At 55.7% G+C, this 54,848-nt stretch carries 60 protein-coding genes and 1 pseudogene (2 of these 61 cut by a window edge); 25 read left to right on the top strand and 36 right to left on the bottom strand.

The genetic code is table 11. The annotated features are described in order from the left end of the window. From deoD to MJ923_RS12435, 7 genes are all read right to left on the bottom strand, one after another. Positions 1-150 carry the 5' portion of a purine-nucleoside phosphorylase gene (deoD, locus tag MJ923_RS12465; protein ID WP_240591381.1) on the bottom strand. The gene continues 561 nt to the left of window position 1, outside the view, so the window shows 150 of its 711 coding nt (coding positions 1-150); the start codon lies at positions 148-150; the stop codon falls past the left edge of the window. A gap of 2 nt (positions 151-152) precedes the next feature. Continuing rightward, a complete protein-coding gene (locus MJ923_RS12460) occupies positions 153-1,379 on the bottom strand; it encodes a NupC/NupG family nucleoside CNT transporter (RefSeq protein ID WP_240591380.1) in 1,227 nt (408 codons plus the stop codon). Between the two features lie 286 nt (positions 1,380-1,665). Beyond that, positions 1,666-2,208, bottom strand: a complete 543-nt coding sequence (locus MJ923_RS12455; protein WP_240591379.1) for a M23 family metallopeptidase — start codon at positions 2,206-2,208, stop codon at positions 1,666-1,668. Continuing rightward, the gene (locus MJ923_RS12450) at positions 2,195-2,590 is read right to left on the bottom strand and encodes a VOC family protein (RefSeq protein WP_240591378.1); all 396 of its coding nucleotides are present in this window, start codon (positions 2,588-2,590) and stop codon (positions 2,195-2,197) included. Before MJ923_RS12450 ends, MJ923_RS12455 begins: the two co-directional genes overlap by 14 nt. Before the next feature lie 163 nt (positions 2,591-2,753). After that, entirely contained in the window at positions 2,754-4,109 is a 1,356-nt protein-coding gene (gene gorA, locus MJ923_RS12445; protein WP_240591377.1) for a glutathione-disulfide reductase, read from the bottom strand. 160 nt (positions 4,110-4,269) lie between these two features. Next, positions 4,270-4,875: a hypothetical protein gene (locus tag MJ923_RS12440; RefSeq protein WP_240591376.1), complete on the bottom strand. Its 606-nt coding sequence runs from the start codon at positions 4,873-4,875 to the stop codon at positions 4,270-4,272. Positions 4,876-4,962: 87 nt separating this feature from the next. Next, positions 4,963-5,664, bottom strand: coding sequence for a hypothetical protein (locus MJ923_RS12435; protein ID WP_240591375.1), 702 nt, complete (start codon positions 5,662-5,664; stop codon positions 4,963-4,965). 318 nt (positions 5,665-5,982) lie between these two features. Here MJ923_RS12435 and prlC point away from each other — a divergent pair, with 318 nt between their 5' ends. Both prlC and MJ923_RS12425 read left to right on the top strand, forming a co-directional pair. Next, positions 5,983-8,019 (top strand): oligopeptidase A, encoded by a 2,037-nt coding sequence (gene prlC / locus MJ923_RS12430; RefSeq protein ID WP_240591374.1) that lies wholly within the window; start codon positions 5,983-5,985, stop codon positions 8,017-8,019. A 152-nt stretch (positions 8,020-8,171) separates the two neighbouring features. Next, positions 8,172-8,702 (top strand): thioesterase family protein, encoded by a 531-nt coding sequence (locus MJ923_RS12425; RefSeq protein ID WP_240591373.1) that lies wholly within the window; start codon positions 8,172-8,174, stop codon positions 8,700-8,702. Between the two features lie 2 nt (positions 8,703-8,704). On the opposite strand, the gene MJ923_RS12420 is transcribed toward MJ923_RS12425, so the two are convergent. Next, complete coding sequence (locus MJ923_RS12420) at positions 8,705-9,358, bottom strand: glutathione S-transferase family protein (RefSeq protein ID WP_240591372.1); 654 nt, start codon at positions 9,356-9,358, stop codon at positions 8,705-8,707. A gap of 85 nt (positions 9,359-9,443) precedes the next feature. Beyond that, a complete protein-coding gene (locus MJ923_RS12415; protein WP_240591371.1) occupies positions 9,444-10,343 on the bottom strand; it encodes a LysR family transcriptional regulator in 900 nt (299 codons plus the stop codon). Positions 10,344-10,460: 117 nt separating this feature from the next. Between MJ923_RS12415 and MJ923_RS12410 the strand changes: the two genes are divergently transcribed. Next, on the top strand, positions 10,461-11,321 hold the full coding sequence (locus MJ923_RS12410) for an SDR family oxidoreductase (RefSeq protein ID WP_240591370.1): 861 nt from the start codon (positions 10,461-10,463) through the stop codon (positions 11,319-11,321). A gap of 83 nt (positions 11,322-11,404) precedes the next feature. Continuing rightward, complete coding sequence (locus MJ923_RS12405) at positions 11,405-12,091, top strand: DNA-3-methyladenine glycosylase I (RefSeq protein WP_126168734.1); 687 nt, start codon at positions 11,405-11,407, stop codon at positions 12,089-12,091. Here MJ923_RS12405 and MJ923_RS12400 read toward each other — a convergent pair. Continuing rightward, positions 12,088-12,822, bottom strand: coding sequence for a TorF family putative porin (locus tag MJ923_RS12400; protein ID WP_126168735.1), 735 nt, complete (start codon positions 12,820-12,822; stop codon positions 12,088-12,090). The genes MJ923_RS12405 and MJ923_RS12400 overlap by 4 nt on opposite strands. A 363-nt stretch (positions 12,823-13,185) precedes the next feature. On the opposite strand from MJ923_RS12400, the gene MJ923_RS12395 reads away from it, so the two are divergent. Beyond that, positions 13,186-14,331 carry an efflux RND transporter periplasmic adaptor subunit gene (locus tag MJ923_RS12395; protein WP_240591369.1) on the top strand — a complete coding sequence of 382 codons (1,146 nt, stop codon included), beginning with the start codon at positions 13,186-13,188 and terminating at the stop codon, positions 14,329-14,331. Between the two features lie 30 nt (positions 14,332-14,361). Continuing rightward, entirely contained in the window at positions 14,362-17,511 is a 3,150-nt protein-coding gene (locus MJ923_RS12390; protein ID WP_240591368.1) for an efflux RND transporter permease subunit, read from the top strand. 84 nt (positions 17,512-17,595) lie between these two features. Here MJ923_RS12390 and MJ923_RS12385 read toward each other — a convergent pair whose 3' ends face one another. From MJ923_RS12385 to MJ923_RS12360, 6 genes are all read right to left on the bottom strand, one after another. Beyond that, on the bottom strand, positions 17,596-17,892 hold the full coding sequence (locus tag MJ923_RS12385) for a DUF6482 family protein (protein WP_240591367.1): 297 nt from the start codon (positions 17,890-17,892) through the stop codon (positions 17,596-17,598). Between the two features lie 102 nt (positions 17,893-17,994). Then, on the bottom strand, positions 17,995-18,171 hold the full coding sequence (locus MJ923_RS12380; protein ID WP_240591366.1) for a hypothetical protein: 177 nt from the start codon (positions 18,169-18,171) through the stop codon (positions 17,995-17,997). A 281-nt stretch (positions 18,172-18,452) separates the two neighbouring features. Continuing rightward, the gene (locus MJ923_RS12375) at positions 18,453-19,451 is read right to left on the bottom strand and encodes a DUF3137 domain-containing protein (RefSeq protein ID WP_240591365.1); all 999 of its coding nucleotides are present in this window, start codon (positions 19,449-19,451) and stop codon (positions 18,453-18,455) included. Between the two features lie 53 nt (positions 19,452-19,504). Continuing rightward, positions 19,505-19,954 (bottom strand): YaiI/YqxD family protein, encoded by a 450-nt coding sequence (locus MJ923_RS12370; protein WP_126168740.1) that lies wholly within the window; start codon positions 19,952-19,954, stop codon positions 19,505-19,507. 24 nt (positions 19,955-19,978) lie between these two features. Next, a complete protein-coding gene (locus MJ923_RS12365; RefSeq protein WP_240591364.1) occupies positions 19,979-20,434 on the bottom strand; it encodes a GNAT family N-acetyltransferase in 456 nt (151 codons plus the stop codon). A gap of 114 nt (positions 20,435-20,548) precedes the next feature. After that, positions 20,549-22,156: an AbgT family transporter gene (locus MJ923_RS12360; protein WP_240591363.1), complete on the bottom strand. Its 1,608-nt coding sequence runs from the start codon at positions 22,154-22,156 to the stop codon at positions 20,549-20,551. A 677-nt stretch (positions 22,157-22,833) separates the two neighbouring features. Here MJ923_RS12360 and MJ923_RS12355 point away from each other — a divergent pair. Genes MJ923_RS12355 through MJ923_RS12345 form a run of 3 tightly spaced genes read left to right on the top strand, consistent with a single transcriptional unit; the run spans position 22,834 to position 25,109 of the window. Further along, positions 22,834-23,403 carry a LemA family protein gene (locus MJ923_RS12355; protein ID WP_126168743.1) on the top strand — a complete coding sequence of 190 codons (570 nt, stop codon included), beginning with the start codon at positions 22,834-22,836 and terminating at the stop codon, positions 23,401-23,403. A 3-nt stretch (positions 23,404-23,406) separates the two neighbouring features. Then, the gene (locus tag MJ923_RS12350) at positions 23,407-24,426 is read left to right on the top strand and encodes a DUF3137 domain-containing protein (protein ID WP_240591362.1); all 1,020 of its coding nucleotides are present in this window, start codon (positions 23,407-23,409) and stop codon (positions 24,424-24,426) included. After that, positions 24,426-25,109, top strand: a complete 684-nt coding sequence (locus MJ923_RS12345; protein ID WP_240591361.1) for a lytic transglycosylase domain-containing protein — start codon at positions 24,426-24,428, stop codon at positions 25,107-25,109. The genes MJ923_RS12350 and MJ923_RS12345 overlap by 1 nt, the downstream gene beginning before the upstream one ends. Before the next feature lie 104 nt (positions 25,110-25,213). Here the strand turns inward: MJ923_RS12345 and MJ923_RS12340 are convergent, their stop codons facing one another. Next, entirely contained in the window at positions 25,214-26,068 is an 855-nt protein-coding gene (locus tag MJ923_RS12340) for a 23S rRNA (adenine(2030)-N(6))-methyltransferase RlmJ (protein ID WP_240591360.1), read from the bottom strand. A gap of 196 nt (positions 26,069-26,264) precedes the next feature. Here MJ923_RS12340 and MJ923_RS12335 point away from each other — a divergent pair. Continuing rightward, positions 26,265-26,975: pseudogene (locus MJ923_RS12335) on the top strand (class I SAM-dependent methyltransferase); the annotation flags it as partial. Between the two features lie 7 nt (positions 26,976-26,982). Here the strand turns inward: MJ923_RS12335 and MJ923_RS12330 are convergent. Further along, positions 26,983-27,849 (bottom strand): DMT family transporter, encoded by an 867-nt coding sequence (locus MJ923_RS12330; RefSeq protein ID WP_240591358.1) that lies wholly within the window; start codon positions 27,847-27,849, stop codon positions 26,983-26,985. Between the two features lie 109 nt (positions 27,850-27,958). Here MJ923_RS12330 and MJ923_RS12325 point away from each other — a divergent pair, with 109 nt between their 5' ends. Further along, positions 27,959-28,441 (top strand): MarR family winged helix-turn-helix transcriptional regulator, encoded by a 483-nt coding sequence (locus MJ923_RS12325; RefSeq protein ID WP_126168756.1) that lies wholly within the window; start codon positions 27,959-27,961, stop codon positions 28,439-28,441. Positions 28,442-29,700: 1,259 nt separating this feature from the next. Here MJ923_RS12325 and MJ923_RS12320 read toward each other — a convergent pair. Together MJ923_RS12320 and MJ923_RS12315 are read right to left on the bottom strand one after the other, a co-directional pair. Beyond that, positions 29,701-30,228 (bottom strand): O-acetyl-ADP-ribose deacetylase, encoded by a 528-nt coding sequence (locus tag MJ923_RS12320; RefSeq protein ID WP_240591357.1) that lies wholly within the window; start codon positions 30,226-30,228, stop codon positions 29,701-29,703. Between the two features lie 22 nt (positions 30,229-30,250). Further along, positions 30,251-30,556, bottom strand: a complete 306-nt coding sequence (locus MJ923_RS12315; RefSeq protein WP_240591356.1) for a hypothetical protein — start codon at positions 30,554-30,556, stop codon at positions 30,251-30,253. Between the two features lie 208 nt (positions 30,557-30,764). On the opposite strand from MJ923_RS12315, the gene MJ923_RS12310 reads away from it, so the two are divergent. Then, a complete protein-coding gene (locus tag MJ923_RS12310; protein ID WP_240591355.1) occupies positions 30,765-32,948 on the top strand; it encodes an OsmC domain/YcaO domain-containing protein in 2,184 nt (727 codons plus the stop codon). 94 nt (positions 32,949-33,042) lie between these two features. Here the strand turns inward: MJ923_RS12310 and MJ923_RS12305 are convergent, their stop codons facing one another. From MJ923_RS12305 to MJ923_RS12280, 6 genes are all read right to left on the bottom strand, one after another. Further along, positions 33,043-33,441, bottom strand: coding sequence for an acyl-CoA thioesterase (locus MJ923_RS12305; protein WP_240591354.1), 399 nt, complete (start codon positions 33,439-33,441; stop codon positions 33,043-33,045). Positions 33,442-33,575: 134 nt separating this feature from the next. Beyond that, positions 33,576-34,160: a hypothetical protein gene (locus tag MJ923_RS12300; RefSeq protein WP_240591353.1), complete on the bottom strand. Its 585-nt coding sequence runs from the start codon at positions 34,158-34,160 to the stop codon at positions 33,576-33,578. Between the two features lie 164 nt (positions 34,161-34,324). After that, positions 34,325-36,118 carry an AMP-dependent synthetase/ligase gene (locus MJ923_RS12295; RefSeq protein ID WP_240591352.1) on the bottom strand — a complete coding sequence of 598 codons (1,794 nt, stop codon included), beginning with the start codon at positions 36,116-36,118 and terminating at the stop codon, positions 34,325-34,327. 166 nt (positions 36,119-36,284) lie between these two features. After that, positions 36,285-37,526, bottom strand: a complete 1,242-nt coding sequence (locus MJ923_RS12290; RefSeq protein WP_240591351.1) for a hypothetical protein — start codon at positions 37,524-37,526, stop codon at positions 36,285-36,287. Beyond that, entirely contained in the window at positions 37,523-38,365 is an 843-nt protein-coding gene (locus MJ923_RS12285; RefSeq protein WP_240591350.1) for an ABC transporter ATP-binding protein, read from the bottom strand. The genes MJ923_RS12290 and MJ923_RS12285 overlap by 4 nt, the downstream gene beginning before the upstream one ends. A 19-nt stretch (positions 38,366-38,384) precedes the next feature. After that, the gene (locus tag MJ923_RS12280; RefSeq protein ID WP_240591349.1) at positions 38,385-38,756 is read right to left on the bottom strand and encodes a GntR family transcriptional regulator; all 372 of its coding nucleotides are present in this window, start codon (positions 38,754-38,756) and stop codon (positions 38,385-38,387) included. Positions 38,757-38,846: 90 nt separating this feature from the next. Here MJ923_RS12280 and MJ923_RS12275 point away from each other — a divergent pair, with 90 nt between their 5' ends. The 6 genes from MJ923_RS12275 (at position 38,847) to MJ923_RS12250 (ending at position 43,383) form a co-directional block, all read left to right on the top strand. Beyond that, positions 38,847-40,394: an alpha/beta hydrolase gene (locus MJ923_RS12275; protein ID WP_240591348.1), complete on the top strand. Its 1,548-nt coding sequence runs from the start codon at positions 38,847-38,849 to the stop codon at positions 40,392-40,394. 11 nt (positions 40,395-40,405) lie between these two features. Continuing rightward, entirely contained in the window at positions 40,406-41,140 is a 735-nt protein-coding gene (locus MJ923_RS12270; RefSeq protein ID WP_126168768.1) for an ABC transporter ATP-binding protein, read from the top strand. Beyond that, the gene (locus tag MJ923_RS12265) at positions 41,137-42,273 is read left to right on the top strand and encodes an ABC transporter permease (protein ID WP_126168769.1); all 1,137 of its coding nucleotides are present in this window, start codon (positions 41,137-41,139) and stop codon (positions 42,271-42,273) included. The genes MJ923_RS12270 and MJ923_RS12265 overlap by 4 nt, the downstream gene beginning before the upstream one ends. A 55-nt stretch (positions 42,274-42,328) precedes the next feature. After that, positions 42,329-42,538, top strand: a complete 210-nt coding sequence (locus tag MJ923_RS12260) for a hypothetical protein (protein ID WP_240591347.1) — start codon at positions 42,329-42,331, stop codon at positions 42,536-42,538. A gap of 84 nt (positions 42,539-42,622) precedes the next feature. Then, positions 42,623-42,796 carry a hypothetical protein gene (locus MJ923_RS12255; protein ID WP_164551247.1) on the top strand — a complete coding sequence of 58 codons (174 nt, stop codon included), beginning with the start codon at positions 42,623-42,625 and terminating at the stop codon, positions 42,794-42,796. A 161-nt stretch (positions 42,797-42,957) separates the two neighbouring features. Next, positions 42,958-43,383 carry an Hsp20/alpha crystallin family protein gene (locus MJ923_RS12250; protein ID WP_240591346.1) on the top strand — a complete coding sequence of 142 codons (426 nt, stop codon included), beginning with the start codon at positions 42,958-42,960 and terminating at the stop codon, positions 43,381-43,383. A gap of 69 nt (positions 43,384-43,452) precedes the next feature. On the opposite strand, the gene MJ923_RS12245 is transcribed toward MJ923_RS12250, so the two are convergent. Next, on the bottom strand, positions 43,453-44,358 hold the full coding sequence (locus tag MJ923_RS12245) for a LysR family transcriptional regulator (protein ID WP_240591345.1): 906 nt from the start codon (positions 44,356-44,358) through the stop codon (positions 43,453-43,455). Between the two features lie 105 nt (positions 44,359-44,463). Here MJ923_RS12245 and MJ923_RS12240 point away from each other — a divergent pair, with 105 nt between their 5' ends. Genes MJ923_RS12240 through MJ923_RS12225 form a run of 4 tightly spaced genes read left to right on the top strand, consistent with a single transcriptional unit; the run spans position 44,464 to position 46,720 of the window. Continuing rightward, complete coding sequence (locus tag MJ923_RS12240) at positions 44,464-44,814, top strand: putative quinol monooxygenase (protein ID WP_240591344.1); 351 nt, start codon at positions 44,464-44,466, stop codon at positions 44,812-44,814. A gap of 21 nt (positions 44,815-44,835) precedes the next feature. Continuing rightward, positions 44,836-45,138, top strand: coding sequence for a DUF1330 domain-containing protein (locus MJ923_RS12235; protein ID WP_240591343.1), 303 nt, complete (start codon positions 44,836-44,838; stop codon positions 45,136-45,138). Between the two features lie 37 nt (positions 45,139-45,175). After that, positions 45,176-45,982, top strand: coding sequence for an SDR family NAD(P)-dependent oxidoreductase (locus MJ923_RS12230; RefSeq protein WP_240591342.1), 807 nt, complete (start codon positions 45,176-45,178; stop codon positions 45,980-45,982). A gap of 39 nt (positions 45,983-46,021) precedes the next feature. Continuing rightward, the gene (locus tag MJ923_RS12225) at positions 46,022-46,720 is read left to right on the top strand and encodes an NAD(P)H-dependent oxidoreductase (protein WP_240591341.1); all 699 of its coding nucleotides are present in this window, start codon (positions 46,022-46,024) and stop codon (positions 46,718-46,720) included. A 186-nt stretch (positions 46,721-46,906) separates the two neighbouring features. Here the strand turns inward: MJ923_RS12225 and MJ923_RS12220 are convergent, their stop codons facing one another. Continuing rightward, on the bottom strand, positions 46,907-47,353 hold the full coding sequence (locus tag MJ923_RS12220; RefSeq protein ID WP_240591340.1) for a DUF6491 family protein: 447 nt from the start codon (positions 47,351-47,353) through the stop codon (positions 46,907-46,909). A 306-nt stretch (positions 47,354-47,659) separates the two neighbouring features. Here MJ923_RS12220 and MJ923_RS12215 point away from each other — a divergent pair, with 306 nt between their 5' ends. Further along, positions 47,660-47,845, top strand: coding sequence for a thioredoxin domain-containing protein (locus MJ923_RS12215; RefSeq protein ID WP_240591339.1), 186 nt, complete (start codon positions 47,660-47,662; stop codon positions 47,843-47,845). Positions 47,846-47,912: 67 nt separating this feature from the next. On the opposite strand, the gene MJ923_RS12210 is transcribed toward MJ923_RS12215, so the two are convergent. After that, positions 47,913-48,200, bottom strand: a complete 288-nt coding sequence (locus tag MJ923_RS12210) for a hypothetical protein (protein ID WP_126168775.1) — start codon at positions 48,198-48,200, stop codon at positions 47,913-47,915. A 268-nt stretch (positions 48,201-48,468) separates the two neighbouring features. On the opposite strand from MJ923_RS12210, the gene MJ923_RS12205 reads away from it, so the two are divergent. Continuing rightward, entirely contained in the window at positions 48,469-48,741 is a 273-nt protein-coding gene (locus tag MJ923_RS12205; protein WP_240591338.1) for a hypothetical protein, read from the top strand. 72 nt (positions 48,742-48,813) lie between these two features. On the opposite strand, the gene MJ923_RS12200 is transcribed toward MJ923_RS12205, so the two are convergent. The 5 genes from MJ923_RS12200 to MJ923_RS12180 form a co-directional block, all read right to left on the bottom strand. Further along, a complete protein-coding gene (locus MJ923_RS12200; RefSeq protein ID WP_240591337.1) occupies positions 48,814-49,419 on the bottom strand; it encodes a DUF2238 domain-containing protein in 606 nt (201 codons plus the stop codon). Between the two features lie 77 nt (positions 49,420-49,496). Then, positions 49,497-50,633 (bottom strand): ABC transporter permease, encoded by a 1,137-nt coding sequence (locus tag MJ923_RS12195; protein WP_240591336.1) that lies wholly within the window; start codon positions 50,631-50,633, stop codon positions 49,497-49,499. Then, positions 50,623-51,555: an ABC transporter ATP-binding protein gene (locus MJ923_RS12190; RefSeq protein WP_240591335.1), complete on the bottom strand. Its 933-nt coding sequence runs from the start codon at positions 51,553-51,555 to the stop codon at positions 50,623-50,625. The genes MJ923_RS12195 and MJ923_RS12190 overlap by 11 nt, the downstream gene beginning before the upstream one ends. Beyond that, positions 51,548-52,528: an HlyD family secretion protein gene (locus MJ923_RS12185; protein WP_240591334.1), complete on the bottom strand. Its 981-nt coding sequence runs from the start codon at positions 52,526-52,528 to the stop codon at positions 51,548-51,550. Before MJ923_RS12185 ends, MJ923_RS12190 begins: the two co-directional genes overlap by 8 nt. After that, a complete protein-coding gene (locus MJ923_RS12180; protein WP_240591333.1) occupies positions 52,525-53,214 on the bottom strand; it encodes a TetR/AcrR family transcriptional regulator in 690 nt (229 codons plus the stop codon). Before MJ923_RS12180 ends, MJ923_RS12185 begins: the two co-directional genes overlap by 4 nt. Before the next feature lie 137 nt (positions 53,215-53,351). On the opposite strand from MJ923_RS12180, the gene MJ923_RS12175 reads away from it, so the two are divergent. After that, the gene (locus MJ923_RS12175; protein WP_240591332.1) at positions 53,352-53,651 is read left to right on the top strand and encodes a hypothetical protein; all 300 of its coding nucleotides are present in this window, start codon (positions 53,352-53,354) and stop codon (positions 53,649-53,651) included. Positions 53,652-53,687: 36 nt separating this feature from the next. On the opposite strand, the gene MJ923_RS12170 is transcribed toward MJ923_RS12175, so the two are convergent. Both MJ923_RS12170 and MJ923_RS12165 read right to left on the bottom strand, forming a co-directional pair. Then, positions 53,688-54,470 carry a phosphatase PAP2 family protein gene (locus MJ923_RS12170; protein WP_240591331.1) on the bottom strand — a complete coding sequence of 261 codons (783 nt, stop codon included), beginning with the start codon at positions 54,468-54,470 and terminating at the stop codon, positions 53,688-53,690. A 95-nt stretch (positions 54,471-54,565) separates the two neighbouring features. Further along, positions 54,566-54,848: the end of a GlxA family transcriptional regulator gene (locus MJ923_RS12165; RefSeq protein ID WP_240591330.1), read on the bottom strand. Its footprint extends 719 nt past the window's final position; 283 of the gene's 1,002 nt are visible here — the last part of the coding sequence; its start codon lies off the right edge, out of view — the gene reads right to left on this strand; it ends in the stop codon at positions 54,566-54,568.

Raw genomic sequence — 54,848 nt, 5'->3', positions numbered from 1 at the left:
GCCGGTGAAGCCCAGCATATTACGCACATCGGTGACCTGCACCGCGTTATCGAGAAACTGCTCGGCAATAAATTTAGCCCGCAGCGGATCGCCGGGCATCAACACTGTGTCGGCAAACGCCCCTTGGGGCGCATTGATATGGGGTGTCATGGTTAACCTCCGATGCTGAAAAGTAAGCCGGCGATGGTGCCGCTCATCAGGTTGGCCAGTGCCGCTGCGATAAGTGCCTTCATGCCGATTTGACCAAGGTCGTGGCGCCGCTCGGGGCACAGGGCCGACAGCCCGCCAATCACCATGGCCAGCGAGCCGATATTGGCAAAGCCGCACAGGGCAAAGCTGATGATCACCTGGGTCTTGGGCGACAGCCCATCGGCGACTTTCAGGAAATCCATGTAGGCAACAAACTCGTTGATCACCATCTTCTGGCCGATAAAGCTTGCTGCCTGAGTCGCTTCGCTCCAGGGCACGCCCATCAGCCAGGCAAGCGGTGCCAATACATACCCAAGCATCATCTGCAGCGACAGATTGTCGATACCAAACCAGTTACCTATACCGCCAATCATGCCGTTGAGCAGCGCCACCAGCGCCACAAACGCCAGCAACAGTGCCGATACCGCCAGCACCTGCTGCATGCCCATGGCCGCGCCGCCTGCAGCAGCGTCCAGCACGTTGGCGGGCTTGTCGTCCTGCTCGTCCAGCACCTTGTTGATATCGTTGATGGGCGTTTCGGTTTCCGGCCACATCAGCTTGGCAAACAGCAGCCCGGCAGGCGCCGTCATAAAGGCGGCGGTGAGCACATACTTCACGTCCACCCCCATCTGGATGTAACCAATCATGGTGCCGCCGGCCACTGAGGCAAGACCACCGGTCATCACCGCAAACAGCTCAGAGCGGGTCATGCGGCGCACGAAGGGGCGCACCATGGACGGCGCTTCGATAGGACCAACGAAAATGTTGGCGGTGGCAGACAGTGACTCGGCGCGGCTGGTGCCGAGCAGGCGTGACAGGGCGCCGCCTATGATGCCAATCACCCACTGCATGATGCCGAGGTAATAGAGCACCGCGATCAGCGAGCTGATAAACACCACCACGCACAGCACGTTAATCACGAAGATAAAGCCCATGCCGAAGCGGGCCAGATCGCCAAAGAGAAACCCAAGCCCCTCGTTGCCGTAGTTGATCACATGCATCACACCCTTGGAGGCGGCGTCCAGCACCACCTGACCGGCGGGTACATACATCACGAAGGCGCCAAAGGCGATTTGAAAGGCGAGCGCGCCGAGCACGGTACGAAGGCGAATAGCGCGGCGATTTTCCGAAAGCAGCACCGCCAGCGCGATGAGCGCCAGCATGCCGATAATACTGATAATAATTTCCATGGCAGGTTTCCGGGTACAGACAAACCGTCGCAGTCTAGCCATGGTATTGGCGCCAAAACGCGATCCCTGTCATGGGCGAACAGGTATTTCTGTGACTTAAGGGGCAGATCCCAAAACCGTTTGATTGCGCCTCAGAATTGGCAACAGGAATTTAAATCTATTGCCAATAAAATCATTACATTGAAGTGATTATCGCGAGCAATGAAAACACAGAAAACCCAGGGAATACTAAAGCATCAGACTGTGACTTACGCCGTGGCTGAACGCCTGCTTGGCAGTGCCAAGGTCAGATACCGGAGTGGGAAAAATACTCCACCGGGTCGAGGTAAAACACCTTTTTATAGCCCTGGGTGGTGAAATCCAGCCGCCAGGGCCTGGGGAGCAGACTCACCAGACTGTAGTGCAGGTGCGGCGGTTTACCTTTAGCATTGCCGCTGTCACCCACGGTGCCAATCGGGCTGCCTGCAGCCAGCCACCAGCCATTGCCTTCGAAACTGTCCAGATGGGCAAAATAGTGCAGCTTAAAGCCCGGCCCAAGTGCCAATATCACCTTACCGCCCTTACTGAGCTCGCCGCGCCATAGCCTGAGCATAGGCACAGGGGCCACAAGCATCTGCCCCTTGGGGGCAAAGATATCCATGCCCTTGTGTACCCCAGAGCTGCCCCATGGCTCGTACCAGAAGGTATCCGGGTGCCAATCTTTACTGGCCGCGCCTGTTACCGGCAGTAGCGGCGACTCGCTCCAAAAGCCCCACATCATCAGCGGGATCAGCAGCGCCACGGCAGCAATGTTGCCAAAACGCGAGCGCAAATTCTTATTCGGGCACATGGCAGACGGCTTCCACGTTATTTCCGTCAGGGTCCAGCAGGAAGGCGCCGAAATAGTGCTCATGGTAGATGGGCCGGAGGCCCGGAGCGCCGTTGTCTTGCCCTCCGGCCGCCAGACCCGCCTGATGAAAGGCTGCAACGGCAGCGCGGTTTGGCGCCACAAATGCGGTGTGGCGCGGCGAGGCTGCATCTCGGGTTTCTATCACCCAAAACACGGGTTTACCCTCGGGGCCAAAGGCACACATGCGCCGGGTCGGCCAGTCGGCATCCCAGCTGGTCAGCTCTTCAAATAACATGGGATAAGCCAGCGGCCTGAAGGCGGCAATATAAAAGTCGCGGCTGGCAATATAGTCGCTGGCGTAGGTACTCAGATGATCTATCACGGCGCAATCCTTTCGCAGTTAATCCGGGCTTAATGTCCGCTCTTTTACCGAGCGTCTAACCAAGGTGCCACACTCGCTACAGGCTGACCAGTTAACAAAGTTTCAGACCGCAAAAAGCCGCTCAAAGAGCGGCTTTTTGTCTGGTTCAAGACTGACCCTGCTATCAGCGCATGGTCACGAACTCTTCGGCGCCAGTGGGGTGAATGGCCACCACGGCATCGAAGTCGGCCTTGGTGGCGCCCATCTTGATGGCCACACCGAAGCCCTGAAGGATTTCGTCCATACCAAAGCCAATACCGTGGATACCCACGACTTTTTCGTCGGGACCGGCACATACCAGCTTCATTTTGCAGGCCTGACGATGGGCAGTTACTGCGGTATACATGGAAGTGAAGCTTGAGGTGTATACCTTCACCTGATCATCACCATATTGCGCCTTGGCATCGGGCTCACTCAGGCCCATGGTGCCGATGGGCGGATGGCTGAATACCACTGTGGGTACCAGGCTGTAGTCCATCTTGGCATTGGCCTGACCGCCGAACAGGCGCTCAGACAGGAAGCGACCGGCTTTCACCGCCACCGGGGTAAGTTCAATGCCACCGGCAATGATATCTCCGACACAGTAGATGCCTTCGGCGCTGGTGTTTTGCCACTCATCCACCAGCACGTAGCCGCGCTCATCCAACTTAACGTCGGTGTTTTCAAGGCCAATCTTGTCGGTGGCAGGTTCGCGGCCAATGGCCCAGATCAGGCAATCCACAGTGATGGACTCGCCGTTTTCCAGTTGCAGAGTCAGGCTGCCGTCGGCGTGTTTTTCCACGGCCTTGGGTACGGCATGGGTGTGCAGAGTCGGGCCGTTTTCAGCCATGGCATCAACCAGCGCCTGGCTCAGCATGGGGTCGAAGCTGCGCAGTGGTGAGTGCTTGCGCACCAGCAAATGGGTTTCACTGCCGAGGGCATGCAGCACACCGGCGATTTCGACGGCGATATAGCCAGCACCAACCACGGCAACCCGCTTGGGCTGGGCGTCGAGGGCAAAGAAGCCGTTGGAATCGATACCGTGCTCAGCACCCGGGATATTGGGAATGCTTGGGCGACCACCGGTGGCGATAAGAATATGATCGGCGGTGTATTCTTCGCCATTCACTTCGATGGTGCGGTTATCTTTGAAGCGGCCGTAGCCCTCTACCAAAGTAACACCATTGCCGGTAAAACCACGGCCATAGGCGGCGTGAATACGCTCGATATAGGCTTCACGGCTGGCAACCAGGGTGTTCCAGTCAAAGTTTTTTACTTCAACATCAAAACCATAGTCTTTGGCATACAGGTGCATGGCTTCAGCTACCTGGGCGCCGTACCACATCACCTTTTTGGGCACACAGCCCACGTTCACGCAGGTTCCGCCCACGTGTTTGGCTTCAATCAAAAGGACCTTGGCGCCCCGGATAGCAGCGCGGTTGGCGGATGCAATGCCGCCACTGCCTGCTCCCAGACAGATATAATCGTAGTGTTGGGCCATGGAAATCTCCGTTGTGAACGACGAGGTAAGGGCTCAATTGTAGGGAGCTTTTTGTCCGGATGGAAGCGAGGCGCCATCCGGGTTGCTCCCGCAGCAACCAAAGACCGGCCCCAGGCCTGCTTTGTTGCGCTCAGCGCAGTTTACTCGGCGCCAACGAAACTCAGCGCCGATACATGCAGCGGTCATGGTCGCCCTGACGCGGGCCATTGCTGCCACACTTAAGACAACGCCATTCCTTTTGCCTTGCTTTAAGCTCATCGCCATGATGCTCGCCCGCCCCACGGGAGGTCAGCAGCTTTTCGAGTTGCCCCATACGGTTATCCAGCCAGCGGCAGTTGGGGTCGTCGGCCACGTAGGATCTGGCGGCAACCGTTTTGCTGCTCACCCGTCGCTTGGGCCGATTGTTGTCGCTGCGACGCCCCTGCTTTTTGGCATGGTCAACATAATCGCGGCCGCTGAATTCCATCCCCGGTTGAGCAGCATGGGGAATACTTAGCTGGCGCCCCTGACTGTCGATGGCAGCGGGCTTCTCCGGCAAAGCACTTTGATTGGAAAGAGTACTTTGCTTGGTAACAGAACTCTGCCCCTTTGACGCATCCAAGCGGGCGAGGGCTTCAGGCTCTGTACTCTTGGTGTTTTGTCCGGGCTCAATAAGGGACTGGTATTCCCCCGCTACAGCCCAGGGCGTCAGCAGCGAGAAACACAGAAAAAGGGCAAACTTGAGATGATTGGGCGCAGCAGATGGCGCCAGCGGGATAGTTGACATTCCTTGTCCTCCGGTGAGGCCACATCCTGCGGCCTTGGCAGCGCAGCCCCGAACGGGGCCTCAGAAACCAAGTTTAGTCAACGGCGGTTAAAACGCCCAATTGAGATGGACACCGGCGAAGGTTTCATCCAGCGCGTCGTCCCCCAGCTCCAGGGTAATGTCGTGTCCGGCATGGCTGCGACTGACATGCCCTGTGATAGCAAGCCCATCGGCAAGCACATACTCAGCCTCAAGCCCAAATTGCAGGTGGTTGCGACCATTGTGCGCCTCGGTCACGTATTGGTAGTCCAATCCCTGAGTGATGTAGGGACTCAGGGTAAGGCGTTCACTCACATGCCAGTTACTGTGCAGACTCAGTTCCACAAAATAGCCACCGGCCTCGGTGCTGTAGGTGTAGGCCACCGAGGGCACCAGATAGTCCCAGCGCACATAAGCCATTTCGGCAAACAACTCGTTGTCGCTGCAACGCTCATCGCCGTAGCTTTCAATGCGCTGCAGGCCGACAAAGGCTTCGATATCCTCATGCAGGTGCAGGGCATATTCGAAACCAAGATTCCATTCGGTGTAGTGTTCACTGTCGGCACGGCCAACCAGGGCGTAAGTGGTCAAATCACCAAAACTGGCCGCCAAAGCGCCCCAGCCAATGCCGCCTTTGTTGAGATTGTCGCGCCCTTCGGTGATATAACGGCTGTCCCAGCCAACATCCACCACAAAACTTGGCTCCAACGCCACGGCAGGTAAGGTCACCAACCCCAAGGCCAGCGCCAACATCGATTTTGCCCCGTTCATTTCACCCATCCTGAAACTACGCTTGATCTGCTGCGATCTTATGCCCGCCAATGCGAGAGTAAATGCGAATAGCTTGCATTTGCGGCACCGTTAGCAAAGATGACATTGTAAATTAAGCGTAAATCCGTTTCGGGATTCTGCTCACGGTTTTTGGCGGGATGACTTGTTAGGAATGCGTAACAAGTGCCCGGCGGCCTTGATAAATTGTCTGCCAGCCCCTATTTATCCCCTATCGATACTCACAAAGGTGCAAGCCGCTTCTGCCATGGCTCAGCCATCACAGGACTCGCCCTTTCCTTACAGAGAAAAGGATACCCAATGACCAATCCACTGCTTGAGCCTTCCAAGCTGCCGCCGTTTTCGGCCATTAAACCCGAGCACATCCAAAGCGCTGTTGAGCTGGCCATAGGCCACTGCCGCGCCGAGATAGAACGCGTACTGGCGGCTGGCGACTTCAGCTGGCAGGGACTGGTGGCGCCGCTCGAAGAGGTCGACGACCGCCTGAGCAAGCTCTGGTCTCCGGTATCCCACATGAATTCCGTGCTCAGCACCGAAGAATGGCGCGCCGCCCACGATGCCTGTTTGCCACTGTTATCTGAATACGGCACCTTCGTTGGTCAGCACGAGGGCCTGTATCAGGCCTACAAAACCCTGCATGGCTCAGACGAATTCAAAACTCTGCCGCGGGCCAAACAAACTCTGATTGAACACGCCCTGCGTGACTTCGAGCTGTCGGGCATTGGCCTGGACGATGCCAAGAAGGCTCGCTACGGCGACATCGTCAAGCGTCTGTCGGAGCTTTCCAGCAGTTTCTCCAATCAGGTGCTGGATGCCACCCACGCCTGGACCAAACTCATCACCGACGAAGCCGAGCTTAAAGGGCTGCCCGAGTCAGCCCTGGCCGCCGCCAAAGCCATGGCCGAAGACAAAGAATTGCAGGGCTATCTGTTCACCCTCGACTTCCCGTCTTACCTGCCGGTGATGATGTACTGCGAAAACCGTGAGCTGCGTGAAGAGTGCTACACCGCCTTCGTTACCCGCGCATCCGATCAGGGCCCCAATGCCGGCAAGTTCGACAATAGCCCGCTGATGGAAGAGCTGCTGGCACTGCGCCATGAACTGGCAACCCTGCTCGGCTTTGAAAGCTTTGCCCACAAGTCGCTGGCCACCAAAATGGCCGAGACCCCGGCCCAGGTCATCAGCTTCTTAAACGAACTGGCGCTGCACTCGCGCCCACAGGCCAAAAAAGAGCTGGATGAACTCAAGGCATTTGCCGCCAGCGAATATGGCGCCACTGACCTCAAGGCATGGGACTTGAGCTTCTATGGCGAAAAGCTCAAACAGCACAGATACGAAATCTCCCAGGAAGAACTGCGCCCCTATTTCCCGGAAAACAGAGTACTGAGCGGTCTGTTCCACACGGTTGAGCGCCTGTTTGGACTGAAAATCGAAGAGCAAACCGAGTTCGACCGCTGGCATAAAGACGTGCGTTTCTTCCATATTTTTGATGCCGACGGTGAGCACAGAGGCAGCTTCTACCTCGATTTATACGCCCGCAGCGGCAAACGCGGCGGCGCATGGATGGACGAGTGTCGGGTACGGCGCATCAGTGGCGGTGAACTGCAACGCCCGGTTGCCTATCTCACCTGTAACTTCAACGGCCCGGTGGGCGGCAAGCCAGCGCTGTTCACCCACGACGAAGTAGTAACCCTGTTCCACGAATTTGGCCACGGCATTCACCATATGCTGACCAAGGTCGATGTGGCGGGCGTGTCCGGCATCAATGGTGTGCCCTGGGATGCGGTAGAACTGCCAAGTCAGTTCATGGAAAACTGGTGCTGGGAAGAAGAAGCCTTGCAGGAAATCTCCGGCCACTTTGAAACCGGTGAGCCACTGCCCAAGAGCATGCTGGACAAGATGCTGGCGGCGAAAAACTTTCAGTCGGCCATGATGATGGTGCGCCAGCTGGAGTTCTCGCTGTTCGATTTCCGCCTGCACCTGGAATACAACAGTGAAGACGGCGCCCGTATTCAGGAAACCCTGGATGAAGTGCGTCAGCAGGTTGCTGTGGTGATCCCCCCCAGCTTCAACCGCTTCCAGCACAGCTTCTCGCACATTTTTGCCGGCGGTTATGCTGCCGGTTACTACAGCTACAAATGGGCCGAAGTGCTGTCGGCAGATGCCTTCTCGCGCTTTGAAGATGAAGGGATTTTCAACCCAGAGACCGGCCGCGCCTTCCTGACCAACATCCTCGAGATGGGTGGCAGCGAAGAGCCTATGGAGCTGTTCCGCCGCTTTATGGGCCGCGAACCCAACACAGACGCGCTGCTGCGTCACAGCGGTATCAGTCACTGACACTGAGGTTTAGAAACATCAAAGGGCGCTGCGGCGCCCTTTTTGTTGGTCAACTGACAGCATACGCCGCCCCCCTTTCTCCGACTCGATTGCTTGCAGGTACGACCTCTGATAGCCTTCAGCTTTACGCAATTACTCTAATACATAGATCCATGAACCTGTACTTTCGACTTATCTGGTTGTTTTTATGGCGTGTTCGCCACTGCAATCGCATTGGATTCCTCGATGTAAGCCGCATCGAATACCGGGCGCTGCCGTCAGACTGCGACATCAACATGCACCTGACCAACAGCCGCTATCCGGCCTTTATGGATCTGGCCCGCACCCACATGCTGGCGGAAATGGGCCTGCTGAAACGCTTTTTGAAGCTGAAGTGGATGCCCATAGTCAATGCCGCCGAATTCACCTACATCCGCGATATCAAGCCACTGCAAAAGTTCACCATCGAGAGCCGCGTAGTGGGTTGGGATGAAAAGTATTTTTATATTGATCAGCGCTTTGTCAGCGAGCGTGGCCTGCATTGCATAGTGCATGTACGCGGGGTGTTTGTGTGTAATCGCAAGCAGGTGCCCATCAGCGAGCTGGTACGGGAAGCAGGTTATGAGGGCGAGGCGCCAGCCCTGTCACCCGAAGTGCAAAAGTGGAAGGCCTTCCTGCAGCTCAAAAAAGAGCGCAATACCTGAGGTTAAGGGATAAGTTTCAGCCCTGTGACTTCCGCGGCGGCGGCCAGTGCCGCCTCCTCTGCCACCAGCTCCCAGGCGCCTCTTAGCTTGGCCTGCTGGCGGTAGCGGCAGAGATTTTCCAAATCCAGCAAATCCATCAGCTCGAACGCCGGTTCCAGACAAGGCAGCAGCGCACAGTCAGCCAGGGTAAAGCCATCACCCACCAGCCAGTGGCTGTTGGCAAGCTCCTCATCTATACCCGCAAACACCTGCAGCAGCTTTTGGCGCACCTGCGCCATTGCCAACTCGTTGCGATGTTCAGGCGCCATGCTCAGTTGCTGTTCCAGCAAAAACAACTGATTGCTGACATCGTTATCGAGGATCCTGTCCCACAGCCTGACCCGCAGACGGTCATTGTCATCCACCGGCAGCAGCCTGGTGCCGCCATGAATATGGTGGTCGAGGTATTCAATAATGATGGTGGATTCCGGCAGCAAACTGCCATCAACGCATTTGAGCAGCGGCAGCTTACACAGGGGGTAGAGGTTACTGAAGGCCTGACGCTGCAAGGGGTCTCTGAGTTCAGTGACCCTGGGATAGAAGTTCGCCTGTTTCTCGTACAGCCCAAGAAGTACCTTTTGGGAGTAACGGGAAAGCGGATGGTAGAAGAGCTCCATGGAATCTGGCCCCCATTGCATACGCCCTTTTAAGAAGGCGGCTGCCGCACAGGCAAATTTACGCCTTCCTTAAATTTAGCCCCGTTCAGGCAGATTTGAACAGCTTCTGTTTCAGAAAATCGATAAATACCCGCACCCGTGGCGGAGTGTTCTCCTTGTAGGGGTGCAATGCGTAGATGCCGCCTTCGCGCAAATGGTAGTCGGGCAGCAAGAGTTCAAGCTCGCCTGAGGCCAGATGTTGGCCTATCAGATTGTCCGGCAGAATCGCCACCCCCAGGCCCTGTAAGGTCAGCGCCAGCAGGCCATTGGTGCTGTTACAGCTGATAAAAGGGGTCACCCTAACCCGGTATTCCTCACCCTGACCATTGTGCAGGGTCCAGCTCTTGGGAAGATGGCTGGAGGCATGGGCAAGCCACTGATGATGTTGGAGATTATCAGGGTGTAATGGCCTGCCGTGGGCGGCCACATAAGCCGGGCTCGCCACCAGCTGCTCATCGAAACTGCCAAGCTTGATGGCTCTGAATTCCGAGTCTTCCGGCCAGCCGCCCTGAATGGCCACATCAATTTGATGTTCAAGCAAATTCAGTTTGTTGTCTTCCAGCAGCAGGGTCATGCGGATGTTGGGATAGCGCTGGTGAAACTCACCGATAAGCGGCAACAGATCGTGCTCGCCAAGGCCCACAGGAGCGGTGATCCTTAAACTGCCGTGCAGATGCTCATCCGCCGGACGGGTCACCGCCTCGGCCTGACGCGCCAGTTGCAGCAATTCGCCGCAGTAATGGAAAAACTCACGGCCATCCTCGGTCAGGCTGATACGGCGGGTGGTGCGATGCAGCAGCTCGCAGCCCAAACGTTCTTCCAGCTTTTTCAGGTGCTGGCTCACCATGGAGCGGCTTATTCCCAGCACCTCGGCGGCCATGGTCAGCGAACCCTGCTCGACAACCGAGGCAAACACCAGCATGCGATAGAGTTGGGATGCGTCCATGGCCCGTCCTTTTGTTTAGTTTTAATTACCAAAGATATAAGTAAATCACTCATTATCAATTTTTGCCACGGGAATACACTGAGCACCTCATCAATCCCAACCCTTGAGGTACACATTATGATCCTGATCCTTGGTGCAAGTGGCGAACTGGCCAGCCTGACTACAGCAGCCCTGCAAACCCTCGGCAACACTGAAACTGTACGCCTGGGCAGCCGCTCCCCTGCCAAACTGGCGGCCGAAGGCGCCCAAACCCTGTTTGCCGACTACGACCAACAAGACTCTCTCGAAGCCGCCATGACGGGCGTGTCCAAAGTCTTGTTTATTTCCGGCAACATCGCCAACGATGCCCGTCTGGCCCAACATCTGAACGTTATCGCCGCCGCAAAAAAGGCCGGCGTGAGCCAACTGCTGTACACCAGCTTCCAGTCCCCCAGTCTCGACAGCGCCTTTGACTTTGGCGCCAGCCACGCCGCCACTGAAGCCGCCATCCGCGCCTCGGGCGTGCCAGCCACTGTGGTGCGAAACGCCTTTTATGCCGAGCTGCAACTGATGAGCCTTGGCCATACCCTGGAAAGCGGCGCCCTGACCCACGCAGCCGCCGACGGCCGCTTTGCACCTGTGAGCAAGGCCGATATCGCCGAGGCGCTGGCCAGATTGCTGATGGCAACACCCGATGCCGATAAGCATATCGGCAGCACTTACGAGTTCACCGGTCCTGAGCTGCTGTCCTATGCCGACATCGCCAAACTCATTGGCAAGCTCACAGGTAAGCGAATTGAAACCAACGAAATCAGCCCGGAAGCGCAAATTGCTGCGCTGAGCCAAATGGGTTTGCCCGGCTTTTTGGCCAAGGCGCTGGGCGGCGCCAGCCGTGCCATTGCCGCAGGGGAATACGATACGCGCAGCGATGATTTGGCGCATATCCTCGGCCGCAAGCCCCGCAGCCTTCGCGAGGTGATTGCTGCCGCCCTCGGCTAATACCCCGGCTCGCCGCAACCACTTGGATTGACGGCACCCATGCAAGTACACTGGCAAAGCCATTCATCGTTTCAGGGAAGTTCATGAAAATCGAATCCTTTGCCAGTATTTATCAGCGCGCCGCCGAGCGAAAAGGCGGCGTCGATGCGCTTGAGGCACTGCTGCCACAGTCTTTGTCGGCCGACGAATATCAGGAATATTCTGATGACCGGTTACTGTCGGCCATGAGCAAGCAGATTTTTCAGAGTGGTTTTGTGTGGAAGGTGGTGGACGCCAAATGGGCCGCCTATGAAGAGGCGTTTTTTGGCTTCGATCCGCTGAAGATTTTGCTGATGTCACCGGAGCAACTGGATGCCCGCGCCAGCGACCCTGCCCTTATCCGCCATGAAAAAAAGACCCGGGCCATCTACGACAATGCCTTGATGGTGAAAGAAATTGCTGCTGAACATGGCAGTCTGGCACGTTATATCGGCCTCTGGCCCGGGGAAGAGATCACCGCCTTGTGGCAGGTGCTCAAAAAGCGCGGCGCCAGGCTTGGGGGCAATACCGGCCCTTACTTCCTGCGCGCCACCGGGAAAGACACCTTCCTGCTGACCTCAGACGTGGAGGGCTATCTGAGGGCAACCGGTCTGGTGGATGCAGGGCTTGCCACCCAAAAGGGCCTGGCTCAGGCACAGGCCGCTTTTAACCACTGGCAGGCTGAGTCGGGCCGGACGCTGGCTCAAGTCAGCCGCATTATTGCCTGCGGCGTGGGTGACAACCGGATTTAAAACGCCTTGCTGATGCCGACGACGAAACGGTCGTCAAAAATCTCGGTTTGGGTGCCGTAAACCTTGTGATCTGTGTCCACTGTGCTGCCGTGGTAACGCAGATCCAGGGTGTAACCTGCCCAGGTCTTGGACACACCCAGGTTCCAGTGACCCCAGCCTTCGGCGCCTTCGCCGTCGAGATCCTGATACCCCACAGAGCCGGACAGCTGAATGCCATTGTCGAAGCTGTAGCTTGGGTGCACCGCATAGTTCACCCCTTGCCAGCCATCCACGCCGAACCAGTCATCCAGCGTTGGAGTCACCTCTAACTGCATGTTCAGCTTGCCAAATTGCTTACCCACCTTCAGCCACAGTTCGGTGTAGTTGCTGTAGGAAGCGCCGGGATACAGGTAAGAAAATACCATCACATCATAGGTGAAACCTGAATCACCAAACTCACCGGCTTTGCCGATAAAGGGGCCGGTCACCACTTCCAGATTGGGGTCGGCAAACTTGATGTTGGAGCCGAAAACGCCGGCATACCAACCGGCATCATTGCTCCAGCTCAGAGTGCCCTGAATGGCTGGCACATCGCCATCCATGGTTTCGGATTCGCCACGGAATACATAGTCGCTGGCGATAGTCAGCTTGCCACCCAGAGTGCCGCCAAAGACCTTGGCTTCTTCTGCCATAACGCCGCTGGAACATGCGATGGCGGCCAGCGCCAACAGGGTTTTGTTCAATTTCATCATCACTGCCTCGTTGAAATGGGTTCTCCCGCTGCAACGAATCATAAGCAGGGGTTATGAATGGCCTTGGCGGGGGACGTGAATAGCTCGCGACAGATTATGAAGAAATATGAACAACTGATGTGGCAGGTTATCGGGAGACAATTTGCTGCCATGAAATGTTAAAAAATAGCTAAATACATGCAAATAAAAGAAATTTTTGCACTCCTTTACACTTTTCAGCCATTTGCTGACTTGAGCTGGCGCCCCCTGTGTGAGATAACTTGCGGATCATAAATTTAGTATTAAAAATGGGCGATTTGTCTGGGTATCCAGGTGTTTTTATCTACACCACCCCGTTAGCCCAGACACAAAAAGGAGATTTCAATGCGGCAAATGTTAAAAATTGCCTCCGCCGTTGGCCTGGTACTGTGGGTCAGTGCCTGTGGTCAGGAAGAAGCGCAGCAGGGCGCCCAGCAAGCGCGTCCCCCCATGGAAGTGGGCGTGGTTGAGGTGAAGGCATCCGCCCAGAATATTCTGGTGGAACTGCCGGGCCGCAGCCGTGCTTACCTCGAAGCCGAAGTGCGTCCTCAGGTGTCCGGCATCGTCATGGAGCGCAACTTCGTTGAAGGTCGCGAAGTGAAGGAAGGCCAGTCGCTGTACAAAATTGACGACGCCACCTACAAGGCCACGCTTGAAAGCGCCAAGGCCGATCTGGCCAGCGCCCAGGCATCCCTTGCCAGCGCCAAGGCCCGCGCCGCCCGTTACGAGAAGCTGGTGAAAACCAATGCTATCTCCAAACAGGACTTCGACGAAGCCGACGCCAGCTACAAAGAAGCCCTCGCCCGGGTGAAAGTGGCCGAAGCCCAGCTGCACACCGCCGAGATTAACCTCAAGTACACCCAGGTGCAGGCGCCTATTTCAGGCCGTATCGGCAAATCTGCCGTGACCCCGGGTGCACTGGTGACCGCCAACCAGGGACAGGTGCTGGCCACCATCCAGCAGCTCGACCCCATCAACGTTGATATCACCCAGTCCAGTGTTCAGCTGCTGGCCCTCAAGGCCAAGCTGCGTGCCGGTAAGTTGCAGGCGGCCGATAACGCCGAGGTGCAGCTGGTACTGGAAGATGGCACCACTTACGAGCACAAAGGCAAGCTGCAATTTGCCGAGGTGAGCGTAGATGAGAACACAGGCTCAGTGATCCTGCGCGCCGAATTCCCTAACCCTGACAACGTGTTGCTGCCAGGCATGTATGTGCGCGCCATGCTGAACACAGGCGTGGATCCGAGTGCCATTCTGGTGCCGCAAAAGGCCATTACCCGCAACACCCGCGGTGAAGCCGTGGCCATGGTGGTGAATGCCGAAAGCCAGGTTGAGGCCCGTAACGTGACCACAGCCGAGGTGATCGATCACCAGTGGCGCGTCACTTCAGGTCTTCAGGCCGGTGATAAGCTCATCATCGAAGGGCTGCAGAAAATTCGTCCCGGCGCCCCTGTGGTGGCCAAGCCTGCCGGTTCTACTCAGGCACAGTAATTCAGACCAAGCGAGTTTCAGGAATAAGCTATGGCACGTTTCTTTATCGACAGACCCATCTTTGCCTGGGTGATCGCGATTCTGGTGATGTTGGCGGGTGTGCTCGCCATCAAGGGCTTGCCCGTATCCCAGTATCCGAACATTGCACCGCCCAAGGTGGTGATCTCGGCAAGTTATCCCGGCGCATCCGCCAAGACCCTGGAAGACTCGGTAACTCAGGTTATCGAACAGCGGATGACAGGTCTGGACAACCTGCGTTACATCAACTCCACCAGTGATGGTTTCGGTAACGCCGAAATCACCCTGACCTTCAACGCCGAAGCCGACGCGGATATCGCTCAGGTGCAGGTGCAGAACAAGCTGCAATCGGCCATGCCGCTGCTGCCTCAGGAAGTGCAGGCCCAGGGCGTGCGGGTGAATAAGTCTACTTCAGGCTTCCTGATGGTACTGGGCTTTGTGTCCGGTGACGGCAGCCTGACCAAAAACGACATTGCCGACTATGTGGGCTCCAACATTCAGGACCCCTTAAGCCGGGTTGCCGGTGTGGGTGACATCACCCTGTTCGGCGCGCCCTATGCGATGCGGATATGGCTCGACCCACTCAAACTGACCCAGTACAGCCTGACTACCCAGGACGTGGTTGCCGCGATTCGTGAGCAGAACGCCCAGGTGTCGGCCGGTCAGCTGGGCGGCGCGCCCTCGGTAAAAGGTCAGGAGCTGAACGCGACTGTGTCGGCCCAAAGCCGCCTGGAAACCCCAGAGCAGTTTCGTAAGATTATCCTCAAGTCCGACACCAACGGCGCCAAGGTTTATCTGAACGACGTGGCCCGGGTGGAACTGGGCGCCGAAAGCTATGTGGTTGAATCCTACTACAACGGCCGTCCGGCAGCGGGTCTGGCAATCAGCCTGGCCACAGGTGCCAACGCGCTGGATACCGCCAAGCGGGTACGGGCTAAAATCGAAGAGATGAAGCCCTTCTTCCCTGCCGGTATGGAAGTGGTTTACCCCTACGACACCACCCCCTTCGTGGAAAAATCCATTGAAGGCGTGGTGCACACCCTGCTGGAAGCCGTGGTACTGGTATTCGTCATCATGTACCTGTTCCTGCAAAACTTCCGCGCCACTCTTATCCCAACCATTGCGGTACCTGTGGTACTGCTGGGTACCTTTGCGGTGCTGTCGGCCTTTGGCTTCTCCATCAACACCCTGACCATGTTCGCCATGGTACTGGCCATTGGTCTTCTGGTGGACGATGCCATCGTGGTGGTGGAAAACGTCGAGCGGGTAATGCAGGAAGAGGGCTTAAGCCCGCTGGAAGCCACCCGTAAGTCGATGGATCAGATCACCGGCGCCCTGGTGGGTATCGGTTTGACCCTGTCGGCGGTATTCGTGCCCATGGCCTTTATGTCCGGCTCTACCGGGGTGATTTACCGTCAGTTCTCCATCACTATCGTATCGGCCATGGCGCTGTCGGTACTGGTGGCACTTATTCTGACTCCGGCGCTGTGTGCCACCATGCTCAAGCCGCTCAAGCCCGGCCATGCCCATGGTCAGCACGGCTTCTTTGGCTGGTTCAACCGCAGCTTTGAGCGCCTGACTTCGCGCTACGAAGCCAGTGTGGCCGGTATCCTCAAGCGCACCCTGCGGGTGATGGCGATTTATCTGGCGTTGGTGGTTGCCACCGGCTGGATCTTTATGCGCATGCCTACCGCCTTCTTGCCCGATGAAGATCAGGGCATTCTGTTTGCCCAGGTGATCCTGCCCACCAACTCCACTCAGGAGTCGACGGTGAAGGTGCTGGAGAAGATGGACAAATACTTCCTCGAAGACGAGAAAGAGAACGTGAAATCGGTGTTCTCCGTGGCTGGCTTCTCCTTTGCCGGTATGGGTCAGAACATGGGTATCGCCTTCGTGGGTATGCAGGACTGGGCCGAGCGTGAAGGTCCGGGTCAAGACGTATTCTCCCTCACCGGCCGCGCCATGGGCGCCTTCTCGCAGATTAAAGAAGCCTTCGTGTTTGCCTTTGCGCCGCCGTCGGTAATTGAACTCGGCACCGCCAACGGTTTCGATTTCTATCTGCAGGACAAAAACGGCCAGGGCCACGACAAGTTGCTGGCAGCCCGTAACCAATTGCTGGGCCTGGCCGCGCAAAACCCCAACCTGGTGGGCGTACGCCCCAATGGTCAGGAAGATGCGCCCATGTACCAGCTGGATATCGACCATGCCAAGCTGCGAGCGCTCGGCGTAGATATCGGCTCGGTCAACAGTGCCATTGCCACCGCCTGGGGCGGCAGCTACGTGAACGACTTTATCGACCGTGGCCGGGTGAAGAAGGTATTTGTGCAGTCCGATGCCCAGTACCGGATGCAGCCAGAAGACCTCAACACCTGGTATGTGCGTAACGCCAAAGGTGAAATGGTGCCCTTCTCGGCCTTCGCCACCGGTCGCTGGGAATATGGCTCACCACGTCTGGAACGCTTTAACGGCTTGCCTGCGATGAACATCCAGGGCGCCACAGCCCCGGGTTACAGCACCGGTGATGCCATGCTGGATATCGAGAAAATCGTTGAGCAGCTACCACCGGGCTTTGGTATCGAGTGGAACGGTCTGTCGTATGAAGAACGTCTGTCAGGCAACCAGGCGCCGGCACTGTATGCGCTGTCGATTCTGGTGGTATTCCTGGTATTGGCGGCCCTCTATGAGAGCTGGTCGGTGCCCTTTGCAGTTATCCTGGTGGTACCGCTCGGTATTATCGGTGCCCTGCTGGCAATGAACGGTCGCGGTCTGTCCAACGACGTATTCTTCCAGGTGGGTCTCTTGACCACTGTGGGTCTGGCGACCAAGAACGCCATTCTTATCGTGGAATTCGCCAAGGAATTCTATGAGAAGGGCGCCGGACTTATCGAAGCGACCCTGCACGCGGTGCGGGTGCGTCTGCGCCCCATTCTGATGACCTCGCTGGCCTTCGGTCTGGGTGTGGTGCCGCTCGCTATCTCTACCGGCGTGGGCTCAGGCGCGCAGAACGCCATCGGTACCGGTGTACTCGGCGGTATGATGAGCTCGACCTTCCTCGGTATCTTCTTCGTGCCGCTGTTCTTCGTGATTGTTGAGCGTATCTTCAGCAAGCGCGAGAAAGAAGGCAAAGAGCACAACACCGACAAACCGGCCGACAAGCATTAAGCCTGTCAGCGCGTAAAACTGCACGAAACGAAAAGCCCCGCACTGCGGGGCTTTTTATTGGGGAGCGTTTGCACCAAGCCGTATTCAGGCAACGCGCAGGGGAATTTCCATGGCATTGCTGCACTCCCGCACCGACTGACCGACCATTTCATCGTAGGCGCTTTCCTGGCGCAGCACTGTCTCACGCACCGGCAAGTCTTCAAGCAGCGCCTGCATCTGGCACAGATTTAAACTTCGCAGCATACGGTCATCATCATCGGTCACATACAGCTCAGCGCCATCAATCACCACCGACAGCTGATACAGCGACATATCCAGCGAATGAATGCAGGCTTTGTCGATGCGGGGCAGGACTTTGAGGCTTGAATAGCGAATGGTCATGGCATGACTCCTTGGCTTGGGTTACCAGAATGGATACGCCAGTCACTGCCGAATGGATTAAAAAATAAACCCCGCACCGGGCGGGGTTTTGGCGGGGTCGGCTCAGATGGCTGACACGGCCTTTCTGGGGTTGGCGGCTTTGCCGGGCATCACGGTGCGGTTCTTGTGACCGATAAAGGCATCTGCCTGTGTGGCTTGTGGGTTGGCTACCTGCTCGCTGCCGGTGCTGGCACAGCCGCTTGCAAAAATAACCAGGATCGCTGCAATAGCGTATTTCATGGGTGTCCTTAGAAATTAATCAATTTGTTCTTGTTCTGCTCTGGGGATCTGGCGTTGCCGTAAGCACCTGCTTGCGCTGCCATCGCAGGCATGGTGCGGCATTCGGCGCTGTTGGCGACCCGCCGGGCGCAGGCAAAATACAGCGCACCCGCTCAAATGTCGAGCAAAAACGGCAGGAAATTGCGCATAACTCATGCAGAACAGGAATATCCACCACAAACAATACCCTATGCGGTTTTTTGTGGTGGATTTAAGCCACTGATATCAGAGCGATTGCAGCATCAAAGCCCGGTATGACGCGCCAGTGCCAACTCGTCGGCAATCCCAAAAATAAAGCCAAGATCGGCAAAGATCTCCCCGATGGGCTCTTTAAAATCGATGGGCTTTTCATGGTCCTGATGGTGGGAAAAGAAGTCCCGCGAGCTGGGCACGCGGATCAGCAATTTATTGTCTTTGAAGCAGGCTTCAAGTCCATTGCCAAAGTGGTTGTCGAGTTCGATTAAGCGCTCCATCATGCCGGGGTTCAGCAGATAACGGGCCTCGACCTGATCTGAGGAAAACACTTCAAATCTTGCTTCGAAGCGGGGATCTTCCAGCTTCACTCTGTCGAGCCCCCGCTGCCCCAAACTAAGCCAGAAGCCTCCATCGCGCACTACCCGAGTGGTGCCCTTGAAGGCCTTTTTCAGGGTAAAAGCCAGTAATACACCTTTGAATGCCAGCTCGTACTTATCGTTGTTTTTCTTTTCGTAAAAACCCACATTGAAAAACGCGAACGGCACCCCGTGGTGGCTGCCCTTCAAGTGGCTAAAGCAGCTCGATTTATCGTGTTTGGGGAAGATGCCAAAGTCTTCGTAGGCTCGGTGCTGGCCGGTCGCCTCATTACCCCACTTGATGACAAAGTCCTTGCCAAAATACGCCAGCACCCGGGGATAAAGCTTGTCGATGCCTTCATCCATAAAGTTGGACAGCTCATTGCCTGCCCACCAGGCCAGCCCGGCCATGCCAAGCATACTGACAAAGGCCAGACCAAAGCCGATGAAAATCCATTGGTTTGGCAGAACACCAAAAAAGCCCAGCGCACTGCTGCCGAACGACAGATAAATCATCGGCCACATCAGCCGGGTAAATGGGCGGATTTGAGCCATTCGCGCCTGCTGACGGGCGACAATGGGGCCGCGGCGCGCCTCCAGCTTTTTACACATCGGCCAGATAGCTTGCTGATAGTGTTTGGCAAAAGGCTTGCGGTGTTCGTATGGAATATCAAAGTCTGGAGTGGCCATCTGACTCCCTGATGGTCTGTGGTTACAACACGCCCGCTCCCGGGCGACAGAAACTACTTGGGCAGCTTGGCGAGCCAGCGGTCCAACTGATTGGCAAAAGCCTGACGATCGGCCTGCGACAAAGGCGCTGGGCCACCGCTCTGAATGCCGCTGGCACGCAGCGTCTCCATAAAGTCGCGCATATTCAGCCGCGCCTTCACGTTCTCGGCGGTGTAAAGCTCGCCACGGGGATTGAGCGCCAGCGCGCCCTTGGCAATCACTTCGGCGGCCAGCGGAATATCGGCGGTGATCACCAGCTCGCCTTGACTGACCCGGCGAACGATTTCGTTGTCGGCAACATCGAAACCCGACTCGACCCGAACCGATTTGATAAAAGGAGAAGGGGGCACCCGCACGCTCTGGTTGGCCACCAAAGTCAGCGGGATTTGCCTGCGCTCGGCGGCGCGAAACAGTACTTCTTTAATTACCGATGGGCAGGCATCGGCATCGACCCAAATTTGCAAAAAGAACTCCTCAATTCGCCACCCTCACAGGAGTGGCAAAGTATAACGGTAAAACTCTGTATCCCGCAGCCAGCCTTCAGCCTGGTAAAGGCCTTGAGCCCTGAAGTTGTCTACGGCGGTTTCGAGCTGCAAACTGCAGGCTCCCGAAGCCAGCCCCAAGTCCCGGGCAGCGGCCAGTAACAGTTTTCCAAGCCCCTTACCTCGGTGAGAATCACAGACAAAAAGGTCATTCAGAGTCCAGCAGGGCTTGGCTGACAGCGATGAAAAGCCCGGGTAAAGCTGCATAAAACCCCATCCCCGGCCATCGGCATCCAACACCAGGAATACTGCCGATTCATTGTTCACCAGGCGCTGCTCCAAAAATCCGCAGGCCAGCGGCAAGTCATCTGCCAAATCGTAAAAGCGGCGGTATTGATTAAACAGCTGCGCAGCCAATTCAAGCTCAGCCAGAGTTGCGCGGATCACCGTGAATTCACTCATCTGTCCTTCCCTTTTTTGCCGCTATACCTTCAGCCAAGGATTGCCGACAGCCTAACACAATCACCGGGGTAACAAAAAAGGAGGCCGAGGCCTCCTTTTGTGATTCCAGCAGATTTAAGGGATGTAGTAAGTGGCTGCGCCCGGCCCTACCGGCAAGCCAAAGCCAAATACCCACAGGAAGAAGAAGCTGGTCCAGCCAACAAAGAACACCAGGGTGTAGGGCAGCATAGTGGCCACCAGGGTGCCTATGCCCATGTCTTTCTTATAGCGGCAGGCCACGGCGAGGATAAGCCCGAAGTAACTCATCATCGGGGTGATGAGGTTAGTCACCGAATCGCCAATACGATAAGCCGCCTGAATGGTCTCAGGGGCATACCCCACCAACATCAGCATGGGCACAAAAATCGGTGCCGTTACTGCCCACTGGGCCGAAGCAGAGCCCAGCATCAGGTTGATAAAGCCGCACATGGCGATAAACAACAGGAACAGCAGCGGGCCAGTGAGGCCAATGGCGCTGAGGGCATCGGCGCCCATCACCGCCAGCACGGCGCCCAGATTGGTCCACTTGAAGAAGGCCACGAACTGAGAGGCGAAGAACACCAGCACTATGTACATGCCCATGGTGCTCATGCTGTGGCTCATGGCATTGATCACATCTGTGTCTTTCTTCATGGTGCCGACCACCTTGCCGTACACCAGACCCGGAATGGCAAAGCAGATAAAAATAAACACCACTATGCCCTTGAGGAAAGGCGAACCGGCAACCAGCCCTGTGTCGGGATGACGCAGCGGCGCGCCTTCCGGCACCACAGTCAGCGCCAGAACAGCGCCCAGCACCAATGCTGCCAGACCGGCCATCTTCAGGCCACGGCGTTCGATGTCGGTCACCTGCTCCATGGTCTGCCCGGCCAGGTCAATGGAAGCTTCACTGTCGTCGTACTTGCCGAGCTTTGGCTCAACAATCTTTTCGGTGACCCAGGCGCCCATGATGGACACCAGGAAGGTGGAGGCGAACATAAAGTACCAGTTCACTTCCGGGCCAACGATGTAGTCGGGGTCAATCATCTGCGCCGCGGCTTCGGTGATACCCGACAATAGGGGATCTATGGTGCCCAGCAGCAAGTTGGCGCTGTAACCACCTGAAACACCCGCAAAGGCGGCCGCAAGGCCCGCCAGTGGGTGACGCCCGAGGGAGTGAAAAATCATCGCCGCCATGGGAATGAGCACCACATAGCCCAGCTCAGAGGCAGTGTTGGAGACAATACCGGCAAACACTATGGTCACAGTCACCAGTCGGCGAGAACGGCCAATCACCAGCGCACGCATGGCAGCACTGAGCAGGCCGGAGCGCTCGGCAATCCCCACCCCCAACAAAGCCACAAGTACTGTGCCCAGCGGGGTGAAGCCGGTAAAGTTTGTCACCAGATTCGAAACAATTAGCCTCAAACCCTCTGCATTGAGCAGGCTGACCACGGAAATCATGCCATCGGCACTGCGACCGGAGGCGCCTTCGGGGCGCGGGTCGGCCACCGACAGCTCGAAGTAACCCAGCAGGCCAGAGAGCAATACCACACCGAGGCAGAAGAGGGCGAACAGAGTGATGGGATGGGGCAACAGGTTACCCAGCCGTTCCACCACGTTCAGAAATCGGACAAACCAACCGCTCTTGGCGATGTCTTCCGGGGTTTCAGAGGCGGTAACCTCCGGGGAGTTGGTGCTCATGGTCTTTCCTTCGGGCCTGGGCTGCTTTGCAGCACTCGTTATGGGTGTTATCCGCGGGAAACGCCATGCACAATGTGGCTGCTGGCAGTCCTCAGCGGACCCGGCACGCTAGCACAATAGGGTTAAGTCAAACTTAAGTGGTCAGAAGCGGGAAAGGCCGCACGGGCTGGAGGACAGGCAAAAAAAAGGATCCCAGCGGGATCCCGTCACGGCAAATTGGTCGCCAAATCCAAATGTTGTGCACTTGTCACTTTATTGAACCCATTCTGAACTCAAGCTTAACCATGTGTGTAATTTCATGAATTTAGCCGCAAATTGCAGCTTAAAACGTCAATTTCATCCTTTTATTGCCGCACTGCAGGCGGTATCGGCCACGCCTGTTTGCAGTGGCGCTGTTTTTTCACCCAGCAAAAACCACCATTAAAGCCTTTACTTTCATAAGGATAATTTTTGGCTGCGGTATTTTTTCACCAATCGCCCACCATTACAGCCAGTTATGAAAAATTGCAGGCAAAAAACATTGAAATCATCAGTTTAACTTGCCGTTTTGCCACTCACGCCCTCTCCCCCATTGGTCGACTGGTCAGTTTTCCGCCGTGACAGATGCAATTTTTGCCAATTTGTGGTTAGCTTTGGCTGCAATGGCCCAGCGGGTGTCTGTAATTTAAGGATTTATGATGGAAGGATTGTTAATCGGTCTTGGATTGGTGTTGATAGTTTCCTACCTCTGGTATGTCAGCCTGATCAAAAAGCGCAATACAGCCCGTGAGGCCTTGTCAGGCATTGATGTGCAGCTGAAGAAGCGTGCCGATCTGGTGCCCAACATTCTGACCATAGCGCAGAAGTTTATGGACCACGAAAAGTCGCTGCTCACCGAGATCACTGCGCTGCGGGCCCAGGTGTCTGCCGGTTATGACAAGGGCGATGCCGAAGCCGTTCGTCAGCACCTGGCGCAGGCCGATGCCCTCAACAGCAAGATGGGTCAGCTGATGGTTACCGTGGAAAACTACCCTGAACTCAAAAGCGACCAGACCATGGTGCAGGCCATGCAAACCTACAACGAAGTCGAGGCCCACATCAGCGCCGCCCGCCGTTTTTACAACTCGGCCGTGTCTGAGCTGAATACCGCAGTGGAAATCTTCCCCGGCTCGCTGATTGCCAGTATGGCCTCGGTGAAAGCCATGCCATTCTTCGAAGCTCAGGAAGCCGATCGCGCGCCGGTAAATGCCAGCGATTACCTGAAGTAAGCCATGAATATGCTGTCGTTTTTGCTCGGTGCGCCTATCAAGGCGCAGCGGGCAACCAAGGGGCTGTCTGCAAACCCGGCTGACATTGACGCCCTCAAAGCCTATTACGAATCCGATATTGCGCCCTTATGCCGCAAGTTTGAAAACCAGCGCATCAGCGCGCTTAAACACGCCCGCAAGCGCTTGTATTTGGGCGCTGCCATCTATCTGAGTCTGTTGCTGCTGGCCTTTCCCATGATGCGCCCCGGCGCCGAATACGCCCCCTTCATCTGGATGATTGCCGTAATGCTGGCCATCGGCATGTGGCACGTGGCCAGTCGTCCGCTGAAGCAATACAGCGGCGCTGTGCAGGCCGAAATCTATCCGCGTATTTTCCGCTTCTTCGGCCCCGACTTTGTGTTTTGCAAAGGCCAGGACATGGGACTGCGACGTTTTAAAGATGCCCGTATTTTGCCGTCGTACGACAAAGCCCGCTTCGATGATGGTGTGCTCGGCAGCTATCGCGGTGTGGAAATCGTGATCAACGAAGTGCATCTGCTCAGAGAAGAGCGTGACAAAGACAACCGCACCCAACATGTGACCGCCTTTAAGGGGCTGACCATTTCGCTCTCGAGCCACAAGCCGTTTAAGGGTCATACGGTGGCCATCCGTGCCCGCGGTGCCATTACCAATTTCTTTTCCGACAGCCATGGCGGCCTTGAACGGGTACGGCTGGAAGACCCTCGTTTCGAGAAGCTGTTTGATGTGTTTTCAAGCGATCAGATTGAGGCCAGGGTGCTGCTGACCACCGCCTTTATGGAGCGTTTGCTGGAGCTGGCAAGTTTCTTCCAAAGCCGCATCCAATGCGCCTTCTACCATGACAGGCTGCTGATCACCCTCGAGAGCAACCAGAACCGCTTTGAGCAAACATCCATCTTTAACGGCGCCACCTTCGAAGATGAATTCAGCCAAATCCATGCCGAAATGAAGCAACTCTTTGCTATTATTGAGTTACTCAAGCTTAACGAATACACGGGTCTTTAATGTCTGCCCAGCGCACCCTGCTGCCAATCCTGTTGTTACCGGCCCTATTGGGGTCGGTGTTGGCCTATGGTGCCGAAAATACCGACAGCAAAGCGAAACCAAAGATCACCGCCCGCTACTCGGATCAGGGCACCAGCAGCCAAACCAAGGTGTACCGATACGAGCAGCCCAACGGCACCACAGTCTTCAGCGACAAGGCGCCCGCCAACGGCAAATACGAGATCCTGCTGTTTGACTGCTACGCCTGTAATCCCAGATCCAAGGTGAACTGGCGCACCATCCGTCTGAATCGCAGCTACGAGCGCGACATTCTGCTGGCAGCCGAAACCTATGCGCTGGAACCTGCGCTGATCCGCGCGGTGATCCATGCCGAATCGAACTTCGATCCCAAAGCCATTTCCCGCACCGGCGCCGTGGGACTGATGCAACTTATGCCCGGCACCGCCAAGGACATGGGCGTGCGCAATGCCTTTTTGCCCCAGGACAATATCCTCGGTGGCAGTCGATATCTGTCGCAAATGCTGGAGCGCTTCAAAGGCAATCTCAACCATGCGCTGGCGGCCTACAATGCCGGTCCAACCCGGGTCGAGGAATACCGTGGTATTCCACCCTACCCGGAAACCAAAGCCTACATTGAAAGGGTCAATATTCTGCTTAGCCGCTATCGCAACCTGCGTACCTGAGTATGGAGCCCGTGATTAAGGCGTCAGGCTAAACAGTTAATATGAAAAAACGGGCATTAAGCCCGTTTTTTGTACAATCTGCCACTACAGCCAAACGCCTGTGCTTATTCGCCCACTTCCCATTCCACCCGCACATTGCCGCCATCCACGTTAAGCAGAGGATGCAGATATTCCAGCATTTCGCTGGCCAGGGTGTCGAGCTGCCAGGGGGGGTTAATCACCCACAGACCTGCGGCGGTCATGCCAAACTCGTCTGAGTCGGGTTTGATGGCTTGCTCAATGCGCAGCTGACGGCGAATGCCGCTTTGCTTCAGCTTGTCGAGCATGCCCTCGGTCTGAGCGCGGTTCACCACCGGATACCAAAGCAGGTATACCCCAGTGGCAAACTTGCGATACGCCTTGATGATGCTATCGGCCACCGCATCATAGTCGGTTTTAATTTCATAGCTTGGGTCAATCAACACCACCCCACGGCGCTCCAGCGGCGGCACGTTGGCCAGCAGACCGCTGAGACCATCCCACTTGGTGACCTGTACCTGACGGGCGGTTTCAAAATATTCGTTCAGCAGCTCAAAATCGGTGCCGTGCAGTTCATGCAGCACCATGCGGTCGTTGTCCCTGAGGTGCATGTCCACAAATGCCGGTGAGCCCGGATACCACTCGAGATCGTCACCGCCGTTTTCATTGCCTTCGTTGAAGTGACGCACCGCCTCCACATAAAAGGCCAGTGAAACAGGCAGGTCGGTGCGGTTCCACAAACGGCCGATGCCATCCTTATATTCACCGGTCTTCTGGGCGAATTCGTCTTTCAGACTATAGCCACCTGCACCCGAGTGGGTGTCAATATAGACAAACGGCTTGTCTTTTTTCTGCATCAGCTCAATTACTTGCAGCAAAATAGCGTGTTTGAGAACGTCAGCATAGTTGCCGGCGTGAAAGCCATGGCGATAACTCAGCATAAAAATTTCCGAAATGGTCGGCAGAGTGAAAACTGCAGCTATTATAACCTCAGCCGTTGCGTCTGTATCCTTAAAGGGGCCGCTTTTCCCCACAGGCTTTAGTTCCGGGCAAAGGCCACAAAGGGTATACTGCCGCCAACTTCCGTTGAGGGTCTTCACTGTGTTTGCAATCCATATCGACAAAGACGACAACCGCCTGAGTGACATTTGCCAGCGTTGGCAGTTGCTGCCCACGGATGGCGCCGACTTTGCGCTACTGTTTGAAGACGATGCCTTAACTTTAAAAAAGCGGGATGAACCCAAACTTGGCGGGATCTCGGTGGACTTTGTCTCCGGCGCCGTGGCCCACAGACGCAAGTTTGGCGGCGGTCGCAACCAGGCCATTGCCAAGGCTGTGGGGCTTAAGGCAGGGGCTAACCCCAGCGTGGTGGACGGCACCGCCGGGCTAGGTCGGGACGCCTTTGTGCTGGCAAGCCTTGGCTGCAATGTGCTGTTGATTGAGCGTCACCCTGTGGTTGCCGCCTTGCTGGAAGACGGCCTGCGCCGCGCATATCTCGATGCCGAAATCGGTCCCTGGATGCAACAGCGGATGCAGCTTGTTCATGGATCCAGCCTGGATGCACTGGATAATCTGCAACACCAACCGGATGTGGTTTATCTCGACCCCATGTATCCCCACAGAGACAAATCTGCGTTGGTAAAGAAAGAGATGCGGGTGTTTCAGTCGCTGGTTGGCGCGGATACCGACGCCGATGGGCTGCTGCAGCCTGCGTTGAAGCTGGCGCAAAAACGGGTGGTAGTGAAACGCCCCGACTACGCCGAAGATCTCGATGGCATCAAACCCAGCACCCGGATTGAAACCAAAAAAAACCGCTTCGACGTCTACGTCAAAGCGGCCATGGGTTGAGCTTTCTTCAGCGTTTAAAGCGCTGCCACAGGCTTGGCAGCAGTGACGACACTATCATGCCGGCCATCAGTAAATACTGTGTCTGGGAATACTGCTCACCAATCAGCAAGACCCCCAAGGCAATACCGGTAATGGGGTTGGCTATACCGCCAAAGGTAAAGTCGACAATACTCATCCGCTGCATCAAAAACACGTACAGACCATAAGCCAGGACAGTGTTGAACAGCACTATCCAGCCAATCCCGGCCAACTCACGGCCACTGAAGCCATCTGCCACTGCAGCAAAACCAGCGGGGGCCAGCAGCCACTGCACAGCACTGATCAGTGCCAGGATTGCGCCGCCCAGAATAAGCTGCCATACCAGCACGTCCCACCAATGCAGCTTACCACTCAGAGTTTGCGTCATCCGGCTGCCAACAATAATGCAGCCAATTGCCGCCAGCATCGCAACCAACCCTACCGGATTGAGGGTAAGGCTGCCCGGATTGAACAGCATTAACCCGAGCAGTAACAAAGACACACCGGCCACGATTTGTGCAACTGAAGGCTTATGCTTCAGCACCAGAAATTGGAAAATCATCGCAAACAATGGCACCGATACCATGCCAACACCTGAGATAGCAGAGGGCAAAGTATGGGCCATCACAAAGATCAAACTGAAGAATAATGCGATGTTCACCGCCCCCAATTTAACCAGTGGCCAAAGATGTTGCCGCGGGGGCAAGTGGGGGCGAACACACCAGAGAATCAGTCCGGCGGGTAACGCCCGAATTGCCCCTAAAAGCAGGGGTGGCCAATCGGGTAAGGTGTACTGAGTGACCCCGTAGGTAGTTCCCCACAAGGCAGCCGTGAGTAAGGCTAAAATTATGTTCATATAAAGTATCTTCACATCAAGATTTATTTCAGCCTATCTCAGAAAAATCTTTTCGTAAAGTATCTTTATGCTAAGATATTTTTATCCCAATGAAAAATTGAGAATTATTATGGATGCAGTAGATAAGATTTTGGCGCAGTGGGCAAAAGAGAAACCCGATATGGATACCCTCGCCATGGGGATCATGGGGCGCCTGGCAAGGTTAACCAAGCATCTGGAGCAAGAAATTGCACAATGTCACAAGGCTTATGGTCTCAAACCCGGCGAGTTTGATGTGCTCGCAACCTTGCGTCGAAGTGGGGCGCCATACCGGCTTACACCGTCCGATTTGTTGGCTGCCATGATGCTGACATCCGGTGCTATGACCAACCGATTGGACCGTCTCGAAGCCAAGGGACTGATAGCCCGTGAGCCGAGTCAAAAGGACAGACGCAGTGTCGAAGTCTGTCTCACCCCCAAGGGAATTTCGACTCAGGCGCAGGTGTTATCGAGTCACGTTGAAACTCAAAAACGTTTGCTGAACCAACTGAGCCGGGACGACCAAAAATTGCTCAGTACCCTGTTGAAGTCCTGGTTGCATCGATTTGAATAAATCAGTTTAAAAAGCTCACTTTTAAACCAAAAAATCAATCACGATACATACCCGCTCTGCCAGCTAAGACAAAGTTCACTTTGTCTTAGTCGCCAGGCATCAAACCCGAGCTTTAAACCCAAGGGTTCAGAATGCCGCTGTCCGTCCATTCAGCACGGTTTTTGTCGCTCTCACACTTGCTACCGTCTTGGCGCAGCACTTGCGCCAGCCACTATACTGCAGCAAAAAATGCCACAACTCAACGGGTGAATTTTATTAACTCGTCTGTTAACAGGTGACTTGGGAGTTGATCCCCGTCAAACGCTGTCCTGTTGCTATCTGTACTCTTGAGTCCACCCGGGTAGTTTCAGCGCATTAATAAACTGACGAGCCTTCGCTGGCCGACTATTTCCGTGGGCATGCTCGGCGACCATGCTCAGTGTACGCGTCATCTATACAACTTTGTACATTTCCGGCTCTGCTTATCCTTCTTGGGCTGGCAGTTGCTGGCTTAGTTTTTTCATTTGGCACACCGATTACGCTGCCTATGGCACTGGCTTTAACCTAATAATTGTTGTTGGCTCCGCGGGAAAGGCAATGCACAAAACGCGGTATCAAACCCAAGTTCCAAAGGATGGGAAAACGCAGTGCCCTGGTAAATTTCAGGTGATACAAAACAACAAACACAACTCACACAAGTTTATTAAATTAATCAATACACAACAAAAAACAAACAAAGACAATTAAAATCAATAAAATATAAAAATGTTAGATTATTTTATCTCATCCATAACCAAACGGGAGAGATGTCAGCCTGCCGACTTGAACGACCTTCACCTGAGCGGCATTTTCGGGCTGCTTTAAACCCCAATTCATCAGTAAATATTGGTGACCGATCCAGGTTGATTACTGATGCTGTAGCCTGACTGCTGGCTGGCAGCGACACCAAAATGCCGGATGATGAGGCTAAGATTGAGGATAAATTGCAGCATGAATTAACACGCCGATTGAAGTGCCTGTTGGAGTAGGGTTTGAAGCAAAAGCAGCCGTTAATGGCCATGGATTATTGGCCTGGCGTTTAACCCTTTCAGGATGGGGAAATGGCGATACACGGCCAACTTCGACAACAACAATGTCGAGTTCGCGCGGCTGGAAAGACAAGGCGAGCAGATGCCCAAATGGTGCTCGCCAGGTAAGGCTAATTGCATTTAACAGGGGGATAAGAAGCAGGCTATAGAAAACTATTTCTCATCAAAATTGAGAATATCCAGCCTGCAACATCAGATTCTGGCGCTTGGGTGCTGCATGCTTTCCCAGCTATCACGCCAAACCTGAGTCATGGCTTCACCGAAAAGATAGAAGTGGATTTGCAGCGAGGCAAACTCAGGTGCGGAACACACTTCCAGCGCTATTGTTGCCGCCTCATCGTGAGGATAGCCATATACTCCACAGGAAATGGCGGGCAGTGCCACGCTTTCGCAGCCGTGTTGCAGCGCAAGACGCAACGAATTGCGGTAGGCCGCAGCCAAATAAACGGCAGGATCCGCATAGGAGCGATAGACAGGCCCAACCGTGTGGATCACATAGCGCGCACTGAGGTTTCCCGCCGCGGTAATCCTTGCTTCCCCCACCGGGCAGCGAGTGCCATTGGTTGTAGGCAAGGCCATACAGGCCTTTAGCAGTTCGGGGCCAGCGGCCCTATGAATGGCACCATCTACACCACCGCCGCCAAGCATACGGCTGTTGGCCGCATTGACGATGGCATCGACCCTGGCACGGGTAATATCACCTTCGATAATCTGGATCACGGCTCGCTTCTCCCTAAGCTGGTTATTCCGGCATCTTTACGCCGTATTTTTTGAAGTACCACACCACGGCAGGCAGCTCGAGCACGAAGTAGCTCAGCAGCGTGAACCAAAACCAGTTCACATCGGCAACCAACAAATTAAACTCGGCATCCGAGCCCCAATACTTACTGCCCACGATCAGCAGTGCCAGCGCTGATGCGCCCATATCGCAAATGGAGATACGCTGAAAGCTGTTGCCGGCCAGTTTGGGGTACACAGAGCCATAGGCAACGGCAATGATGACGAGGTTTAATAGAATAACCGCCAGTTCAGGGGTCAGACCGTTCATGGGATCTCCAAAAGGACTACAGATACCCCGGTATCATACTCCCGCAGCCATTGCGCACCAAGGTAAAGGCCGCAGCATAGCCGGACGGTTCACCCAATAGCAGAAGAAATCCAAGACACCCATCGCAAAAAAGCCGATAATTGCGCTAATTTTTCAGCGGTTTTACCGCGGGGCAACTGCATTTGCCCGCAACATCTGGAATTATCCCATGGAAATCAAAGTTAATTTTCTCGATAACCTGAGAATCGAAGCCAAATTCGACGACTTCACCGTGGTTGCCGACCAACCGATTCGCTACAAGGGCGATGGCTCGGCCCCCAGTCCGTTCGACTACTTCCTGGCTTCTTCCGCCCTGTGTGCCGCCTACTTTGTGAAGGTGTACTGCGTGTCGCGGGATATTCCCACCGAAGGTATCCGTCTGTCGCAAAACAACATTGTTGACCCGGAAAACCGCTACAACCAGCAGTTCAAAATTCAGGTGGAGTTGCCAGAGAGCATCAGCGATAAAGACCGCGAAGGCATTCTGCGCTCCATCGACCGCTGCACCGTGAAAAAAGTGGTTCAGACCGGCCCCGAGTTCGTTATCGAAACCGTGGAAAACCTCGACGAAGACGCCCAGGCTATGCTGATGGTGAAGCCGGATGGCGACCACAGCACCTTTATTGTGGGTAAGGATCTGCCGCTGGAGCAGACCATCGCCAACATGACCGCCAAGCTGGCGGAGCTGGGAATGAAGATTGAAATCTCCAGCTGGCGTAACCTGGTGCCCAACGTCTGGTCGCTGCACATCCGCGACGCCGCCTCGCCCATGTGTTTCACCAACGGCAAAGGCGCCACCAAAGAAAGCGCCCTGTGCTCGGCACTGGGTGAATTTATCGAGCGTCTCAGCTGCAACTTCTTCTATAACGATCAGTACTTTGGTGAAGAAATTGCCAATGCTGAGTTCGTGCATTACCCCAACGAAAAGTGGTTCCCGCTGGAGGAAGATGACTCGCTGCCCTCAGGCCTGCTGGACGAGTATTGCCTCGATATTTATGACAACGATGGCGAGCTGTGTGGCTCACATCTGGTGGATACCAACTCGGGCAACTATGAGCGCGGCATCTGCGCCATCCCTTACACCCGCCACAGCGATGGCGAGACCGTGTACTTCCCGTCCAACCTGATTGAAAACCTGTTCCTCAGCAACGGCATGAGCGCGGGCAACAACTTGGCCGAAGCCAAGGTGCAGTGTCTGTCGGAAATCTTCGAGCGCGCGGTAAAACGCCAAATTATCGAAGAAGAAATTGCCCTGCCGGACGTGCCCCAAGAAGTGCTGGCCAAGTACCCTTCCATAGTGGCGGGTATCGAAGCGCTGGAGGCCCAGGGCTTCCCTGTGGTGGTGAAGGATGCCTCCCTCGGCGGCCAGTTCCCGGTAATGTGTGTAACCCTGATGAACCCACGCACCGGCGGCGTATTTGCCTCCTTCGGCGCCCACCCAAGCCTGGAAGTGGCGCTGGAGCGCAGCCTCACCGAGCTGCTGCAGGGCCGCAGCTTCGAGGGTCTGAACGATGTGCAAAAACCCACCTTCAACAGCATGGCGGTGCAGGAGCCAGAGAACTTCGTTGAGCACTTTATCGACTCCACCGGGGTGATCTCATGGCGCTTCTTCAGTGCCAAACACGACTACGAGTTCGTGGAGTGGGATTTCTCCGGCAGCAATGAAGAAGAGTCCGCCGCCCTGTTCGGCATTCTCGAAGATCTGGGTCTGGAAGCCTATGTGGCCGAGTTCACCGCCCTTGGCAGCGCCTGCCGTATTCTGGTGCCCGGTTACTCCGAGGTATATCCGGTGACCGATCTGATTTGGGACAACACCAATAAGGCATTGGATTTCCGCGAAGATATCCTGAACCTGCACCGCCTCAGCGATGCAGAGCTTGCCGATTTGGTTGAGCGTCTCGAAGAGAGCGAGCTGGATAACTACACCGACATCATCACCCTTATCGGTATCGAGTTTGATGAGAATACCGTTTGGGGTCAGTTGACCATCCTCGAGCTCAAGCTGCTGTGCTATCTGGCGCTGGGCGAGTTGGAAGCGGCCCAGGAGCTGACCGAAACCTTCCTGCAGTACAACGACAACACGGTTGCCCGCGGCCTCTTCTATCAGGCCATGTCGGCAGTGCTGGAAATCAGCCTCGACGACGAGCTGGCGCTGGATGACTACCGCCACAACCTCGGCCGCATGTTCGGCGAGGAGACAATGGCCGCCGTTATCGGTTCAGTGGAAGGTCGGGTACGCTTCCATGGCCTCACCCCAACCAGCACCAAGCTGGAAGGACTGGATCGCCATCAGCGTTTGATTGAAAGCTACAAGAAACTGCACGCCGCCCGTGCCAAGCTGGCTGGGCTGTAATTCACAGCGCTGATGTTGTGCGTGACTGATGTTTAACCGGACATCAAAAAGCCAACCCCAGGGGTTGGCTTTTTTGTTGGCAAGAAAACTGACCTCAGGCGGTGAGGTAGCTGCCAAGCAGCTCGCGGATATCGGCGGGGATCGCAACGCTCTTTTCGGTCTGGTAGTCGTAATGCACCAGGGTGGTTTTGGCTTCGGCGGTCATCTTGTCAGCCTGAAAGCTTTGCTGCAGCACTTCAAAACTGGAGTTACCGATACGGGAGATACGGGTAATTACCTCAACCGGCTTGCCGTAAAAGGTGGGCGCGGTAAAAGCGATGGTAAAGCCGGCCACAATCAGGTTCCACTTGTTCAGGTCCAACTCGGGGTTGAAGATGGCAAAAATCGGCTCGCGGGCGGCCTCAAACCACACAGGAATAACTGTGTTGTTGATGTGGCCGAGGCCATCGGTTTCATTGAATCTGGGCTGAATACTGAGGTCAAACTGGGCCATGCTGCTTCCTTTCGCTCGTCTGGATGACAAGCCTTGTTGTTGTGTTTTTGCAGAGCAAAAGAGTACACCAAGGGCCCAGCAAAACAAAAGACCGCACAGTGGCGGTCTTGGCAAGGCTTACGTCAGACTTGGGCTCAGGCTTTAGGACAGCTGAAAGGACCAATGTAGTCCCATGGCTGGTAGTTGCGCTGACCATCGTTGGGCGCCTTGGCGGCGTTCGCCTCACGGGCCTGGTATTCAATACCCATCAACACCACCCGGTCACCACGGCTGTACTGGTGTGACGCTTCCCAACGCACCGGCAAGGTGTTGGCTTCACGATACAACTGCCATTCCCATTTAGCCTTTTCTGGGTTTGAACCACCCCACACATTGCCATAAGTTGGGGTATAAAGCTTGCCGTTGAAGCGCACAATCTCATGTTTTTTGTACTGGCCATTGCGCTGCCTCCACTCGGGGTACTGACCACTGTTGGCGGCTTTGTCCAGGCAGCTCAGACGATCGCTTGCCTGTGAAACAAAATATACCCAACCATCGCTGCCACAGGCCCAAAGACGACCTGAGTCAGGGTCGAAAGCGGTACGGCCGATATCGGCGCTGGAGGCACAGCTGCGGCCATCTGGCTCGCCATAGTGCAAATCAAATTGGTTGGTGATATCTGAAGCGTAAGCGTTGGTGGCAAACACCGCTGCCAATGCGGCAAGTTTGGCTGATTTCATGATGACTTCCTGATTGAATGATGCGACTTCCTATCCCCCATCGCGGCGCGCACTATGCCAGAAAAACATCAAACGTCAAAATTTTGACTGACCACTTTACATTTGTAGCGGGTTTGTTGAATAAAAAAGGCCGCTATAGGGCGACCTTTCAAACACAGTTATAATTATCCGCCGTACATGGCACTGATTTCCCGTTGATATCTGTGATAAATCACCTTGCGTCTGAGCTTGAGCGTTGGGGTGATAAGCCCGGACTCCATGGTGAAGGCGTCCGGCAGCAGGGTGAACTTCTTGATTTGTTCAAAACCCGCCAGGCCTTCCTGCATCAGCTTAAGCCGCGCTTCAAAGTGCTCCAGCACATGGCTGTGACGAATAAGCTCCAGTGGCGATTCATACTTCAGTCCTTTCTCCCCGGCCCAGACTTCCAGCGCCTCAAACGCGGGCACAATCAGCGCGGTCACATAGTTGCGGGCATCGGCAACAATGGCCACCTGCTCGATAAAGGGGCAACGCCCCACCATGCCTTCCACCCGCTGCGGCGCCACATACTTGCCATTGGAGGTTTTCATCAGTTCCTTGATGCGGTCGGTAATGTAGAGATTCCCTTGCGCATCGAGGCGGCCGGCATCACCCGTCCTGAACCATCCATCATCAAAGGCGGCGGCCGTGTCCTCAGGGCGTTTGTAATAACCGGTCATTACGGTATCGCCGCGCACCAGAATTTCATCGTTCTCGCCGATGCGCACTTCCACTTCCGGCAGGCACTGTCCATTAGAGCCAGGCACCCGGTTCTCCAGGGTGTTGCAGGTTACCGTAGCCGTGGTTTCGGTCAGGCCGTAGCCACAAAGCACAGGCACATTCACCGCATCAAAAAATGCACTCACATCGGCATTCAACGCAGCGCCGCCGCAGGGCATAAACTTAAGGCGGCCGCCCAGCACTTCGCGGATTTTGCTGCCCACCAGTTTATCGGCAAGCTTGGCCTGCAAGGACAACAGCATACCGCCCCTGCGACGCCCCTGAGCCACTTCAAACTGGCGAGAACCCACATTCATGGCCCAGCCAAACAAGGCCTTGCGGGAAGCCGGTGCGCGGGACAGCTTGTCCTGCACCGCACTGTAGATCTTTTCGAGGAAACGCGGCACCACACACAGCGTATGGGGGCGTACCGCGGCAATGGCTTCTTTCACCTTATTGGTGTCGGCCAGATACACGTTGCGGCCGCCACGGCCAAGCACATAGAAACTCCAGCCACGCTCAAATACATGGCTTAACGGCAAAAACGCCAGCGACACATCGCCTTCGGTAAAGGCCAGACGCTTATCGTGCTGATAGATGGTGGAAGCTATGGCGCGATGGGGCAGCATGACGCCCTTGGGGTCGCCGGTGGTGCCCGAGGTGTAAATCAGGGTCAGCAAATCATCCAGCGAGGTGCTGTCCAGTCGCAGCCCCAGCTCTTTGGCGGCATCGCCAATGGGCTCACGCGCCAGCAGGCCGGATAAATGATTATCATCGGGATGCTGCAGAGCTACGGCATCATCAAACAGGATCACCGATTTCAGTGCCGGACACAGGGCTCTCAGCTCACAGGCCAGCTGGTAGCGCTCGGCATTGTCCACAAACAGAAAAGCCACATCGGCATCGTTCAGTATGTAGGCTGCCTGTTCCAGGGTGCTGGTTGGATAAATCGGCACCACAACGCCACGGGCCTTGAGCGTAGCTACGTCGGTTACTGTCCACTGTGGACAGTTGTTCGACATAATCGCAACCTTGTCCTGCACGCCAAGACCGGCACCAATCAGCTGCATTGCCAGTTGGTCGCTGCCGTGATCGAAGTCCTGACGGGACACCTGATCCCAGGGCGCAGCCATTTCGAAACCTTCGAGGGCAATGGCGTTGGGGTTTTGTTTGGTTTGGGCTTTGAGCAGCCGAACCAGATGAAATTGCTCGAGTGACATGGAATTACCTGCCTGATGACCGGAACTGACAAATCGCGTTTTAGCGTACAAGTGTTCCTGTTTTGGCGGCATTCTAGCCCAGGTCGGGGGCAAAGGTAAGAGTTATTGCTCTAATTTTGTCGAAAAAGCGACCTGTATCGCGGCAAGCATCCGCGGCAAAGCCCCGTCAGTTGCGGGGCAAACGGCCTCGGGTGATGTACATCAGCAGCAGCGCCACGGGCACCAGAACCCCATTAATGGCGAGCCACTGCAGCGGGTCTTGTGAGCCTTTTTCGCTCAGGCGCACCGCCACATCCACGGTCACCAAAGGGAAAATCATCAGCAACATCAGTGCCGTGGTGTGCAAACTTGTCTTGCAGAACACCCCAAATGCCAGGCTTAAAGCCGATCCCCAAAGGGTTGCCAGCACGGCAAGAGGCCAAATCCACAGAGGCAAATCAAACAGGGTTACGCTGATAAAACTGCTGAGCGTTATCGACAGGCCAGTTAGCCACAAAAACCTCAGCTGCGCCCGATAAAAGTGCTGACAGAAATCCTGCCAACCGGCAAAGACAGGCAGCATCAACAGCGGGTCAGTTGAGCGCCAGCGCATGGCTCGGGTCCAGTGGATCATGGCACTCATCATTACGGTAAACTGCACCCACAGATGAATAAAACTTATCTCACTGCCTTTAAGCTTCAGTAGTAAACTCACCAAGAGCACCAACACTGGCATTAACACCAAGGCCGCATTGATGGCGGGACCACCAAAGTAGCTCAAGGGAAACAGCCTGGCATCCACACTCCGGGTAAAGCTGAGCCAGCGCCAGCTTGGTAGAAAAAAGCCACCAGTGGTCATGCCATTGCAATAAATACTCACGGCATCTTTTTGCCAAACACTGCCCCAGAGACGGCGATCGAGCCACAGCCAAACCAGCAGTGCCAGCGGTAATGAGACAATATTCAGCACTGGCACTGTGCCCAACAGAGGCTCAATCAGAATAAGTGAGAAAAACGCAATCATCGACAGATAGAAGCTGCCGGGGCGGTACATGCACAATCTGACGAACAGCGCCCCAAGTAAGAGTGCCAAACCGCCATAACCCAGTGGCACGTCCAGCAACAGCCAGGCCAACAGTGTAACCCCAATGGCTGCACCGAGCAGGAATCTGGCATGCCCCCGTACCAGTGCGACAAAACCCGGGTTAACCAAGGCCCACTCGGCCGCATGCAGCCGATTACGTTGCCAGGCAATGGCGGTGCTCAGACCTATCATGGAAAAGGCCAGCATAAATCCGGCCTCTTCGGGACGCTTGAGCAACAAGGCGATTGGCACAAAGACCAACACAAAGATCACCGCCATGCCGATAAAGCTGGCGCTGCCGATATCGCGGCACCACAGGGGCCAGAATCCCCTCAGTGCATTCATGGATGCAGCTCCATAAACAACTGTTCCAAATTCAGTTTTTCAGCCTTGATAAGTCCGCTAATGGCCTGTTCGGCATAGCCATCCACCACCACACGATTGCCATTTTTCCCGAGCACTTTAAGCTGCGGCGGCAGTTGAGCATCGCGCTCTAAGGTAAGTAAACGAATCGATTCTCGGACACTGTCCAGCTCGCCGCAAATCAACAACTTGCCATCTTTCAGCAGCGCCACATGGCTGGCAACCCGCTCCAGATCTGAGGTGATATGGGATGAGAACAGCACCGCTGAGCCCGACTCCAACGCCAGCTCAAACAGGTCGCCCATAAAACGGCGGCGGGCAGAGGGATCGAGGCTCGCCACAGGCTCATCGAGGATCAGTAAGCTGGGGCGATAGGCCATGGCCATGATGATGGCAAGCGACTGGCGTTGTCCCACACTCAAACGGTTTACCTGGGCATGGATATCCAGACCAAAGCGACTGAGCCAGTTTTGCTCCAGTTGCTTGTCCCACTCAGGGTAGAAGCTGGCATGCAGTGCCAGCGCGCGCTCAACACTGAAGCCTTCGTAGCCAAAATGCTGCTGGGGCACATAGCCGATACGGGCCTTTTGATTTGCGCCCAGCTGAGAGGCAGGCACACCCAGGGTGAGCACGTCGCCCTCATCGGCGGCCACCAACCCCAGGATGGCGCGCATCAGGGTGGACTTACCTGCGCCGTTTTCCCCCAGCAGTCCCATCACCATGCCGGGTTCCAGGGTCAGGTCGATGCCATCCAGCGCCAATTTGGTGTCAAAGCGCTTTTTCAGTCCGCGAACCTCTAATAAGGGTCCTTCTTTCATCATATCCATGGTCGTCAGGGCCTCATTGCCACATGTCTTTAAGCAGGGTTTCAAGTTCTTGGTGTGTCATACCCAGCTGCCGCGCCTCATTGATGATTTCTTTGAGTTTGGGGCCAAGCAGCTCGGCGCTTGAGGTGGGCTGCGCGCCGCCTCGGGCAGCAACCCGGGTTGCCTGACCGCGACGACGCTCAAGATAGCCCTGATCCACCAGTTGCTGAATGGCGCGGGAGACCGTCATCGGGTTCACCGCCAGAGTTTCAGCAATCTGGCGCACAGACGGCAGCACATCCTCTTCGGCCAATTGGCCAGAGACGATGAGCCTGACTATCTGCTCGTGCAGCTGACGATAAATAGGATCGCCGCTGGAGGGGTTGACATGAAGAAGTTCTAACATTAGCCTTGAATCACTGTATTAATACATTGATACACCGATACACTATAAACTAACACACTCGGTCCGGATTTCAAAAAGGAAAAAGGTCTTATGAAAGCAAGGAATTTTCGTCAAGGTGTGCTCAAGCTGTCCCGGCTTGCCTGCGCCACCTTGCTGGCCATTACCGCGCTGCCCCATGTGGTGGCAAACAGCTACGCCGTCGACACCCATGTGTTGGACAACGAACTGGATGGCGCCCCCAATAGTTGTTACCTGAGCGGGATTTCCGACCGGGTGCGCTGTGGCTTTGTTACAGTACCGGAAAATCCGGCCAAACCCGATGGCAAGCAGATTGAAGTGCACTACGCCGTGCTGCCGGCCATCAAGCCGAGCTTCCCAAGCGAAGCCTTTCTGGCCATTGCCGGTGGCCCTGGTCAGTCGGCAATCGATAATGCCGACGGCTTCGAGCGCATGTTCCACAAGGTTCGCCAAACCCGCGACATTCTGCTGATTGACCAGCGCGGCACTGGCCGCTCCAATCTGCTGAACTGCGAGCAAGGCAACATCGATGTGCTGGCCTATAACGATGAAAGCGTAGATATAGCTGTCGATGCGCAAGAGTGTCTCGACAGCCTGACATCCGACATCACCCAATACGGCAGCCTCACAGCCCTTGGCGACTTTGAAGCCGTGCGTCAGGCGCTGGGTTACCAAAAACTGCACGTTTACGGTGTGTCCTACGGCAGTCGCATGGCGCAGCTGTACCTCAAGCATTATCCGCAAAGCGTGGCCACCACAGTATTGGACGGCGTTGTGCCCATGCAGCGAAGCGTATTGGCCATCGGCGAAGCCATCGACCGCGCTGTGGAGCTGATGCTGGAAGACTGCGGCAATACCCCAGCGTGTCAGCAGCAGTTTCCCAATCTGAAACAAGAGCTGGCAACCGTACATGAGCGTCTGGCCCAGGCGCCTTTCGAAACCCGGGTGCAACACCCGCTCACCGGCGAACTGCAAAGCTTTTTGCTGACCCGCAGCAAATTTGCCGCCGTGGTGCGTCTGGCGCTGTATTCCCCCACCACCCGCGCGCTGCTGCCTTACGCCATTCATCAGGCCGCCAATGAAAACTATCAAACTGTGCTGGGATTGTATGGCATGACCGTCGGCAGCCTGGATCTGGCCGCCGGCATGCACAATTCAGTGGTATGCGGCGAAGACATGCATCGCATCGATGCCGACATGAAAGCCAATATCGACGCCAGCTATTACGGCAGCGAAATGTACAGGGGCCTGAGCAAGGCCTGCGCCCTGTGGCAGGTGCCAGCCGTGCCAGCCGACTTTGCCGAGGGCGTCAGCAGCGATAAACCGGTACTGCTGCTTTCCGGTCAGCTTGACCCTGCCACCCCACCCAGTTGGGCCGAACTGGCAAAAGAGCACCTGAGCAACTCGCTGCACCTGGTGGCGCCTTACTCAGGACACGGTATTGCCCGCGAGTCCTGCGTAGCAGGCATAGTGTCTGAGTTTGTTACCGAGGGCTCGGTAGCGGCGCTGGATACTGAGTGCATCAACAAAGACATTCGCCGTGGCTTCTACCTGAATGCCAGCACGGTAGAGCCCCTGCCAACCGCAGACGACAAGGCGCAGGATAAGGCCGGAGAGTAACGGAGAACATCATGATTAAAGTCAATGGATTACATAAAAAGATTGGTCAGGTGCAGGCGCTCAGCAACCTAAGCTTTGAAGCCCGCGATGGCGAAATCACCGGCCTGCTTGGCCCCAATGGCGCCGGTAAAACCACCTGTCTTCGCACCGTGTTTGGTTTGCTCAAGCCCGACCAGGGCTTTGCCGAAATCGACGGCATTAACGTGGCCGATAATCCCATTGCCGCCAAACAGGCACTGGGGCTGTTCCCTGACCCATTCGGCCTTTATGAGCGGCTGACACCGAGGGAATACATCCGCTTTTTTGCCGAACTGTCCGGCATGAATGGCGCCGCCGCCAAAGAGGCCACTGCCAGGGTGCTGACCCAGCTGAAAATGGATGAGATTGCCGACCGCCGCTGCAAGGGCTTTTCCCAGGGGCAACGGATGAAAACCGCGTTGGCGCAGGCCATAGTGCACCAGCCACGCAATATCATCCTCGATGAACCTACCCGCGGGCTGGATGTAATGAGTACCCGGGTGCTGCGTGACATGCTCAAGGATCTGCGCGCCCAGGGTCACTGCGTGCTGTTCTCCAGCCACGTGATGCAGGAAGTGGCTGCCCTCTGTGACAGAGTGATAGTCATGGCCCGCGGTCAGGTGGTTGCCGTGGGCAGCCCCGCCGAGCTGTGCGCCCAAACCGGCCACGATTCACTGGAAGAAGCCTTTATTCAACTGATTGGAACCGACGAGGGGATTGCCGCATGAAACGGATACTGACGATGCTGCGCAAGGAGCTGCTGGATGCCGCCCGTGACAAGCGTTCTGTAATGGCAGGCCTCTATTACGCCATTGGCACCCCACTGATCATGTGCGGTCTGTTTATGGTGCTAATCAATCAACTGTCGAGCCCGGATGATTTGTTTATCAAAATCGACAATGCCGACAAAGCCAAAGACCTGGTGCATTACCTCGAAAGCAAGGGTATCAGCCACAGCGATGATGACACCAAGGCCAAGAAAATCCGCCTTATCGTCAGCGAGGAATACCCGGCCCAGATGGCCCGCGGTGAAGGCGCACTGGTCACCCTGGTGGCCGATAACTCGGACGACAAACTGCAAAAATCGATTCGCCGACTGGAAGCGCAGCTGAGATATTACAGCGCCGAGATGGGCAGTTTGCGCCTGATTGCCCGGGGTATCGACCCAAGGGTGGTTCAGCCGCTGAAGGTGGAAGTGCAGGATGAGGCCACCGCCGACTCCAAGGGCGGCATGATCCTCGGACTGGCGATTTTCACCATGATTTACGCGGTATTTATCTCCGGCATGAACCTCGCCATCGACACCAGTGCCGGTGAGCGTGAGCGTAACAGCCTGGCGCTGCTACTGAGTCACCCCATCAGCACCCGTGAGCTGGTGTGGTCGAAAATCCTCGCGGTCACCAGCTTCGCCATGCTCGGGGTAGTGCTGATCCTTATCGTCTCCAAGCTGGCCTACGGCCTGGTGCCCTGGCAGGAATTGGGCTTTGCCATCAACCTCGACCCCAGCTTTATGCTGCTGATGTTACTGGTTGCCCTGCCCATTGCCCTGCTGGCGGCAAGCCTGGAGTTGGCGGTGTCCTTTATGGCCAAGACCTTCAAGGAAGCCCAGTCGTATCTCACCATGGTGCTGTTTGTGCCGCTGATGCTGGTGATGGCCAGCACTTATCAGATTGCGCCGGACATCATGGCCTGGGTTCCGCTGGCAGGCCAGCAACAGGCGCTGATGGAAGTCGTCAAAGGCAAGGAACTGCCGTTGATACAGCTGCTGGCAACCTCGGGCGCCACCCTGGTCATCGCTCTGGGACTGGCACTCTTTATGGAACGCTCACTGAAAAGCGAGAAAGTGGTTTTCGGTCTCTAACTGAACAACTGTGGATCAGCACGGGGCGCTGTCATCGCCCCAAAGGAGCATCAAAATGGACAAACTGACTGCCGTTACCCTGATCATGATTGCTGCTTTCGCCGCCCAGGTGGCTATCAGCTACTTTAAGAGCCGCCCCCGCAAAAGTGGCGAAGATGACAGCCTGATGCGCGAAAATGCCGAGCTTAAGGCCCGCATCGCCGCCCTGGAAGCCATAGTCACAGAACCCGGCTATGAGCTGAAGCAACAAATCACCCGCCTCTGAGGCCACGCTGCCAAGGCCGTCCGACACCCCAAGTGTCCGGTCGGCCGACACCTCTGCATTAGCCCCAGGGCGGAGAACATCAACATGAAAGCCAAGATATGCCGCATTTTCAGTGCGGTAGGGCCAGGCCTTGCCATAGGTTTCAGCATGGGTGTTGCCATGGAAAGCTGGGTCAATGGTCTGGCATTGGGTATTCCGCTGATCATTGCTCGCCTTGCCAGCCTGAAGTTGACTGCGAAGGACGATAAAAACAGCTGATTTTCAATGCCTTAAATTGGCAATTTTTCGTAACAGTCTACATCTGAAAATGGCCGCCAAAGCGCTTGAAAAATCAGCAACAGACACCATAGTGAGTAGAGGGAGACACACGCTCCCTTTCGTTAAAGCGAGCCAGGAGTGACGCCTGTAAGGAGGAGAGTATGAAACTGCGTCCTTGGAATCCTGCTGAAGCTTTTGACGACATGCTGCGCCGGTTTGAGCCCATGCTGCATTGGTCTGGCCCTATGCTAACAGGCCAACGCAACTGGTTACCTGCGACCGACATCAGTGAAAACGCCGAGAGCTATCAGCTGAAAGTCGAACTGCCGGAGATCCACAAAGACGATATTGAGCTGGCCATAGAGGATGGCTATCTGGTTCTGTCCGGTGAACGCAGGTACGAGCACACCGACGAGAAGCAGCACCTGAACGAGCGGTTCCATGGGCAATTTACCCGCCGCTTCCAGTTGCCTGATAATGTTGACGAAACTGCCATTAACGCCCGATTCGACAACGGTATGCTATATCTGCTGCTGCCAAAGACAGAGCAGAAAAAACAACGCTGCCAACGGATTGATATCCACTAGAGTCCAAGGCTTTGGCACCTGGGAAAGCGCCGCACCGCGGCGCTTTTTTTATGGATGGTGGCTGTATTTCTATTCTTCCAGAACCTTGTCCCAATAGGGCGTTTCACCAAACCAATCTGTCAGAAAGTCGATAAATACCCGCACCTTGGGCGACAGTTGCCGCGATGAAGGATACAGCGCCCAAATACCAGCCTCCGATGCCAATGGATAATCGGCCAACACCTCCACCAACTCACCGCTCATCAATTGATGGTATACATTCCAGGTTGAATTAATCGTCAATCCCAATCCCGCCACACAGGCGTCCCGCATGGCTTCGCCATTGTCGGTTTTGAGGCGTCCATGGGTTTTCACCTGCACTATGCCGGAGGGAGTAGTAAAGCGCCAGCTGTCCCTTCCTCTTAAGTTAATTACATCATGGTGCTGCAAATCGTTTGGTGTTTGTGGCACGCCCCGGGCCTCAAGATAAGCTGGAGCCGCACACAGGATACGCTTATCCCGCGCAAGCCTGCGGGCAATGAGAGTGGAGTCTTTAAGCGGCGCATTGCGCACCGCCACATCAAAGCCCCCCTCCACCAGGTCCACTATCGTATCCGACAGACAAAAATCGACACTGATCTGTGGATAAGTCTTCATAAAGGCGACTATCACGGGCCCCAAATGCTGGCGCCCGAAAGAGGCCGAGGCAGTCAGTCGCAGCTGACCACTTGGAGCGGAATGGCCAACGCCCACCGCTGCTTTAGCCGCCTCCATGGTTGCCAGCACATCTTCTGCGTGGGGCAAAAACAGTCGCCCCTCTTCGGTCAGCGACACATGGCGGGTGGTACGATGCAACAAGCGGATCCCAAGATCCTGTTCAAGCCGGGTCAGGTGTGCACTGGCCACAGCTGGGGACAAACCCAACTCTTCACCGGCTTGACTTATGTTCTGCCTGCTGGCTACACGAACGAATAATTTGAGATGTTCCGGATTCATTATCAACCAAATCTATAAAGTGATTCTTCAATCAGGCCAATTATAAATATATCTGAGATTCTGTACGCTTCAAACATCACCGACATATCCCTGGGGGGAACGAGCATGTTTGACAATATTGGTTGGATTGTTGAAGCCAAACTGAAGCCCGGCAAGCAACAGGAATTTACTGACATCATGGCTGAGATAGTGGCCAAAACCCGCGAAGAGCAAGGCACTCTCAACTATCAGTATTACCTGTCAGAGGATGGAGATGTACTGGTGTACGAGCGCTTTGCCGACGTCAATTCGGCACATATTCACGTGAGTAATTGGGACAATTTCGCCGAGCGCTGGATTGCTGCCGCAGAACCAACGCGGATGGTACATCTGGGTAATTTGCCTGACGACCTGCGTGCCCGCCACATCGCATTAGCCCCTTTATGGCTTAAACCCCTGGGTGGGTTTCAGCGCTGAGACAAGAGAGGAATCAATATCATGAGTTATTTTTCTGTTTTGGATGTGACCCCAACTACCGACAGCTGGATCCCCGAGTATATTGGCCCGGCGAACCGTCTGGTCGCCAAATACGGCGGCCAGTATCTGGCCAGAACCTCCAGTCATGAGCGGCTGGAAGGCGAGGGAGAAGCGCCTGCACTGCGGATTGTCATCCAGTGGCCATCACGTCAGGCCGCGCTGGACTTTATGAATGATCCCGAATACGCACCGCATCTGGCTGCGCGAACGGCAGGCTCCATCAGTAATCACTACCTGATTGAAGCCAAAGACGAACTGGCCTGAGTACCAGGCAAGAATCAACCGAAAAGGAGCCCGGCAGATGAAGACGCTTTTGATCACAGGAGCCACAGATGGACTGGGACTGGCCACCGCCAGACAGCTGGCAGGCGCCGGACATCATCTTATCGTCCACGGTCGGGATCCGTATAAGGTGGCAGCTTTGGCGGATGAGTTGGCCGCCCACACCCGGGTGGAAACCTGCGTCGCTGACTTTAGCGATTTACAGGCTGTACGCTCCATGGCCACAACACTGAGTGCAAGCTACCCGCAAATCGATGCTCTTATCAATAACGCTGGTGTTTACAAAGCGCCTCAGACGGATAAGCACACAATCGATATTCGCTTCAGGGTGAATACTATCGCGCCTTACATCCTTACCAGAGCATTGATGAACAACCTTAGCGGCGGCCGGGTGATTAACCTCTGTTCTGCAGCTCAGACTCCGGTTAATTTGGCTGCTCTGCATGGCTTGCAACAATGCCACAGCCCGATGGATGCCTATGCCCAGAGCAAGCTGGCACTGACCACCTGGACCATGGCCATGGCCATGGCGAACACAGCAACACAAAAGTCACAGCCTGCAGACATTCAGTTTATTGCCATTAACCCAGGCTCACTGCTTGCTACCAAGATGGTGCAGCAGGGATTTGGCATCAGCGGCAACGACACCGGGCCAGCTGTAACCTTGTTGGTATCCGCGGCCGTAGGCACTGTGTTTGCCACTGCCAACGGCAGCTATTTTGACAACGACATTGGCGAGTTTGGCCGTGCCCACCCTGAAGCCTACCAACCGAAACAGCAACAGCAATTACTCGAACTTCTTGAATTGATGGCAGCGTCCAGCTGAACCGGGGCCTGTCCATAAACACCTTTTGGAGAATTTGTAATGACAACCACCACACCACAGATCCAGGACGCACTGCTCGAGGCATTTGCTTTCAGGCATGCCACCAAGGTATTCGATAAAAAGCGCAAAATACCCGAACAACTCTTCAATACCCTGCTGGAGGCCGCCCGTATGTCACCCAGCTCATTCGGGTTTGAACCGTGGCAGCTATTGGTCGTGCAATCACCGGAAAAAAGAGCGCTGCTGAACGACTTCAGCTGGGGGGCCAATGGCGCCTTCAATGGTACTGAGGGCCAGCTTGGCACCGCCAGCCACTTCGTGATTTTTCTCGCTCACACCGATAAAACCATGACCCACAACAGCGAGTATCAGCAACAGTTTATGAAACACACCAAGCAGTTACCTGATGAAGTCATTGGCTTTATCAATGAGGCGTTTCAAAAGTTTCAGCAGCACGATTTTGGCATTGAAGGCAGACGCCAAATCACCGACTGGTCAGCCAAACAGGCCTACATTGCCCTGGGCAATATGATGACCAGTGCAGCTCTGCTGGGGATAGACTCCTGTCCAATAGAGGGGTTTGAACTTAAGCAAGCAGAGCGGGTGCTGCAAACTGAATTTGGAATCGACACCGAGAAGTATCAGCCTGCCGTGATGGCGGCATTTGGCTACCGATTGGATTCACCCAAGCACCCCAAGACCCGCCGCTTGATGGAAGATACTGTGCAATGGTTCTGAACCTGAAATCACACTCCAACCGCATATAACGAGGTACAGCTCACCGCAAGCATGGGCATCGCCAGCCTGGACCCCAAGTCTTCAATGGTGCAGGAAAGCGTGTTGTGTTCCTGCGCCGACTCGGCGCTGTATCTGGCCAAGGGTGCAGGAAAAAACTGTTGCCGACAGGTCAGCTGCTAACCCCAACTACTGAGCCTTGTCTTCCTCGGGCGCCTTATCCAATGCCAGCAGCGCCTTATCCTGCTCTTTGGTAAGTGGGTAGATGGTGTTAATTCGACACTTGATATGCGGCTCCTGCGCAGTAAACACAGAATCAAAACCAGCATCCAGGCTGGTAGACATGGTCTGATCCAGCATCAAGGCTCTGGCAAAATCCAACTGTGGGCAGCGGGCATCCAGCTCAACCAAATACGGCTTGCTCGGGCTGGTGCGCAGGATCAGGTGTTTCTCCCCCAAGCTGGCCCAACTGTCGAGTCGGAAAGTGGTTACCCTTTTCACGCTCTGCAGCTGCCACTGGCTGATGGACTCATTTACCTTCAGTTCCCACTCATCGCGGCTGAGGCGATTACTTGAACAGGCCAGCAGCAAGAAGCTCAAACTCACCACAGCGATGGATTTAAGTGTGCTTTTCATCAGGCATCTCCTATGGGAAAACCAAGCGTTGTCAGCCTTTCAGTGTAGCGCCAACTACGCAGGGATACAGGCAGCCAAAAGTGTCAATTTGCATCCCACAGCCAGCGCAGGAAAACTGTGGCAAAATGCGCTATCGCCCCAATTTTCAGGACATTGGCATGCTTACTCTGGAAACGCCGCAGCAACTGGCAGACACACTCAAACAACATCAGGGACTGTTGCTGTTGATTGGCGGGAAGGATTGCGGTGTATGTCAGGCGCTCAAGCCCAGAATCGCCCAGTTGCTTGAGACGGAATTTCCCTGCCATGCAGCTTGCGTATGTCGACTGCCAGGCCGGTGGAGAGGCGCTTTGTGCACAGCTGGGGGTATTTGCACTGCCCGGTATCCGGGTGTATTTCCAGGGGGACAGTTTTGGCGACCTGGCGAGGGTGTTTTCAATCGCCGATATCAGACAACTGCTGACACGGCCCTACTCGATTTGCTTTGAATGAAGGACGGTCACCGCCGGGCTAAATAAGGCTGTCACAGCACCGGCGGCAGTATCCACTTTCACCACACTCAATCCCTCGCGGTCAGCTCAAACACAACGGCAGACTGTTGCAGCAGCGTGTTCACAGTTTCCACTGTGGGGTAGTTCACTTCTACATCATTGCCATCAAATGCCAGCTCACGGCTGTGCTCCAGGCGAATATCGCTTTGGATTTCAGTCAGATTTTGCTGACGCATCTGGCTGATACTTTTGTCGATGTCTTCCAGCAGTTGTTGGTCTGCCAGGGCCACAGGGGCGGTCAGGATCAGGCTGATGGCGGCGAACAGGGCTTTGGCGTTACGGCTTACTGTGTTCATGGTGTTGCTCCTTGGTTGATTTGGTTGTCCTTCACTGTGGGACACCATGACTAAATCAACTCTTGTGCCAAAGTTTCAACACCATGTTTTAAATAGACTTTATTAAAAATCAGCGTAAAGCGGACACTTTTACAACTTGTCCGAACCCTGCCCGCGGACACTTTCTGCTGTCCGGCCGGACAGGCGGACAGCCAACGCTTGAAATCCGGCCACTCGCCTCCATGTCTATGTTCTAAACAATGGAATGAATCACACAAAAGGAGCCCTAATGGCGCATTGGCCGCTGATTGGCTTTGTTGTATTGATGCTGGCAGTATTGCCCTGGCTGATGTGGCGGCTTTACCGCTGGGCCCGCAATATGCCCAAGGGCGCCTATCTGTTTATGGCGTTTTTCCCGCTGATTTCCTTGTTCCCCATTCCCACCGAGTCCTTCAAACAACTGGATGAAGCCAAGCAGGAGCAGCGCAAGAACAAGGCCACCCCGGACGGGGGTGATGACGATGACAGCGACCAAGAACCAGGCTCCCGCAACCAGCTGTAGTACCAATAAAAGCAGCGATAAAGACGCTAATAAAAAACCGCCTTGCGGCGGTTTTTTTCAGGCCAGAGACAACTATGCCTTGGCGGCCAGCCTCGCCAGTTGGCGGTCGTGCCAGCGGCTCAAACTAAGCAGTGCCACTATTGCACCCAGCAGGGCAAAACCCATGTCGGACTGGGTATCCCACACATAACCTTGGGTGCCCAAAAACGCCTCGGCGCCCTCGCCGGTAGCAATCGCTACCCACCACTCAATCAGCTCGTAAAAGGCGCTCAGCGCCAAACAGAAACACACCACGAAGAAGTTGCACCAATGGCCCTTTTTCATCACGCCTAAACGCAGCACCAACTCACGGGCAATCATCGCCGGAATAAAGCCCTGGGCGAAGTGGCCGAGCTTATCGTAGTTGTTGCGCTCCCAGCCCATGGGCTCTTTCAGCCAGTCAAACAGCGGCACCTCGGCATAGGTATAGTGGCCGCCCACCATCAGAATGACGCAGTGAATCAGGATAAGCACATACACCAGCAGCGTCAGCGGGAAACGTCGCTCAGTGGCTGCCAAGATGGCAAAACCGATAAGCGCCGGCACCACTTCCAAAAACCAGGTGAAGCGGTCGAAGGGGCCAATCGCCGACCAGATAAACACCGCCAAAAACACCCCGAGCCAAAGTAATCTGCCCATGCCATTACCCTAATATTTTCAATAGACTCAGGCAGTTTACCCGCGAATGGCGTTGCTGTCGCCGTTGATGCCAAAGGTCAATCCAAGCGCTTACTGAATTTGAGCGTGGCGATAATAATGCCCACCACCGAAAACCCAATCAGCCACAGGGCATCGAAGCCAAGCTGCATCACCTCGGCATCCCGCAAAATAATCGCCCGCGACATCCGCATAAAGTGGGTGGCGGGCAGTGCCTCGGCAATCCACTGCGCCGGAATTGGCATGGCCTCGTAAGGGAACATAAAGCCTGACAGCAAAATCGATGGCAGCAGGATAAATACCGTCATCTGCATCGCCTGCAACTGGGTGCGGGCAATGGTGGAAATAACCAGCCCCAGAGTGAGGCTTGCCAGAATGAACAGCATCGCGGCCAGTGCCAACGAGTCGAGCCCGCCGCGCACCGGCACCTTAAAGATAAGATGACCGGCGCCAAGGATAATGCCCACCTGAATAAAGCCCACCAGCACATAGGGCAGAATTTTACCCAGCATCAGCTCCAGCGGCCGCACCGGAGTGGTGATTAAAAACTCCATATTGCCCTGCTCGCGCTCGCGCACTATGGCGGCCGAGGTAAAAAGCACCATGGTCATGGTTAAAATCACCCCCAGGAGCCCCGGCACTATGTTCACCACGGTGCGCTGCTCGGGGTTAAAGTAATTGACCACCTCGAGGCTTGGCACAGTGTCGATCACCGGCCTGCCGAGCACTTCGGCAAGCGGCATTGAGCGCAGCGAGCGGATGGCGCTGGCCACCACGGTATCCGAGCCATCCACCAGCCACTGGCCCACGGGGGCGGCGAAATAGCTGCCACTGGCGTGAAGCTCGCGCTGACTTTGGGGATGACGTGCCAGACGCTCGCCAAAGTCGGCGGGCAGCACCAGCACGGCTTTAACCTTGCCAGCGGTAATGGCCGCCTCGGCTTCGGGCACCGAGTGATAAACAGCCACAAAATCCACCACCTGGGTCGCGCTCACCGCCTGCACCATGGCGCGGGATTCAGAGGTGGCGCTTAAATCCAGCAAACCGGCAGGCAGATGACGGGCGTCGGTGTTAATGGCATAGCCAAACAGTATCAGCTGCACCAGCGGGATCATCACTATCATGCCGAAGGTCATTCTGTCGCGGGAAAGCTGACGCAGCTCCTTGATTAAAATGGCAAAGACTCTAAGCCACATGCTGACCTCCCGCCCGCTCGCCGGTGCAGGTAACAAACACATCTTCAAGGCTCGGACGCACCTCATCCATGGGGCGATTGCCGGTTTCGGCCCCGAGCCAGCCGATAGGGTCGCTGACGCTGCTACTGACCAGCACCCGCAGCCGACTGCCAATCTGCGCCGCCGACAACACTTCTTCCCTGACGATAAGCCGCTGCTTAAGCGCACGCAGCTCATCGCCGCCCACTTCCACCACCCGGGCACCCATGGCCTGCATCAGCGCCTTGGGCGAACCATCGGCACGCTTGATGCCGCGCTCGAGAATTGCCAGACCATGGCAGCGCTCGGCCTCGTCCATGTAGTGGGTCGACACCAGAATGGTGCAGCCCTGAGCGCAGAGGTCGAACAGCCGCTCCCAGAACTCGCGGCGATTTTCCGGGTCAACTGCCGAGGTGGGTTCGTCGAGAAACAAAAGCTCTGGCTCATGAATAGTGGCCGCAGCCAGCGCCAGGCGCTGCTTTTGGCCACCGCTCATGGAGCCCGCCATTTGCCCTTCACGGCCGCTGAGGGCGTACAGACTGAGCAGCTCATCGATGCGCGCGTTGGCACCTTTACCCTTAAGTCCATAAATGCGCGCCACAAAGCGCAGATTCTCCAGCACGGTCAGGTTCTCGTAGAGGGAAAATTTCTGAGTCATGTAGCCGATGCGCGAGCGCAGGCGCTCCTCGGCACCGGGCAGGGTTTCACCCAGCACCCGGATATCGCCGGCGCTCGGCCGCAAAAGGCCGGTCAGCATCCGAATCGAGGTGGACTTGCCGCAGCCGTTGGGGCCAAGAAAGCCGTAAATACTGCCTTTGGGAATGGCTAAATCCACCCCGTCGACGGCAGCAAGCTCACCAAAGCGCTTGCTCATGCCGCGGGTTTCGATGGCAAGCTCAGTCATGGTTGCGGCTCCCACCAATGACCACTTCTACCGCAAGGCCGGTGGCCAGGGAGCTGCCTTGGGGCAGGTCGATATCGGTGAGGTACATCAGCCGCGCCCGGTCACGCTCGTTTAAGGCATAAAAGGGGGTAAAGGCGGGTTCGGCGCGAATCCGGCGCACCTTTGCTTCAATAACCATCCCCGAATTTGCATCGCCCGGGTTATCCACCCGCACCCCAACCTCAGCGCCGGGAAGCAAATCGCTGAGGGCAGGGGCAGGCAGATAGGCTCGCACGTAAGGCTTATCCAGGGCCAACAGGCCAACCAGTTGGCTGCCCTGAGTCACCCTGTCGCCCTCGCGCCAGGGCAAGAGTTCCACCACGGCGTCGCGGGCGGCGTAGAGTTTCAGGTCGCCAAGCTGCTTTTCGGCCAATGCCAACTGCGCCCGGGCGGCCTCCACGGTGGCCTCGGCCTGCAGCAACTGTTCGCTGCGGGTACCGGCAATCAGCTCTTTCAGGACTTCCGAGGCGCGTTTTTGCTCCGCCAGTGCCCGGTCCCGGGCGGCAATAGCCTTGTCCATATCGGCCTGGGTCAATACCTTCTCCCGCACCAGTTTGCGGGTGCGCTGAAACTGTGCCTCAGCTTCGGTCACACTGGCATTGGCGCCATCGACACTGGCCTTGGCCTGCGCCAGCTCTTCATCGCGGGCGCCCTTGGTGAGTTCGCTGAGGCGGGCATCGGCCCCGGCAAGATTGGCTTTGGCCAGCGCCACCTGGGCCTCGGCGCCGCGGCTGTCGAGCTCCAGCAGCAGAGTGCCTGCCTTGACCTCATCCCCTTCTTTCACATGGATGTTGGCTATCAGCTCTGACGCCGGGGCGGTAAGGGTGAGTCGGTCGCGCTCCACGGTGCCGTAAATCACATCGGCGTTGTCGTTGCAGCCGCCAAGACCAAACAGCATCAGGAGTGCAAGTGCAGAAAATAATGGGGATTTCATTGAGCATCTCCGCTTTGAGTTTGAGTGTGAGTCGGGGCGACCAGAATGCCCTGACTCAGCACCTTGATATGGTGGGATACCAGCTGTTGCAGCCCTTGAGGTGACTGCTCCAGCCCCAGCGACCGAAACAGCGCCGGTGGCGCTATCATGGGAAAGACCATCAGGCTGACAAGGCTCAAACGCGCCAGTTGCGGGTCGATATCGGGCCTGAGTGCCCCTGTGGCCACCAGGGATTGCATCAGCCAGCGGTGCGACAGCTTAAGTACGTCGCCAAACACCAGCATCAGCAGGCGAAACGACTCACTTTGTGGCCCTTCGTGCAGGGTGCTGAAGATAAGTTTTGGCAGACCGGGGTGGGCACCGATAGCGCTGTAATAGGTTTGCATCAGCGCTGCCAAATCCTGAGGGGCGCCCTGCTGCGACAAGGCTTTGAAACGCTCAAGCACCGGGGAGAGGGTTTCGCGCACCATATGCTCAAACAGCCCGGGCTTGCCGCCGAAGTAGTAGCGGATCATGGCGGCATCCACCCCGGCGCGGCGGGCAATTTCCCGGGTCGACACCCCCTGATAACCAAGGGCAATAAAGGCTTCCCGCGCCGCATCAATCAACCTGACGCGGGCATCGCTGTCGCCGCTGGGTCGGCCTTTGCCCAGGCTTGTTTTGTTTACAGAGCGTTTACTGGCCATGACCTTTCCCTGAATTCCTCACATGATGAAGATACTAGGGGAAAGCACCCAACAATGGCAGTATGATAATTCTCCAAATCTGTGGAGAATGAGGAATTTCCGGATGTTGGAAACAGGACCGAACAGCAGGAGCAAGGATGGCGATTGAAGATTTTGCCATGTATCTGGTGATTGCAGCTGGGGGCATTGAAATGAAGCTGCAGCGCGACTTATACAAACACATCCAAAGCCAATACCCCCATATCTGGCACCAGGCCTACAGTTATAACCGCCAGCCCGGTACGCCGGTTCGCAGCGATTATATCCGCGCCATGCTCAAAAACGGCGAACTGGCAACCAATGACGACCCTAAGTTGCGGCAATATCGGCAGCGACGTCGCTGGTTATATGCCTTGGTGGCCGTGTATTTTGGCCTGTGGCTGCTGCGCTTTGTATAAATCGCTTACCGAATGCGCCAGGCTGAGTTCAAGTGTTTACAACGCTGAGCTTTGCGGCGCCTTAGCTTCCAGCGTTTGCACTGGTGCAGTTCTCACAGCAGCGCGGCGCCAAAAGAGAGCATACATCAGGGTGGCCACCAGCCAGGCCAACGTCAGGCTGGCAATGTCGTGGGTGAGGAAGTGCGCCCCGCGCAGCTCCTGAGTCACACCAAATATCACACCAATGGCAAGCACGCTGGCCAGCAAGACTTTTCTGCGGCTGGGGAAATACTGCGCCGCGAAGTAATACAGGGCAATCCAGGCAAATCCGCCGCTGGAATGGCCGCCGGGGAAGCACTGGCCGCCAAAGCCTTCCCCCTGCATGCTGAATGGAAAAGGCGCGTAGGGAAACTGGCCGCCAAATATCTGCAGATCCCAGGGGCAATTCACCTGGGTAATGCTCTTACCTACCCGCACCAACACCACGCTGGTCGCTACCGACGCCAACAGATACAAAAAGCCACGCCGATAAGGCTTGAAGCGGGGATGCACCAGGCTGGCTATCAGCAAACCAATCAAGACCGCCGAGGCCAATACCACCATGTCGCGTCCGCCGGTGTGCAGCACGTTTTCGGTAAGCCACCAATACCGCAGCGGCCAACTGCTCACGCCACCTTCCAGCTTAAACAGCCACCCCGACAGCCATAAATCGGTCTCAAGCCAGGTGAGCAAACTCAGCAGCAGCAACCCCAGCCCCAACGGCAGGAAAAAATGGCTCAGCCACCAGTCTTTGGAGCGGGTGTCGAAATGGGTGCGGTGCACAGGCAAATCCTCAATCAAACGCGTTACCTCACTTTGGCCATCAAGCTGCAACCAAAGTTCCACATTGGCGTAAAAAAAGCGTCACTTTAGCCAGTGTAGGTGAGATTTCTACTTCAGGGAGACGCCGGGCAACAGCCGTGGCGGGAGCGGAAGCGCTCGCGATAGGCCTTGGGTGTCAGGCTGGTGTGCTGCACAAAGAGTTTTCGAAACGAGCTGACATCCTCATACCCCAGCTGCGGCACTATGGCCTCGAGCCCCAGTTCGGTGCCTTCCAGCAACTGTTTGGCACGATCGATTCGCAGCTTTTGAATGTAACTCACCGGGGTTTCGTGCAGTGCCGCCTTGAAGCGGCGGATCAGGGTACGTTTACCCATGGCAAACCGGTCTGCGAGGGTA

The sequence above is a fragment of the Shewanella zhuhaiensis genome, from assembly GCF_022484835.1.
In the GTDB taxonomy this organism is placed as follows: Bacteria; Pseudomonadota; Gammaproteobacteria; order Enterobacterales; family Shewanellaceae; genus Shewanella; species Shewanella khirikhana.
The sequence above is the reverse complement of the archived record's forward strand: the minus strand, read 5'-3'. Positions and strand labels throughout refer to the sequence as shown.

Coding starts and splice junctions, on each gene's coding strand:
- MJ923_RS12425 (WP_240591373.1), top strand. CDS start 8,172: ATGAACCTGTACTTTCGACTTATCTGGTTGTTTTTATGGCGTGTTCGC.
- MJ923_RS12410 (WP_240591370.1), top strand. CDS start 10,461: ATGATCCTGATCCTTGGTGCAAGTGGCGAACTGGCCAGCCTGACTACA.
- MJ923_RS12245 (WP_240591345.1), bottom strand. CDS start 44,358: ATGAATCCGGAACATCTCAAATTATTCGTTCGTGTAGCCAGCAGGCAG.
- MJ923_RS12350 (WP_240591362.1), top strand. CDS start 23,407: ATGAATATGCTGTCGTTTTTGCTCGGTGCGCCTATCAAGGCGCAGCGG.
- MJ923_RS12205 (WP_240591338.1), top strand. CDS start 48,469: ATGGCGCATTGGCCGCTGATTGGCTTTGTTGTATTGATGCTGGCAGTA.
- MJ923_RS12325 (WP_126168756.1), top strand. CDS start 27,959: ATGGATGCAGTAGATAAGATTTTGGCGCAGTGGGCAAAAGAGAAACCC.
- MJ923_RS12435 (WP_240591375.1), bottom strand. CDS start 5,664: ATGAACGGGGCAAAATCGATGTTGGCGCTGGCCTTGGGGTTGGTGACC.
- MJ923_RS12305 (WP_240591354.1), bottom strand. CDS start 33,441: ATGGCCCAGTTTGACCTCAGTATTCAGCCCAGATTCAATGAAACCGAT.
- MJ923_RS12210 (WP_126168775.1), bottom strand. CDS start 48,200: ATGAACACAGTAAGCCGTAACGCCAAAGCCCTGTTCGCCGCCATCAGC.
- MJ923_RS12215 (WP_240591339.1), top strand. CDS start 47,660: ATGCAGCTTGCGTATGTCGACTGCCAGGCCGGTGGAGAGGCGCTTTGT.
- MJ923_RS12360 (WP_240591363.1), bottom strand. CDS start 22,156: ATGAGCACCAACTCCCCGGAGGTTACCGCCTCTGAAACCCCGGAAGAC.
- MJ923_RS12250 (WP_240591346.1), top strand. CDS start 42,958: ATGAAACTGCGTCCTTGGAATCCTGCTGAAGCTTTTGACGACATGCTG.
- MJ923_RS12390 (WP_240591368.1), top strand. CDS start 14,362: ATGGCACGTTTCTTTATCGACAGACCCATCTTTGCCTGGGTGATCGCG.
- MJ923_RS12455 (WP_240591379.1), bottom strand. CDS start 2,208: ATGTGCCCGAATAAGAATTTGCGCTCGCGTTTTGGCAACATTGCTGCC.
- MJ923_RS12400 (WP_126168735.1), bottom strand. CDS start 12,822: ATGATGAAATTGAACAAAACCCTGTTGGCGCTGGCCGCCATCGCATGT.
- MJ923_RS12240 (WP_240591344.1), top strand. CDS start 44,464: ATGTTTGACAATATTGGTTGGATTGTTGAAGCCAAACTGAAGCCCGGC.
- MJ923_RS12225 (WP_240591341.1), top strand. CDS start 46,022: ATGACAACCACCACACCACAGATCCAGGACGCACTGCTCGAGGCATTT.
- MJ923_RS12220 (WP_240591340.1), bottom strand. CDS start 47,353: ATGAAAAGCACACTTAAATCCATCGCTGTGGTGAGTTTGAGCTTCTTG.
- MJ923_RS12270 (WP_126168768.1), top strand. CDS start 40,406: ATGATTAAAGTCAATGGATTACATAAAAAGATTGGTCAGGTGCAGGCG.
- MJ923_RS12365 (WP_240591364.1), bottom strand. CDS start 20,434: ATGAGTGAATTCACGGTGATCCGCGCAACTCTGGCTGAGCTTGAATTG.
- MJ923_RS12395 (WP_240591369.1), top strand. CDS start 13,186: ATGCGGCAAATGTTAAAAATTGCCTCCGCCGTTGGCCTGGTACTGTGG.
- MJ923_RS12190 (WP_240591335.1), bottom strand. CDS start 51,555: ATGACTGAGCTTGCCATCGAAACCCGCGGCATGAGCAAGCGCTTTGGT.
- MJ923_RS12180 (WP_240591333.1), bottom strand. CDS start 53,214: ATGGCCAGTAAACGCTCTGTAAACAAAACAAGCCTGGGCAAAGGCCGA.
- MJ923_RS12460 (WP_240591380.1), bottom strand. CDS start 1,379: ATGGAAATTATTATCAGTATTATCGGCATGCTGGCGCTCATCGCGCTG.
- MJ923_RS12230 (WP_240591342.1), top strand. CDS start 45,176: ATGAAGACGCTTTTGATCACAGGAGCCACAGATGGACTGGGACTGGCC.
- MJ923_RS12315 (WP_240591356.1), bottom strand. CDS start 30,556: ATGAACGGTCTGACCCCTGAACTGGCGGTTATTCTATTAAACCTCGTC.
- MJ923_RS12440 (WP_240591376.1), bottom strand. CDS start 4,875: ATGTCAACTATCCCGCTGGCGCCATCTGCTGCGCCCAATCATCTCAAG.
- MJ923_RS12385 (WP_240591367.1), bottom strand. CDS start 17,892: ATGACCATTCGCTATTCAAGCCTCAAAGTCCTGCCCCGCATCGACAAA.
- MJ923_RS12200 (WP_240591337.1), bottom strand. CDS start 49,419: ATGGGCAGATTACTTTGGCTCGGGGTGTTTTTGGCGGTGTTTATCTGG.
- MJ923_RS12280 (WP_240591349.1), bottom strand. CDS start 38,756: ATGTTAGAACTTCTTCATGTCAACCCCTCCAGCGGCGATCCTATTTAT.
- MJ923_RS12195 (WP_240591336.1), bottom strand. CDS start 50,633: ATGTGGCTTAGAGTCTTTGCCATTTTAATCAAGGAGCTGCGTCAGCTT.
- MJ923_RS12255 (WP_164551247.1), top strand. CDS start 42,623: ATGAAAGCCAAGATATGCCGCATTTTCAGTGCGGTAGGGCCAGGCCTT.
- MJ923_RS12340 (WP_240591360.1), bottom strand. CDS start 26,068: ATGCTGAGTTATCGCCATGGCTTTCACGCCGGCAACTATGCTGACGTT.
- MJ923_RS12300 (WP_240591353.1), bottom strand. CDS start 34,160: ATGAAATCAGCCAAACTTGCCGCATTGGCAGCGGTGTTTGCCACCAAC.
- MJ923_RS12285 (WP_240591350.1), bottom strand. CDS start 38,365: ATGATGAAAGAAGGACCCTTATTAGAGGTTCGCGGACTGAAAAAGCGC.
- MJ923_RS12330 (WP_240591358.1), bottom strand. CDS start 27,849: ATGAACATAATTTTAGCCTTACTCACGGCTGCCTTGTGGGGAACTACC.
- MJ923_RS12265 (WP_126168769.1), top strand. CDS start 41,137: ATGAAACGGATACTGACGATGCTGCGCAAGGAGCTGCTGGATGCCGCC.
- MJ923_RS12415 (WP_240591371.1), bottom strand. CDS start 10,343: ATGGACGCATCCCAACTCTATCGCATGCTGGTGTTTGCCTCGGTTGTC.
- MJ923_RS12310 (WP_240591355.1), top strand. CDS start 30,765: ATGGAAATCAAAGTTAATTTTCTCGATAACCTGAGAATCGAAGCCAAA.
- MJ923_RS12420 (WP_240591372.1), bottom strand. CDS start 9,358: ATGGAGCTCTTCTACCATCCGCTTTCCCGTTACTCCCAAAAGGTACTT.
- gorA (WP_240591377.1), bottom strand. CDS start 4,109: ATGGCCCAACACTACGATTATATCTGTCTGGGAGCAGGCAGTGGCGGC.
- MJ923_RS12175 (WP_240591332.1), top strand. CDS start 53,352: ATGGCGATTGAAGATTTTGCCATGTATCTGGTGATTGCAGCTGGGGGC.
- MJ923_RS12405 (WP_126168734.1), top strand. CDS start 11,405: ATGAAAATCGAATCCTTTGCCAGTATTTATCAGCGCGCCGCCGAGCGA.
- prlC (WP_240591374.1), top strand. CDS start 5,983: ATGACCAATCCACTGCTTGAGCCTTCCAAGCTGCCGCCGTTTTCGGCC.
- MJ923_RS12260 (WP_240591347.1), top strand. CDS start 42,329: ATGGACAAACTGACTGCCGTTACCCTGATCATGATTGCTGCTTTCGCC.
- MJ923_RS12235 (WP_240591343.1), top strand. CDS start 44,836: ATGAGTTATTTTTCTGTTTTGGATGTGACCCCAACTACCGACAGCTGG.
- MJ923_RS12380 (WP_240591366.1), bottom strand. CDS start 18,171: ATGAAATACGCTATTGCAGCGATCCTGGTTATTTTTGCAAGCGGCTGT.
- MJ923_RS12275 (WP_240591348.1), top strand. CDS start 38,847: ATGAAAGCAAGGAATTTTCGTCAAGGTGTGCTCAAGCTGTCCCGGCTT.
- MJ923_RS12345 (WP_240591361.1), top strand. CDS start 24,426: ATGTCTGCCCAGCGCACCCTGCTGCCAATCCTGTTGTTACCGGCCCTA.
- MJ923_RS12290 (WP_240591351.1), bottom strand. CDS start 37,526: ATGAATGCACTGAGGGGATTCTGGCCCCTGTGGTGCCGCGATATCGGC.
- MJ923_RS12295 (WP_240591352.1), bottom strand. CDS start 36,118: ATGTCACTCGAGCAATTTCATCTGGTTCGGCTGCTCAAAGCCCAAACC.
- MJ923_RS12355 (WP_126168743.1), top strand. CDS start 22,834: ATGGAAGGATTGTTAATCGGTCTTGGATTGGTGTTGATAGTTTCCTAC.
- MJ923_RS12185 (WP_240591334.1), bottom strand. CDS start 52,528: ATGAAATCCCCATTATTTTCTGCACTTGCACTCCTGATGCTGTTTGGT.
- MJ923_RS12375 (WP_240591365.1), bottom strand. CDS start 19,451: ATGGCCACTCCAGACTTTGATATTCCATACGAACACCGCAAGCCTTTT.